A 57,671-nucleotide genomic window follows, 5' to 3' on the forward strand; every position below is an offset into this window, starting at 1 on the left:
TGCCATTTTAATGACCGGCACGGCAGCCAACCCATAAGGTGTACCGCGGCCCGTTGTGAATACTTGAACCGTAATTCCAGAGGCCATTTGCTGCGTACCACAGATAAAGTCGCTTGAGGGGGTTGCCGCAAAGATTAAACCTTTTTTAGTCGGTCTTTGGCCCGGTGCGAGAACTTCTACAATAGCTGAGCGGCCTGATTTTGCGATCGATCCCATCGCTTTTTCAACAATGTTATTCAACCCACCTTTTTTATTACCCGGTGTGGTGTTGGCACTTCGGTCGACTTGGCCTGCTGCTAAGTAGTCATCGTACCATTTCATTTCCCGAATTAGATCTTTGGCAACTTGTTCACTTGCTGCACGTGGAGTAAGTAGGTGAATACCATCGCGGACTTCCGTAACTTCAGAGAACATGACTGTACCGCCACATTGCACAATCAGGTCAGCTGCGAAACCAACGGCAGGGTTAGAGGTGACTCCAGAAAATGCATCACTCCCACCACATTGCATGCCTACAACCAAATGAGAAGCTGAAACTTCTTCTCGAGTACGTTGATTAAGCTTTTCAAGATGTTGTTCTGCCACGGATAAAATATGGTTGACCATACTTTCAAAACCGTTGTGGCGTTCATCTTGCAACTGAATAATATCTTCGTTTGCTAGGGGAATATATTTGTTTTCTTTAGGAATATTTAAAAGTCGTTCGGGTTGCATTTTTTCGCAGCCCAGACTCACAACCATAATTTCTCCACCAAAATTAGGGTTGAGTGCAAGATTATGAATTGTGCGAATAGGAACAATTGCAGCAGGTGCATCAATTGCCACACCACAACCATATAAATGGTTTAATCCGACTACACCATCTACATTTGGATATTTAGGAAGTAAATCACGTTCAATAATTTTAACGACATAATCGACAATACCTTCGACACAGTTCACACTAGTCGTAATACCTAAAATATTCTTTGTGCCGACGCTGCCATCCTTATTTTTATAACCTTTAAATGTATATCCGCTCAAGGCTGGAAGCTTTGGATCAGGACGAGTTGCTAACTCAAGATCATCTAATTCAGGTGCCTCAGGCATTTCGGTAACAGCTTCATTTACCCATGAACCTGCGGGTAAATCTTTATTGGCATAGCCAATAACTTCGCCATAACGAACAATTGCTTCCCCTTGTTTTAATGACTCTAATAAAACTTTATGTCCCTGTGGCGCATGATCAACCAAGGTGAGTTGGTATTCTTCAATAGTTGTAGAGGATGGTAAACCGCCGTCATTTACTACAATGGCTACATTATCAAGAGGACTAATTTTTATGAGGAGAGGCTTCAGCATGATCGTTCCTTGTATACATTTGAAGAGGGAGTCATAACGCTTAGTTTCTTTAAACGTTATGACCTAAAATTTTAAGAGGTAGGTTTTAACTCGAAGCGCTGGATTTTGCCGACCATAAACAGGTAGCAAATAATTGCGATGACCGCATGTATACCTACAAAAACAAGTGCACCATTGAAAGAGCCTGTCGAATTGATGATATAGCCAATCGCAATAGGGATCACAATGCCCGCTGTATTGCCGAAGGTATTAAATAATCCACCTGACAAACCAACCATTTCTTTTGGCGCAACATCCGACATGACTGCCCAACCTAAGGCACCAAAACCTTTGCCAAAAAAGGCCAGTGACATGAAGAACAAGATGGCTGTTTGCGAATCGACATAGTTACAAACCACGATACTGGTTGATAGCAACATGCCAAAAATAATGGGGAATTTGCGAGAGAAGGTCAGAGATTTATTCATCTTGATGAGTTTATCGGAAATCACACCGCCTAATACGCCACCAATAAATCCACAAAGCGCTGGTAATACAGCCGCAAAACCAGCTTCTAAAATTGACATTTGGCGTTCTTTTACAAGGTAAACAGGGAACCAAGTAATAAAGAAATAGGTTAAGCAGGTAATACAATATTGAGCAATAAAAATACCGAGAAGCATACGAGAGGAGAGTAGTTTCTTAATATTTTTAAAATTCATCTTGTTGTTTTCATCAGTAACCTTAAGCTGATTTTCACCCATGCTGGTAATGGCGCCGCCTGCTTGTAAATATTTGAACTCATCTGAGTTAATCGTAGGATGCTTTTCTGGGCTATAAATGACTTTTAACCAGATAAAAGCAATCACAATGCCTAGTCCACCCATAATCCAAAACACAGATTGCCAATGAATATGGGCAACCAACCATCCCATGAATGGTGCAAATATGACAGTGGCAAAATATTGAGCCGAGTTAAATATCGCTGCGGCAGTTCCGCGTTCTTTGGTTGGGAACCACGCTGCAACAATCTGGCTATTGCCCGGAAATGCAGGACTTTCAGATAATCCAACCAAGAAACGTAAGATAAATAATGAAGCAATAATAAGAGGGATAGAACCTAAAATATCAACAAAACCTAAGAGAATCGTGAAAAATGACCAGAGCAGAATGCTCCAGAAATAAACTCTCCGTGCACCGAATTTGTCGAGTAACCATCCACCTGGAATTTGACCGATGACATATGCCCAGCCAAATGCAGAGAAGATATATCCCATGGTCACAGTGCTTAAACCAAGCTCTTGCGACATCGGGGCGGCAGCCATCGAAAGCGTCGCCCGATCACCGTAATTTAATGAAGTAACTAAAAAAATCATCGCTAAAATGTAATAGCGCGTTTTATTATGTTTTGCTCTTGGCTGACTTACAGCAGCAAGATTTGTTTGCAAATTATCCATATACAAACTCTTTTAATAATCGACCTATTTGCATATCCGTGAAATAGGTGACGTCATGTCAAATTCATCGATAGGATAAAGGAGAAATGAAATTTCTGTCTCTATCCTAAAGTCCTATTCTAAACCGCGCCTTAGATGTATGACATCATATGATTAAAAATATTATTTTGGCAAGTAGAGTGATAAAAATAATTTTTCGACGCATTATATTGACAAGTCATATGATGTCTTATAAGTTCTACAAATGAAAATAATCTCAATATGCCAAGGAGTATTTTAATGGCGACCTCTACACCTATCGTTAAATCAATTCGAGCAATTCCCGTTGCTGGACATGACAGTATGCTGCTCAATTTGAGTGGCGCTCATGGACCGTATTTCACTCGTAACATACTTATTATTGAGGATAATTCTGGAAATATTGGGGTTGGAGAAATTCCGGGCGGAGAAAAAATTTTAGCGACATTAAATGATGCGAAAGCCTTGGTAGAAGGACAGCCGATTGGGGAATATAAAAATCTACTTAAAAAAATTCAGCAAACTTTTGCTGACCGCGACAGCGGTGGACGCGGCAATCAAACCTTTGATTTACGTACTACAATTCATGTTGTAACGGCTTATGAGTCGGCTCTACTTGATTTGCTTGGTAAGCATTTAAATGTAAATGTTGCAAGCTTATTAGGTGAAGGTCAGCAACGTAGTGAAGTTGAAGTTCTCGGATATTTGTTCTTTATCGGTGACCGAAAACAGACTTCATTAGACTATGCGACAACACCTCAGCATAACCATGATTGGTATAAAGTTCGTCATGAAAAAGCGTTAACACCTGAGGCTGTACAGCGTTTGGCAGAAGCATCTTATGACCGTTATGGTTTTAAAGACTTTAAATTAAAAGGTGGTGTATTACAGGGCGAACAAGAAGCTGAAGCTGTTACAGCTATCGCGCGCCGTTTTCCAGAAGCGCGTGTGACGCTTGATCCAAACGGGGCATGGTTTTTAGACGAAGCCATTGCTTTAGGTAAGCATCTTAAAGGTGTGTTGGCCTATGCAGAAGACCCGTGCGGTGCAGAACAAGGTTATTCAAGCCGTGAAATTATGGCCGAGTTTAAACGTGCCACAGGTTTACCCACAGCGACCAATATGATTGCGACCGACTGGCGAGAAATGTCGCATAGTATTCAATTGCAAGCCGTTGATATTCCTTTGGCTGATCCGCATTTCTGGACATTGGAAGGCTCGGTTCGAGTTTCACAGCTCTGTAATATGTACAATTTAACGTGGGGTTCACATTCGAATAACCACTTTGATATTTCACTTGCGATGTTTACCCATGTTGCAGCCGCGGCGGTAGGCAAGGTAACGGCAATTGATACGCACTGGATTTGGCAAGAAGGTACAGATCAGCTAACGAAAGCGCCGCTTGAAATTAAAGACGGTAAAATTCAGGTGCCAACAGCACCGGGACTTGGTGTCGAGTTGGACTGGGATCGTATTAATCAAGCACATGAACTGTATAAATTAAAAGGTTTAGGGGCTCGTAATGATGCCGATGCAATGCAATATTTAATTCCTAACTGGTCGTTTAATAATAAAAAGCCATGTCTGGTTCGTTAATTTTTAGCAATATGTCTAGATAATTGGCTTTTTTGATTGTTTTCAAACTTTGCTGCTCATACGAGCAGCTTTTTTATGTCTATTTATTCGCTTTTTCAGTAAAAGATTTTTTAAATATTTTATAAAACAAGTAGTTGTGTTGTCATATTTTGGAAAAAATTAATCTTTTTTAAAATTTTAAACTTTCATGGGAAAAAGATATTGATCAGAAGAAAACTTATGATGTAAGATGTCTGACAACATAAGCACAGATGGATATTTTGTAATGGATGCTCTTGAGTTAAAAAACATTGTTTCTGATGGTCTTCTTTCTTTTCCAGTGACCGACTTTGACCAAAATGGGGACTTTAATAAATCTTCTTATGCAAAACGTCTTGAATGGTTAGCGCCTTATGGCGCAAGTGCATTATTTGCTGCGGGTGGTACAGGTGAGTTTTTCTCGTTAACTGGAAATGAATACGCTGACGTAATTAAAACAGCGGTTGATACTTGTAAAGGCAGTGTACCGATTATTGCTGGGGCGGGTGGTCCGACACGTCAGGCGATTGAACAGGCAAAAGAAGCAGAGCGTTTAGGTGCACACGGTATTTTGTTAATGCCGCATTACTTAACTGAAGCAAGCCAAGAAGGTTTGATCGAACACGTTAAGCAAGTCTGTAATTCAGTCGACTTTGGCGTAATTTTTTATAACCGTAGCGTTTCAAGATTAAATCTCGATTCAATCCAAAAGTTAGCCGAGATGTGCCCAAACTTAATCGGCTTTAAAGACAGCTCTGGTCAAATCGATATGATGACGGCAGTGACTCAAACGATGGGTGACCGTTTGTCATATTTAGGTGGCTTGCCAACAGCAGAGGTTTTTGCAGCGCCATATAAAGCCTTAGGTTGCCCAGTTTATTCATCAGCTGTATTTAACTTTATTCCAAAGACTGCAATGGAGTTTTATAACGCACTTCGCAGTGATGACTTTGAAACAACCAATCGCTTAATTAAAGATTTCTTCTTGCCACTGATTAAAATTCGCGACCGTAAATCAGGTTATGCCGTCAGCATGATTAAGGCAGGCGCCAAAATTGTTGGACACGATGCTGGTCCAGTGCGTCCACCATTAAGTGATTTAACTCCAGCAGACTATGAAGATTTGGCTGCTCTCATTGCGACACTTGGTCCGCAATAATTCTATCTGTTTAGGCATTGGAGCTTTAAAATGAGTAAAAATAATGGTCGACAGTTTATTAATGGTCAACGCGTTGCTGCAAATACACCCGCTCTAGAAAGTGTGGGTGCAAAAGACTATCAACCAACTGGTTATGTTTTTAGTCAGGCAACACTTGAAGAGGTGGATCAAGCTGCTCAAGCTGCGCATAACGCTTTTGCAGTGTATAGCCAAACATCTCAAGCGCAACGTGCCTCTTTTCTTGAAGAAGTTGCTCGTCAAATCGAGGCGTTAGGTGCGAATTTGCAAGAAGTCGCTTCACTTGAAACAGGCTTGCCGCTTGCTCGTCTTCAAGGGGAAACCGGCCGTGTTACTGGTCAGCTACGACTGTTTGCTGAACTTTTACGCCGCGGCGATTTTTATGGTGCTCGTATTGATGTGGCATTGCCAGAACGTAAGCCTTTGCCGCGTGTTGATTTACGTCAATACAAAGTTGGAGTAGGGCCAGTTGCTGTGTTTGGTGCGAGTAATTTCCCTCTTGCATTTTCAACTGCCGGTGGAGATACCGTGGCTGCTTTAGCTGCAGGATGTTCAGTTGTGTTTAAGGCGCATTCTGGACATATGGCGACTGCCGAGCTTGTTGCAGAAGCCATTGAAAAAGCAATTGAAGTTTGCGATATGCCTAAAGGTACATTCAACATGATTTTTGGATCTCGTGTTGGTGCAAACTTGGTAGAACATCCACTGATTCAAGCTGCTGGTTTTACAGGTTCATTAGAAGGTGGCATGGCGCTTTATAACCTTGCGCAGAGCCGTCCTCAGCCGATTCCATTCTTTGCTGAAATGTCGAGTGTGAATCCAGTCGTAGTTTTATCTCAAGCACTGAGTTCTCGTGGAGAACAAATTGCTCAGGACACGGTTGCCTCGTTTAATATGGGATGTGGTCAGTTCTGTACAAAACCAGGGTTAATTTTAGGCGTACAAGGTCCTGAATTTGACAGTTTCGTGGCAACTTTAGCTGAAAGTACGCAAAAAGCTGTGCCACAGGTCATGCTGAATGAAGGGACTTTAAAAAGCTACCGTCAAGGTATCGATGCTTTAAACAGTGAAGCTGGTTTTGAAGTGATTGCGACAGGGCAAGAAGCTGAGCTCATTTCTCAAGCAAAAGCCCATCTATTTAAAGCGGATCAATCGGTTTTATTGTCAGGCAACCCAAAACTACAACATGAAGTTTTCGGGCCAATGTCCATTGTGATTGGCGTGGACGATGAGGCGACTTTGTTAAAAGGGATTGAGGCTTTAGGCGGGCAGCTTACGGCAACGATTATTGGCGATGAAAATGAATTATCTGAGGCAGGCGAGCTTCTTCATTTGTTAACTGGTAAAGCGGGTCGTGTATTGTTTAATGGCTTCCCGACAGGAGTTGAGGTATCTGATGCGATGGTGCATGGTGGTCCTTTCCCTGCAACCAGTGATGCGCGTGGAACGTCGGTCGGTACGGGCGCAATTGAACGTTTCTTACGTCCAGTCTGTTTCCAGAATACGCCACAAGTATTGTTACCCGATGCGTTAAAAGATAGTAATCCGCTACAGATTAATCGTCTGGTGAATGGGCAGTTAAGTCAGGCTCAAATTTAAAGGATTGTGCAGCTCAAGCTAAAGTATTGAGCTGCATATTTCTCATTAAATCAGCTAGTCACCACTATTTTACCAAGTGCAAGTGTTCGTATCTTTCTCGTTGAATGAAAGTGCATGAGTAACATAAATGAATTAAATTTTAGGTGTTTAGGGGAATAAAAAAGCAAATATGACTATCGGTTAAGATTATAGTAGAATGAATTTTCTAATTTTTTTAAATATTTCATGAGTTCTTCAGATTATGTCTAGCGCAATTAAACCTAGATCAACAAAAAAACTAAGTCAGATTATTGTAGAACAACTAATCGAAAAAATTCAGTCTGGAGAATTTAAAGTTGGAGAGAAGATTCCAACGGAACTGGAATTGATTGAAACATTTGAAGTCAGCCGTTCTGTCATTCGTGAAGCTATTACCGAGTTGCGCTCTTTAGGTTTTGTGGAGACCCGTCACGGGATTGGGACTTTTGTCAGAGAACAAACCATTGAACAGAATTTTTTGCTGTCGAATGCCAGCTTAGAAACTATTAACGATATTGTTTCTTTACTTGAGCTTCGGATTAGTCTTGAATCTGAAGCTGTGTTTTTAGCCTCAGAGCGCCGTAAGCAAATTCACATTGATAAAATGAAAGCTGCGCTTGAGGACTTTGAGCATCATATTTCTTCAGATGCAAATGATGGTACTGTAAAAGCTGATTATGATTTCCATATTGCGATTGCTGAAGCTTCTGAAAATCAATATTTCGTCGATTTTTTAAAGTATCTGGGTGAAAAAATTATTCCGCGCGCACGCCTGAAATCTATTGAGCAAAGCCCTGAAAACCGTGAAGAATATTTAAAAGCGGTTCACCATGATCATGTCAATATTTATAACGCAATTGTCGATCAAGATGGTTTGTTAGCTCGACAAATGATGCGAGCTCATCTTTCTAAAAGCATTAAAAAGTTTAAGCAATAAGCATCGATTTAATCTTGAATCTCGTGTGATAAAAAAGAGAGCGTCTATCCGCTCTCTTTTTTAATATTTCTCATTGGAGTTTTTGGTTCTAAAACTAAAACTTCTCTCTCACCCAGCCATAAGCTGCAGCAAATGGCAGCGCGGTTCTCGCCAAATAAGGAACATGCCATAAACCACCATGATTCGCATTTTCCATAATCAGCTCTAAAGGATGTTCGAGTGATCTTTCTGGATTGGTTGCACTCTCAGGATTATTTAAATCATGTACCCACAGCGCAGCCATAATGGCATTTGTGGTTTCAGGACTAAAGGTTTCGACCTTAAACAAATCAGCCCCTGAAAAAGCCGCCTTAAGAATTGGATTCTTAACAACCGAATGTGTGGTGGTTGACGGTGCAATATTGATAACCGTTTTTTGACCACGCGCGCGGGTATAAATGGCAAACCACTGTTGCAGGCGTTTCGCAAGGGCATAGTTAGGGCCTTGTTCAATCACCATACAATCCGAAATACCATATTTTTGGCCGTTATCTGATTCAATCAACTGTTCGATATTCGATTTAAAAAAATGACTTAACGAGATGTTATGAATCGATTTAGTCAGTAATTTTTCGACAAGTGGACGCTGTTTAATTTTCTGCTGGATCGACGCTACAACCGATTCTGGAATGGCATAAATGTCGGTTGGCGTTAGCATAAACATGATGCTGCTATCGGCTTTTTGACGGCTGACCTGCTCCATAATGCTGATCATGGCAATAGAAACACGAACATGTTTTTCACCATCCAGATATGCAATCCCAGCCAGATCTAAACGTTGCTCAAATGTATTTAACCAGTTTGCAATTTCTGGTGTTTGAGTCAGAAGATTTGCACCCAGCTGTTTTTCACCATTTTGCAAAGTGATTTGCGGTGCAATCAGTGTGGCATTGCCTTGTTGAATGGTGTTGGTAATTTTTTGCCAGATTTTTGGATTCGGTAAGTCAATCGCAACAATATTGGCACGCCATTTGGCTAACCAGCTTAAAGGCCCCGCTTCAGACGCTGCCCCGAAGAGCACCATAGTCCGAGAGGATAAATCAAACCATTCTGGATGAGCCTGCAACAGACGTAGCGCTTTGGCATGACTGGGTTCGATGATCTGTTGCTGTTCCCAGCGATCAATCTGCTTAAGTAAGGCATCACCTTGCAGTTTTTGTCCTTTAAACGGAATATACCAAGGCTCAATCGTCGGGCTGCCTGTACCTTTTAGCACAAAGTTTTCAAAAGGCTGTTCTTTAACATCAGCCATGGCCTGTTCTAAAGACGTTTGCTGTCCAGCACGATGAAAGTGAAATGACTTTTTAGCTGTATCCAAGCCTTGCTGAGCAATGAGAAGAGGATTCTGTACAGAACGAATGCCTACTTTCACCAGCTCTTGAAAATAAACTGGATATTTCTTTCTCCAGTTTTTTTCGGCGGTTAATTGAGTGGCGTAGGGAGAATCGACACTTTTTAGTGCTGCGTATAAGATTTTCTTTGCGGTATCTGTCGTACTGGGCTTGTTTCTGCCGGGCTGAATTGGAAACTGTATTCCATCCATATTTGACTGTGATCTATTACTCAATGCGCTGCTCCAATCTACTGAATGCTAAAATTCAAAAAAGTAGAGGGACTCTTTGTCTCATCCATATTTATGTTTCCAGCATAAGTCTAAATGATGAAATTAAAAATAGCGGAAATAGGGCAATTCATCACGATTTTGGGATAGGGTAAATCAGATTAAAAGGACCAGCTTGTTAGCTAAAAAATATTAATTACAGTGGTTTAGGAGAGAATTTGGTTTTTATTCTATTTGGTTTGGATAGGTAAAATATTACTTTGGAGGTGTTACCGTAACTTGTAAGCACTGATTAGCAATGCAGATCCGAGGGGGAAATCAGTTGATCTCATATCATCTGCTTGCAAAGACTGTTCATATGTTTAATAAATAAAAATACAGTTCATCATCTGAATATAGCGCTTTGTAATTTAGAGAAAACGTGAATAGAAAAAAACTCAACCACGATGGAAAATTTGTCAATTTTATAGTTTCGTACTTTTGTGTAGCTTTAATTTAACAAATAGATGCTAGGTCAGGAGAGACCATCATGCGTACAGAAAAGCACACGATTAATAGACGCTCATTTCTCGGATTATCTGCGGGTAACTTTCTGGAATGGCTTGATTTTACGTTATATGGATATTTCGCTCTCGCGATCGCACATAATTTTTTCCCTGCTGAAAATGAAATTTTATCGACTTTAGCGGCGATTACCACTTTTGCAGTGGGCTTTTTGGTCAGACCACTCGGTGCTTATTTCATTGGACGTTATGCAGATCGTAAAGGTCGTAAATCAGCAATGATTTTAACCGTCATGTTGATGGGGGTAGGTACTCTTTTAATTGCGGTGGCTCCGCCTTATTCGCAAAGTGGATATCTCGGTACAGCCATGGTGGTGTTGGGAAGATTGGTTGCTGGACTTGCTGCATCAGGAGAATTTGGCGCTGCTGTTTCTTTGGTAATGGAAAGTTGTCCTAAACAGCGTAGAGGATATTATGGCGCGTTATTTAATAGTTCAACTTATCTTGCGCTTGCAACAGGTTCTGGTATCGCATTATCGATTTATGGCATTTTGGGGCAAGCAGCCACTTTAGACTGGGGCTGGAGAATTGGTTTCTTCATTGGTCTTGCAGTTATACCTCTAGGTTTATATTTACGTCGCTATATGGAGGAAAGTGAGGTACTGGTTCAAGATCAGGCCAATAAAGTCGTGCCTAAATTAACATTCGGTCAGATTTTTCAAAGAGTGATGCTGGTCGCTTCGCTTTCTGGTTTTGGTTCCGCTGTGGTTTATCTGGTGATTATCTTTATGCCATCTTTTGCTAAGCAAGGGATGGGGATTGAACCTGTTATTGGTACCGCAAGTTCAACATTGGCGACACTGTTCATCATTATATTTTCAATTATCGGCGGCATTTGGTCAGATAAATCAAACCGAATGGTAGTGATGTATACCGGTGTCATTCTCTGTGCGTTTATCGGTATTCCGCTTTATGAATATTTATTGGCAGTACCTTCCGCAAGTCGCTTGTTCTTGTTCCAGCTTGTGTGTGCCAGTGGTTTGGGCTTGATGATCGGTGGCTATTTCCCATTTATTTCAGACTATTTCCCAGCCAGACAACGTGCTTTAGGAATAGGACTTGGTTATAACGTGGGTGTTACTTTATTTGGTGCTTTATCCCCGATTGTATCAACCTATGCATTGAGTAAAGGCAATTTACAGGCGCCTGTGATTTATCTCTCGGTTGCAGCGATAATTTCGATTACCTCACTGTTACTCTGTCATCGAGGTATCAAATTACGTGCATCACAACTGGTTGTTTGAGTTATTGATATGATTGTTTCGCTTATCAGGCGTAGTTAAAATAAAAAATTAAATTTTAATTGAGCGTGACTTAATAATTTGGCTTAAATTTTTTTGAATATTTTATTCAAACCTACTTTTTTAAAGTAGGTTTTTTTATTTTTATAAGTTTTCCTAAAAATATTTGAGTAGAAAAATATTCAACTGCGATGGAAAAGATATCAATTTAAAAAAATAAAGAGTTTGTGTAATTTAAAGGAATAGAAAAATGTTGGTTCATGGAGTGAAATATAATGTTTAGATCTATTTTATGTTTAAGTATATGCACATTACCAGTAGCAGCTTTTGCAGATATTAGCGTTGGTGATGAAAACTCTCCCTTTAAAGTATATGGGGTACTGGATTACGGGATAAATTATTCTCATTCAGATGTACAGGACTCACATGAGTTTCAAAGTGGAATGGATTATGCGAGCCGCTTAGGATTAAAACTGAATCTTAAATTAAATGACGACCTGTCTATTATTGGAAATGCAGAGTCAATGATCGATTTACGCAAAATGGAATTTGTGCGGAAAACGACTTTTGCTCGTGCAGAGTATTTAGGTTTGCAGTCCAAACAGTATGGAACGCTGGTGTATGGACGAGTCATGCCTGCTGTTGCTGGTGCATTAGAAGAGTTATTTGCCGGTCCTTTTACCCCGACAGCGATTGCGATTCAGGCTTACGATCTTGGCGCTGGTGCACCTAATTATGATTTTAGGACCAGTCGGGCAGTCAGTTATACCACCCCAACATTTAAAAATACTTCGTTGACCATGCTCTATTCTCCAAACCAGATGGTTGGAGAGGGTTCTTATGTAACGGATGCGAAAAACTATGGCATTTTGGCGATTTATGATGATGGGGTAAATCGAGTAAGTGGATCCTATAATGAACTGATTAGCAACTTTTCAGTAAATTATAAAGGAGAGATTTTAAGCGATGTTAAAACCAAGGATTATCGTGCGCTTGTTCTAAGAAGAATGAATAAAAATTTAACTCTGATTGGTACAGCAGCATATTTTAAACCTGATAGTCCACATGCTGCTTCTGCTCAGGTTTATGGTGCAGCGATTAATTTTGAACAGCCGAAGTATAGTTTAAAAGCCTCTGTTTATCGACGTGATGTTGATCAGCAAGATCGGAGTGCGATGGTTTACTCGGCAGGTGCCAATTATCATATTAATAAACACCTAGATGCTTATATTCGTGCAGCCTATGTCGATAATAATAAAAATTCATTTTATACAATCAATGATATTGCATTAAGTGGTGCTGGAGATGATCCTTCAACTTATGGGGTGGGTTTAAAGTTTTCCTTCTAGTCTTTAAATATATCGTGAAATCAATTTAATTTTTTAAATTAACTCTATTTCAAAAATCCATTTTTTAAAGGAGCAAAAAATGAATATTGAACCAATATTTTATCCACCATCTAAAAGTGAAATCCAGAATAGATTAATACGCGTTCAAGAACAGATGCAGAAGGAAGGTCTTGATCATTATGTATCCTTTTGTCCAGATAATATTTTTTATTTAACCAATTTTGCAAATGCAGTACATGAGCGGCCTTTTGTCTTGGTGATTCCTCAAAAGGGTGTACCAAAATTTATTGTCCCTCAACTGGAAATTCCGCATGTTCAATCTCGTGCTGTGAGTGAGATTGAACTTATTCCATATTTTGAATTTCCCGCGCCAGCAGGTCGGGCATGGAGTGATCGATTTAAAGAACTATTTGAGAGCAATCCGCGTATTGGTGTTGAATCAATTTGTCCCTTACAGATTTATTCTGAAATTCCTGGCGAGCGTATCCGTACCGATATCATTGATGATCTACGTATGATCAAATCGGATTATGAAAAAGGACGTCTGGCTTATGCATGTCAGTTAGCAACAGAAGGACATAATCTATTACTGTCATCTGCGTATCCGGGTATGAACTTGATGGAAATGATTGGTCAGGTGAGAGAGCTTATTTTTACTCGTTTGCTGACCGATAGTAGAGAACTTAATCCGTTCGCTACCAGAATTTCGGCAGTATTTCAGCCGCCAAGTGTGTCTCATGATCCGCATAACTTTACCAATATTGATATGAGAATGGAGCCGGGCGGCCCACATGTATCGATTGTAAATGCAGTGATGAATGGTTACGGCGCTGAAGTTGAAAGAACCTTTTTTCTTGGTAAAGTGCCAGAAAATGCGAAAAAACCGTTTGAGATTATGCTGGAAGGTCGCCGTATTGCTTTCGAAATGGCAAAACCCGGTCAATTAATGAGTGAGGTTGATCGAACTGTGAATGACTATTTCCGAAAAGCTGGAATGGGAGATTATCTGCTACATCGTACTGGACATGGTATGGGCGTTACTGGGCATGAGGCACCATTCTTTGCGGAAGGTTATGATCGTCCGATTCAGGAAGGAATGTGTTTTACCATTGAACCAGGACTTTATATTGAAGGTGTGGGCGGTTTTCGCCATTCCGATACGGTCTTGATTGGCCCTGAGGGTCCTGTGATGTTGACCGATGGGCCAATTGAAATGGCTGAGTTGACCTTTCCGATTTAAGTTTAAATAAGTCAATAAAGGTCTATCTTGATTTGAGGTGGACCTTTAGTTTTTAGTCTGTTTAAACGATCTTATCTGGATTCATAACAAATCAGATCACGTAATTTTCTAACATTGCTGTTGAGCGGAATTCGACTATTCCAGATGATGATTTGAGGCTTGATGGTGAAACTTAATTCACGATTTAAAACCTGAACAGAATTTTTTTTATGGAGCAGCCTTGCTAGATTGCTGGACGTGACGGTGATTGAAGGATATTTTTCCATGATATTTAGAATCAGATGCGGTGGGTTATCTACTTCAATTAGATTTTTAGGCTGTTTTAGTCCTCTGGCCACTAGATTCGCGTCGAAACATTGACGAACAGGACAGCTTTGTGAGGTCAGACACCACGGATAATCTAACAAATCTTTTAAATCTTTATGTTCGGCAGGAATTTCTAGGCCATTACTTGCAATCAATAATAATTGGTGTTCATGTAATAAAATTGCACGTAAATCATGTTCGAGGTCATCGACTTCGGCCCGACAAATCGCCAAATCAATTTCACCTGCCCGTAAATAAGAGAGTAAAGATGTTTTATCGCCAGCTTTAATACTGATTTCTGTTTCAGGAGAAAGCTGTTTAAAACGTACAATTGCATTGGCAAGTGCATTTTCCAATGAAGGTGCATGAATACCGATTGAGATTTTACTGGCACGTGCACCTCTGAGTGAGGCAATTCTGTCATGACCTTCGCGAAGTTGTGCTTCTATTTTTAAATAGGAGTCGATCAGAATTAAACATTCGGGCAGGGCAACCAATTGTCCAACTTCTCTTCTGAAGAGTTGTTCACCATAGTTGGCTTCAATTTCTGCAAGAGCTTTGGAAACTGCAGATGTGGTCATATGCATCATCTGCGCGACTTTGGTCAGAGATTTATGCTGCTCTAACAAAGAAAGAATTTTTAGGTTCTTAAACTTCACCCTAGAACTAAAAAACGAATCTAAATCATCCATGATATGCTGTTTTAAAAATATTTCTAACTCGATTCTATAATCTTTCCGTGAGTGAATACTAATCTTATTTTCATGTGATGATGCATTCACTTTTACGCTGTAAATCCGCTAGGGTTATTTTTAAGATTTCTTGGCAAGCGTGCACGATCTCTATTTGATTCATCAGGAGAATAACCCTTAATATTTAGCCACAAATCGAACTGTTAATGTTTTAAGCAGCTGCAGAAAAAGCTCCAGTAAGCTGAAGAAAAAATGAGTCATAAATACCTCTCATTTTTTCCCAACAAACTTAAATTTCACACAGCAAATGAATATCTTCTGGCTCGAGTTGCCATAACTGCTGATCGGGTTTGTCCAATACTTGAGCGCCATGTTTCATATAAAAATCAACAGTTCGCTTGCTGGGGGTGGCAGAAATATAAAGATATTTTGCGCCTAGCTTTATTGCAGATATTTTCGCTGCCTGCATGAGTTGTGCACCAATGCCTTGACCTTGCTGATCGGCATCGACATAAAAATAGTGCAAAAGTTTGGCATCTGGATAATCTTGAATGATCTGATTGGATACCACGGAAATGCCGACCATTTTTTCTTGCTGATTAAAGGCGCCGATGAATTCTGCCTGTTGGTGGTAGAGCTGTTTTAATTTAGGCGGATCATTTTGCAGATGATAAGCATCCCAATGCTGAACATCATAAAAACAGTCAACGAGTTGCAAACACTGTTGTTTGACATAATTTTGGGTAATCAATTCACGTCGATGAATGTGTTGCCAGATCAAATCAATTTCTGAATATTGAAGCGGTCTTAAAATAATATTGATGCTGTTTTCCTTCTCTTTGTATTTGTTTATATTTTAACGGCTAAGGCAGGTTTTAAACAGTTTATTTACATTAGAGACAATCTGTTAATCAAATCAGCTATACCTCATGTATAGATCGAATTATGCTGTTTGTAGTCATTAAAATAACAAGGAAAATTCCTGATGTCTTTACGGTTGTTATTCTCCCTGACTGGAAGCAGTCTTATTTTGATATTTACAGGTTGTACACCATCTTCTCAATATTCGATTAGCGATAGTTTTGGTCCACAGCCCGTTTTACCTGAACCGCAGTCGAGATTGATCCCGACTGTCAATATTGCACCCGCTAAAGGCTGGCCAAAGGGCAAGATGCCTACTACTGTTGAAGGTCTAAAAGTTCAAGCATTTGCCAGTGGACTAGATCATCCGAGGTGGTTGTATGTATTACCGAATGGTGATGTGTTGGTTGCTGAAACGGATGCACCGCCAAAACCAGAGGATAGCAAGGGCATTCGTGGAAAGATCATGAAAATGGTAATGAATCGTGCAGGCTCCTCATTGCCAAGTGCCAATCGCATTCGCTTATTACGAGATAGCAATGGCGATGGCATCGCAGATCAGAATACGGTTTTTCTACAAAATTTAAATTCGCCGTTTGGTATGGCCCTGGTGGGGAACATGCTTTATGTCGCCAATACGGATTCGCTAATGCGTTATCCCTATCAGGAGGATGCAACCCAAATAACGGCGAAAGGGACCAAGATGCTGGATTTACCCGCTGGGCCGCTCAATCATCATTGGACTAAAAACGTGATTGCCAATCCAGAAGGAACCAAACTTTATATCACGGTAGGTTCAAATAGTAATGTCGGTGAAAATGGGCTGGATCAGGAACAAGGTCGGGCCCAGATTCTGGAATATGATATTGCCACAGCAAAGGTCAGACTCTATGCAACGGGACTGCGTAATCCAAATGGCATGGGCTGGCAACCACAGGGTGGACAACTCTGGACGGTCGTTAATGAACGCGATGAACTCGGCAGTGATCTGGTTCCCGATTATATGACCTCTGTTAAAGACGGTGCCTTTTATGGTTGGCCGTATAGCTATTATGGTCAACATGTTGATAAACGGGTAAAACCACAAAATCCTGAGCTGGTTGCACGTGCACTAAAACCTGATTATGCCTTAGGTAACCATACTGCTTCTTTGGGCTTGGCCTTCTATGCAACAGAGCTTATGCCGCAGTATCGTGGTGGCGCATTCATTGGACAGCATGGTTCATGGAACCGTAAACCACATAGTGGTTATAAAGTGATTTTCGTGCCTTTTCGAAATGGACAGCCTTATGGTCAACCGCAAGATGTGCTCACAGGTTTCTTAAATGAGAAAGGTCAAGCTTTGGGGCGTCCAGTTGGCGTTGCAATTGATTTTTCAGGAGCGCTCTTAGTGGCTGACGATGTGGGCAATACGGTCTGGCGTGTCTCACCTGTTGCACAAACGACTTATGAAAGCCCAACGCAAAAGTATCAGCAGAAAAATTAGATATATCATCTAATTTTACGCTATCTAAAATGTTGTTATTAATATATTGTTTGTAGAAAATACATCTTTATCGTAAAACATTACAAATCTACTAAATTTTTAGTTCCATACTCAATGGGACATAACAACATGAGGATAGCGTCATGCCACAGTATTTGCGTATCGCTGATAATATTTACAGGCATTTTGAAGAGGAAAAAAAGTTTAACGTTCCACTTCAAGATTGTCTTAATTTCATTGTTAAACAGTTACGTGAAGAACTTAAGGATACCGACTTAAAATTATTGTATAACTACATCGATTTCGTGGAAGGCTTTCAGGATAGGCCGACCAAAGACCATATTAGTATTGATGTTAGTTTAGTCCCCAACTATAAGAATAAAGATGAATTTGTATTGTGGTTAGCTGGCTTTATTGAACGCATCACAGAAGGGGGCGTGAAGAGGCTTCCACCGATTCATGAGGAAATACCAGCAGAGTTTACATTTGAACGTGATCTGAGCATTATTCTGGCTAAGTTGAAAACCAGTTCTGCTGAGCAGATCAAATCGTATTTTGAAAGTGATGAATATAAGAATAATTAAATTAAAAAAATCATTGCGCTACAACGCTTTTCCATTCCATTGAATTATTGTTTAAAAAAGGCTTTTTTATAGAAGCCTTTTTTATTGTGTCTGTCATTTAAGAAAATCTTCGAAAAAAACCTTCAGTGTCGACTGTAAGAGTAAGAGGACTGTCATTCATTTTTTAGATTTTTTATTATTTAATTGTTCTGAAAGGTTAATTTAATGACCTTTAATGATATAAAATAGGAATAGATAGACGGTTATGTATAGTTTGTGTGACACATTATGTGTTTATAAAATAAAGCGTGATATAAATAGCGCACTAACGATGAACTTCTTGATGAATGTGTATATCGTAATCCCATTCTCTTCCCCAAGAGCTTGGGATTTTTTTTATTTGAACTTTAGCTGTTTAAAAAATGAGAATGAGAAATATAAGACAGCAGAGGAGATAAAATTAGAATTGAAATAATGAGAGACGGTTTTCAATGTGAATGAAAGCATCTGGAGAATTGGTCTAACAACGCATCCTCCAAACTCAAGAAAATGAACGATGTATTACTTTTTTTGCTTAAAACGATATTTGCATTTCAGACAGCGATAGTCCTGAAAAATATTCTTGTCGACCAGAACACCTGCTTTTTTGCCGAAAATATTTCCAATTACTCCACCTGTGATACCTGCACCAATTGCACCGACAAACGTTCCTACCGTACCGCCGACAATCACACCTAAAGGGCCAGCAACTGTACCAATTGCTGCGCCTATTGATGCACCACTTGCAGCACCACCAACTGTACCCGCCGTGGTTCCTGCGGCCGTGAGTAATACGCCGCCTGTAGTTCTCAATAACTTGTCATGATTACGTGTTTCAATTTCTGTAGAACCACATTTGGGGCATAGTATAGGTTTATCCATAAAACTATCCTGTATTCTCTATTGATGACTTTGACGTTGCCAAATCAGAAGGGGGGAAATAACTTGCTCACTTTGGAAAAAGTATATGTCTATCTTACGCGATCAGTTGTATACATAACGCATTATGGTTGATTTTAGCGGATACTTGAAATAAGTATTTATAGTTCATGTAAATACTTTTACTCTCACCCAGCGCTCTAAGAGCTGGAACTTTTAGCGTATTGTTGACCCAGAAAAATGAGTATCGCTTCTGCAAGAATAAGGCTGGGAATGGTCGCCTTACTCTTCATTAAAAATAATATGTTGTATGGCCTAAGCAAAACTAAGTCATCGCTACAGCTTTGGGTTCGGTCAGATGATTTAATTCATGACTGAGCGCGATCGCAAGCTGTTCTGCTTTAGCATAGGCATGTTCTACGGATTGTCGATGACGATCATCCGCAAATTCCTGATATTCAGAAGCAATTTCATAGATTTTATCTACTCCTAAATATTTGCTCACCGTATGCAAGTGTGGAACGAGATGACTCATCTGTTCTCTGACCCCGCCTTTTTCAAAACCAAATTCACCGCTTGAGCTAATAATCACCAACGTTTTGCTAGACAATGTCGGTTGTAAGGGAAAGTCACCGCGTGAAAGATCAAAATCAAAAGTTTTGTTCACGCGAGCGATTTGATCAAACCAAGCTTTGAGCTGAGCTGGCATGCCATAGTTGTACATGGGTGATGAAATGATGATGAGATCAGCCGCCACAATCTCCGCAATCAATTGATCTGAAAGACCAAGTATTTGTTGTTGTTCAGTGCTTCTTTTTTGTTCTGGTGTAAATGCTGCACCCATCCATTCCTGAGTTATAAACGGCGGTGGATTCATGCCTACATCACGATAAATATATTCATCTATAGCGAACTGTTTTTTCCAGCTTTGTATAAAGTGATGGGCAATGTTTTTGGAGATAGAGTTATGGTTTGGGTTAGGATTGTTGGCAGCGCGAATACTGGCATCGATATGTAAGATTGTACTCATTTGATCAGTCTCTGATTGATTTAATATATAGCCATTTTGGAATGAAGCAGAGCACTAGACAAACGAGTAAATCACAGCTATAGATGATTTTAAGTCATCTATTATTTTTATAGGAGCGTGGCATGCACGTTTCTTTACAGGCATTAAAAGCATTCGAGTCAGCCGCGCGCTTAGGCAGCTTTAAACTGGCAGCTGAGGAACTTTCGCTAACACCTACTGCGATTTCGCATCATATTGCCAAGCTTGAGCATCGGTTAAGTGTTGATTTATTCCATCGTGAAGTTAGAAAAATTGTCCTCACCGAGATCGGGGAAAAATTAGCGAAGCAGATTTCGCAAGGATTTAGAACAATTGAGAATGCTGTAGAAGAAGTTAGGCTAGCGAGCAATGTGCTGAAAGTAACGACGACTTCATCTTTAGCGGCTTTGATTTTAATCCCAGCATTGCATGAATTTTCTTTGATCCATCCCGATATTTCTGTAGAGGTTTCAACAGGAGAGACCCTAGACCAGCAACTCTATAATTTGCCTGTACGTTTGGGCAATATTGCGACGGTGCGTGCCTCAGAGGTTATTCGCTACGAAACATTTAATATGTTTGGCCGACAACAAATTGATCCGCTTGCTGCTGGCGATGAACCTATTGTGATTTTTACTACAATGTGGAAAAACAAGACATTGGCTGCACCCCCTTTGGAAAAATGGTGTGCGTTAAACGACATAGCGTCGTCAAATATTATCGTGAAAACTTTTGATCAGGAACTGTTTGGTATTCAGGAAGCACTGGCTGGCAATGGATTTGTATTTGCCTCTACCACTTTAATGAGTCGGTTGCTAAAAATGCAGCAGATCCAGCAATGTCAGACTCAGTCGATTCAGTCAGAACTGTGTTATTACATTCCATATAAAGACAAGCTCAGCAATCGTAAGACACACGATTTAATTGAATGGCTGGAGCGAAAATTAAATGAATGATTTTGGTTCAAACCCAATATTTCATGATTGCTCATGAATGACTGCATTTGAACCAGTCACATTGATGATTTAAGGCAAGAATGTTTCTTGCAAATAGCTCCACAACATTTTGCCATCAATTTCTTCAATCAATGCACAAGAGCGGCGGATTAGAATGCCAGACGCTTTGGTATGTTTTTCTGTATAAGTGAGCACAATGGCATCTGGTTTTTGCATTAAAATCTGCTCATCATAGATTTCAATCTGAATATCAGGCATTTTTCCCTGATTATTCGCAAACAAACCTTTAACTTCTTCTAATGAAATACGTTTGCCTGCTGCACCGACCATTTCAAAGTGATCGGCAAAATAGTCAATCAGTAGGGGAAGGTCTTGTTCTGAGTGTTTTCCGCTAAAAATTTTCTCGATCAGGACGTGCATGCTATGGATGCTTTCGATTGCTTGTTCTTTGATAAGAGCCATGTTCATTTCCATTGAAAATTGATTATCTAGCTTTATTTTAAAGCAAAAATAAATGTAAAATTCAATGTTATTTTAAAATAAATTTGAATTTCCTTTGTTGAGGTCGACTCCAATTTTAACCTTGTTTCTGAAATAAGATTTAATTTATCAATTGTTTAGTGTTATTAAAACCATTTTTTAATCTTTACTCCACCGTAAAATGATAAATATTGCGTGCTGAATTGGTAAAAAAGGTATAACTTTATACCCAAAATATTATGGAAAATTCCATGTAAAAATAATAATTATAGAGGGAGGAAATTTACCTTGTTGGAGGTCTGCCAGAAAAGGAGATGAGTTCTGGTCAACGGAGCCTTCAATAAGAAGACGCATTAGAAAAATACATTGACAAGGAAGCAAGATGGATACGCATTCAACAGAGCCAACACGTGCTCACTCAAATATATATGCATGGTATGTGGTATTACTCTGCATGCTGGCCTACATATTTTCATTTATCGACCGGCAAATACTGGCGCTGATGATTGAGCCAATCAAAGCCGATCTTGGTCTTTCCGATACACAGTTCAGCTTATTACATGGTTTGGCCTTTTCATTGTTTTATGCCTTTATGGGCTTGCCGCTGGCCTATCTGGCAGACCGTTTTTCACGTCCAAAAATTATTGCTATCGGGGTGGTGTTCTGGAGTATTGCAACGGCATTTTGTGGTCTAAGTAAAAACTTTATTCAACTGTTTTTGAGTCGTATGGGTGTGGGTGTGGGCGAAGCTGCTTTGTCACCTGCGGCTTATTCGATGTTTAGCGATATGTTTAGTAAAGACAAGCTGGGCCGTGCCGTGGCGGTGTATTCGATAGGTTCCTTTGTTGGTGGCGGTATTGCCTTTCTGGTGGGGGGGTATGTGATTGGTTTACTGAAAAATATGGATACCATCATGGTTCCAGTTTTTGGTGCACTCAAGGCATGGCAAGCTGCATTTATTATTGTCGGTCTACCGGGAGTATTTATCGGTTTACTGGTTTTATTGACGGTGAGAGAGCCGCAGCGTAAAGGCCAACGTTTAAATGCACAGGGGCAGGTTGAAAAGACCAGCATGAAAGATGCATTCAAGTTTATCAAAAAGCATGGCCGTACTTTTAAATGTCATTATTTAGGCTTTACCTTCTACGCGATGGCGCTGTATTGCCTGATCAGCTGGTCACCTGCATTTTATATGCGTAAGTTTGGTTTAACGCCGACTGAAGCGGGTTATATGCTCGGCAGTGTGCTATTGGTTGCCAATATTCTAGGCGTATTCTGTGCGGGGTGGTTGAATGACTGGTTTATTCAGAAGGGTCGTAAGGATGCCCCAATGATTACGGGTGTGATTGGGATTGTCGGTTTAATTATCCCGATGATGGTGTTTACGCAAGTGAATGAGTTGTGGTTGTCGGTGGTGTTTCTGGTGCCTGCGATGTTCTTTGCTTCCTTCCCGATGCCGATTTCAACCACCGCCATGCAAATGCTGGCGCCGAATCAGTTACGTGCACAAATTTCAGCAGTCTTCTTGTTGATTAGTAATTTGGTTGCGGTCGGGATTGGGACCACATTGGTGGCATTGATTACCGATAAAATCTTTGAAAATCCATTGATGGTCGGGATGTCACTGTCGATTGTCGGGACGATCTCTTGTGTACTAGCCTTCATTTTATTGAAAAAAGGCTGTCAGGCATTTAGCGACAGTATGCAACAGGAACATGCTTCTTGATCTGACCAAAGTACAAGTGTTAAGAGCCCATTCTTTTGCAATGGGCTTTGTGCTTTGCCGATAAAACCGATAATAAGGGAGTGAAGTGATGCAAGCGACGTTTAAACTGGATCATTTGCATTATCTGGATGAATTTTTATTATTTCAGTCCAATGATTACCAGACCATCAAAGATCAAATCAGTCATTATCTCTGCCCGCATCGTTTTGATGTTGAGACCCAAGAGCCGCTGAACACGCGCTTGAATGGTTTTAGTTTTGGTAATGGGGCGCTGTATGATCTGAAATATAGTGCACCCGTGGTGATCTGTATTGATGACAGTTCGAGTTTTTACCTGTTCAGGATTACGCTGGAAGGGCAATGTCAGGTCGGGGCAGCAAACCAGCAACTGCTACAATCCGTAGGTATTATGTCGGTCACGCATCCGCATACCCGACAGCAGATCGTCACCAATCAGCATTGCCGTAATATTATTTTAAAATTGTCCAAACAGGAGATCGAAATCCAGCTGTTTAAAATGCTGGGCCATACCAGTCAGGCACCAGTCTGGTTTGATAGCGGTTTATCTTGTACTGCGGAAGGGATCAGCTCAATTGTAGAAACGCTGAATTATCTCTGTCATGCCTATTACAATATTCAGAACTGGAGCTTTATTTCAGCCAGTTTTACTCAATATCTGATTGAGCTGATTTTGCTTAAAATCCCCAATAATTATAGTGAGCAGTTGAATGCACAGCGTCAGCAGCTTGTGCCAGGCTATATCAAAAAAGCGCAGCAGTATATTCAGGACAATCTGCATCAAGCGATTTCATTGGCAACGTTGAGTCAATATTGTGAGGTATCGATCCGCAGTCTACAAAAGGGCTTTAGCCAATATCTACAGCAGACACCCGTCGAATATATCCGTGAGCAACGTCTGGAACGGATACATTCCGCTTTACAGCAAGCCGTGGAACATCAAACTGTGACCGATATTTTACTGGATCATGGCATTCAAAGTTTTGGGCATTTCTCTACCTTGTATAAAAAGCGCTTCGGCTGTCTGCCTTCACACACCTTAAAAACGAATCCTGTGCAACTGGGTGAAACACTGTCGTAAATGGAATAATCACTGCGCATTTGGATAAGCCCGTTTACGTTGACCATTCTATGCTGAATAACAAATCAAGTAGCAGGAACGCACATGAAAATTACAGTACTCGGCGGTGGACACGGATGTTATGCAGCAGCGGCGGAAATGGCAGAAAAAGGCCATGAGGTGAAATTATGGCGCCGTGACCGCGACGCATTGCAACAGTTGGCGGCAACAGGCGAACTCAAGATTAAAGATTATCAGGGCGATCGTAGCGTCACGGTCGGTTTTGAGCAGAGTCAGATTAATCTGACCGATGATTTACAGCATGCCATTCAACATGCCGAACTGATTATTATTCCTTTACCTGCAACCACACATCTGGATTTGGCTCAGCAGGCCGCACCTTTCTTTCAAGCGGGCCAAGTGGTGTATTTACCGCCTGCAACTTTCGGTACTTTTATTTTTGCCAAAGCCATGCGTGAAGCAGGTAACACAGCCCAAGTGGCTTTTGCCGAAACAGGAACCTTACCGTATTTGGTGCGTAAGCACGGCGTGAATCAGATCGTGGTAAGTGGTTATGCGACCCGTCTACCAACGGGGGTATTGCCAAGTAGCTTGTCCAAACATGCATTCCAAATTTTAAAACAGGTGTATCCAAGTGTTGAGCCAATTGAAGACAGCTTGAGTGGTGCCTTAATGAATGCTGGCCCGATTATTCATCCACCGTTGATTTTGATGAACGCGGGACCACTGGAACATTTTGAGGCTTGGGATATTCATAATGAAGGGACACAACCGTCGATTCGCCGTGTCACCAATCAGCTTGACGCAGAGCGTATGCGTATACGGGAAGCATTGGGTTATGCTGCACCGCATTTTCCGCTGGCAGACCACTACAATAAAGCGGGTGAAGGCGATGAATGGATGTATGGCCGTGGGGCGCATGGTAAATTAACCGATAGTGGTGACTGGCGTGAGGACATCAACTTACAGACACATCGTTACATGCTGGAAGATACGCGTCTCGGGCTATCCTTTCTGGTTTCGGTGGGACGTTGGGCGGGTGTCGCTACCCCAGTGGCAGAAGGACTACTGAATATTGCTTCTGCGGTGACAGGCAAGGATTTATATCAGGACGGACGGACGTTTGAGAATCTGGGGCTGGCAGATAAAAGCAAAGATGAGTTGCAAGCGACTTTGCAGCAAGGAGTCTAGGATGAACCCAATTCAACAGGTTGCCGTACTCGGCGCTGGGCGAATGGGCAAAGCCATTGCAATTGCCTTTGCCTATGCGGGATTAAACGTGGCTTTAATCGATGCTCGACAACGCACGGAGGCTGAGTTTGAGCAATATCAGGCTCAAATCCAAACCGACTTAAAACAAGAATTGCAGTTGTTGGAAAGTATCCAGTTTATTCAATCTGAACAAACCGTATTTATTCTGGATCAGATTAAGATTTTAAGTCGCGAGGCTTCAATATCGGTCTTAGCGCGCTGTGATCTGGTGATGGAAGGTGTACCCGAGGTCAGACAAACCAAAGAAGATATTTTTACTTGGCTGGATCAATATATTACGCCGACTTGTATTGTTGCATCGACGACGTCCACCTTTCTGGTTACGGATATTGCACACATGATTTCTCATCCAGAACGGGTGGTGAATGCGCATTGGCTCAATCCTGCCTATCTGATTCCGCTGGTTGAGTTAAGTCGTTCTGAGCAAACTTCAGATGAGGCAGTAAATACCTTGAAAAGCTTCTTGCAGGCAATTGGCAAAGTGCCTGTGGTCTGTAATGCTCGAGCAGGTTATATCGTGCCACGGATTCAGGCGCTGGCAATGAATGAAGCGGCGCGAATGGTGGAAGAAGGTGTGGCTTCGGCAGAAGATATTGATATTGCCATTCGAACTGGTTTTGGCTTGCGCTTTTCTGTATTGGGCTTGCTGGAATTTATTGACTGGGGAGGTGGCGATATTCTGTATTATGCTTCGCAATATTTACAGCAGGAACTTGGGGAGCGTTATCGAACGCCTGAGATTATTGCCGAGAATATGCGACAGCAACGTAATGGCTTGAGAGAAAAGCAGGGGTTTTATAATTATCAGCAAGTTGATATTGCAGCTTATAAACAGCAAGTGCTGCATACTTTTTCAGACCGAATCGCCGCAAATCAGCTCAAACCGCCGTTTAATATTTTCAATCAGCAATAGATTTGATTGAAACCTAAGCCCATCTCTGAATAGACATGGGCTTTTTGCTGTTTTAACTCGATGGCATCAAATCAAACAGTTTTTTCAATTGACCATTCAACTGATGCAATTCAGCATCATCAAAAGCATTCAGAATCCCAGATAAAGTGACCTGACTGATCTGATTAATTTGTTCGACCAACTCTTTGCCTTTGTCGGTTAGTTTGACCATTGAGATGCGTTCATCTGCTTCTGATGAAAAAACTTGCACAATATCATCTTCAACCAGTCGATAAATGGCTTTGGTTGCCGTCGTTAGTTTGAGCGTAGAAAGGTTGGCAATCTCGGTAATGCTCGCTTGTTGCAGGGCATTGGTACTTAAAATAATTTTACGACGTGTATTATCGATTCCTAATTTTTTTATTGATTTTTCAATAAGCTGTGTGTATTTACCATTCACCTGCGAGATCCAGAAAAAAGGATAGCTTTGTAAGCTGCTCGGTTCATTGTTAGGTAGAAATTGTTCTAAATGAGTAAGCATAGCCAAGTCGTAACTTTATAAAAATGGACGATGATCATTATACAAAAATTAGAAACATTTTCTTTGTTCTTCATCATGAAAAATACTTGACAATTACATTACTTTTTCCGATATTTGTATTAATTATAAAAATACATGGAAAAGTGAATGAATATTGTTGTACAAGAGGTACACAAAGGTACAGGTGCACTGAAGGTCATGGTGAAAGATTCCATTGATATTCAAGGCATGAAAACCATGGCGGGCAGTAAAGCCTTGATGCAGAGTCAAGCCGCAACTGCCAATGCCGAAGTCGTCGAGCGTATTTTGGCAGCAGATTGTCAAATTACGGCGAAAACCAATTTGCATGAACTGGCTTTCGGGATCACAGGGATTAACCATACCTTTGGTACGGCGATTAACCCGAAATATCCTGAATTGATTCCGGGTGGATCATCTAGCGGTTCTGCGGCGGCAGTTGCAGCTGGTCTGGCAGATTTCACATTAGGCACGGATACAGGTGGTTCGATTCGTATGCCTGCGGCATGTTGTGGAGTGTATGGTTTAAAACCAACCTTTGGGCGAGTCAGTCGTCAAGGTGTCCATCCAGCAAGCAGTTCACTGGATTGTGTTGGCCCTTTTGCAAATTCAGTCGAAATGATTGAAAGCGCCATGCAAATCATTGATCCAACATTCCATGCACAGGCTGAATTAGCACAGGCACCGAAACTGGCGTGGCTCAATGTCGCTGCTGATTCAGTCGTCATTGAGACGATTCAGCATTATCTGACCCAAGCCAATCTGACAACATCAGCTGTGACTCTGGAAGGCTTTGAAGCTGCCTTCGATGCGGGCATGCAGATCATTAATTATGAAAATTGGCAGGCTTACGGTGAGTTGACTCAAACAGGCTTGCTGGGTGCTGACGTCAATGGACGTTTACTGAAAGCAGCCGACACCACATTGGCCCAAGTCAAACAGGCAGAACAGATTAAAGCAGATTTTACCGCTGAGATTGATGCTTTGCTGACCCAATACGATGCCTTGATTTTACCGACTTTGCCGCAGCTGCCGCCTAAGGTTGCTGATGCTGAAAATACCGTGGCTTTTTTAAATCTTACTGGTCTGGTTCGACCATTTAATCTTTCTGGGCATCCTGCGATTTCAGTACCACTGGAAACTGAACAAGGTCTACCAGTGGGTTTGCAAATTGTGGCGAAACGGAATGCGGATGAATATTTGTGTGCGATTGCGAAATATATCGTGAAAGCTGCGCAATAAATGACAAGGAATTAGGGAATGAATCATTTAGCGACAAAGGAATTTGTAATGGATAGCAATACAACGCAATTAGATGCCTTATGTCAGGAAATTCGTGAACGTGCCTGCACAGGGGAGTTCGATAATCAGGCCTATGTCAGTCAGGACATCATCGACAAACTAAAACAGATTGGCGTTTACCGTGCTTTGGTTCCAAAACGTTTTGGCGGCAATGAATGGTCTCCAAAACAGTTTTGTGAATTGATCGAACAATTGTCTAAGGCCGATGGCTCAGTTGGCTGGGTCGCAAGTTTTGGTATGAGTCCTGCCTATTTGGGCAGTTTGCCAGAAGCAACGCTTGAGCAGTTGTATAAAGATAGCCCTGATATTGTGTTTGCAGGTGGCATTTTCCCTCCACAACCCGCTGAAATTACCGATGCAGGTGTAGTGGTGAGTGGGCGCTGGAAGTTTTCCAGTGGCTGTATGGGCGCGGATATTGTCGGTGTTGGCATTTCTCCACAAAAGGACAACGAAGCCCAAGGTCTACCGCGTATGGCGGTAATGCCAGCCAATAAAGCTCAAATCGATATGACGTGGGACACGGTCGGTCTGAAAGGTACAGGCAGCCATGATTTGGTGGTGAAAGATGTGCTGGTGGCGAAGGAGTGGACTTTTGTCCGTGGTGAACCTTCAAAACTCCCTGAGCCATTTTTTAAATATCCATCTTTATCTTTAGCCACTCAGGTCTTAACCGTGGTGGGGATCGGCGTTGCTGCTGCAGCGATCGAAGAATTTCAAAAACTGGCACCCGGTAAATCCTCGATTACTGGCGGGGCTGAAATTGCCAATCGTCCAGTGACTCAATATGAATTTGCCCAAGCTGAAGCTGAGTTTAAGGCTGCACGTGTCTGGTTCTACGACACCATGCAAATCGTCTGGAATGAAGTGCTGGCAGGACGCACCCCAAGCGTAGAACAGATCAGTGATATGCGTTTGTCCTGTACCCATGTGGCCCGTGTTTGTGCCCGTGTAACGCGCAAAATCCAGATGCTGGCAGGGATGACAGCCATTTATACCCATAACCCATTTAGCCGCTTTGTCAACGACACCAATGTGGTGACGCAGCATGCCTTTATGGGCGATGCCACTTTGCAAAATGCAGGTTTGGTCAGCTTCGGTATGAAACCAGCACCCGGTTATTTATAAGCCTGATTGGATTAAAGATTGGAATGGCAAGGATGAATGACATGAATGCGCAAGTGGATTTAACGGCGGTATTACAGCGTCTACAACAGCTTGAAGCCCAAAATGCGATCCGTAACTGCATTAACCGTTATATGGAAATTTGTGATGCCTTGAATGCTGATACCAACCTGAATGAATTGATGGATTTATTTGATCAGGACAGCATTTGGGAAGGCATAGGCGAAAAATATGCTCAGTCTTTTGGTCGTTACGCTTCATGGCAAGCCATTTATGACATGTTCAAAAGCTATACCCAAAAGCAGTCGCATTTTGTCATGAATGCGCATTTTGTTAGCTCAGAGCAAATTTATATCGAAGCAGATCAGGCCAATGCCAGCTGGTTGATGTTGCAAACCTCAACCTTCCGTGATGGTCGTAGCCATTTAAATGCCGCCAAACTCACCGTGCAATTTAAACAGCAAAGCGATGGTCGCTGGAAGATCAAACATTTTCAGACTGAAAATATTTTTAGTCGCCCTGTATCTCACTGGGACAGTACAGCCACATTGCCAGTACCGTCTCAGCAATAAACTGATGGATAGATCGAAAAGGATAGTTGATATGAACAGTATTATTCCAATGCATAACATTGAAATGGATTACAACGAGTTAGTTCAAAGTGATCGTGCCCACACATCTTTATATAAAGATGAACGCATCTTTGAAGAAGAGATGGAAAAGATTTATTACAGCACTTGGGTGTGGGTGGCACATGCCAGCGAGATTCCTGATGCAGGCAGTTATAAGACCATCAATATTGGCAAGCAACCTGTTGTAGTGGTGCGTGATCGTAAGAAAAAAGTGCATGTTCTGCTGAACCGTTGTCGTCATCGTGCCGCAACCGTGTGCGAACATAAAAAAGGTAAAACCAACAGTTTTGTTTGTCCATATCATGGCTGGAGCTATGCACTGGATGGTTCATTACGCGGCGTGCCTTCACCTGAAAGCTATGGCGAATGTCTGGATAAATCTGAATTTCCATTAATCAGCCTGCGTGTTGAAGAATACAACGGCATGATTTTCGCGACCTTTAAACAGGATATTGAACCTTTAGAAGATTTCCTCGGCGCTGCGAAAAAGTGGATCGACTTATTCATGAAACAAGGTGCAGGTTATCCGGTCAAAGTGTTAGGTGAACATCGTTTCCGTTTTCCGGGGAACTGGAAAATCCAGCTGGAAAATACCACCGATGCTTACCACTTCCCATTGGTACACAAGTCATTCTTAAGTTCAGTCGATGAAAAAACCGAAGAACTGTTTAACTTTGAAAATCAGCCGGGCTATGTCGAAGACTTAGGCAATGGTCACAGTGTGATGGTGATGATTCCTGAACTGGTTGATCTGGATGAAGAATTGATGGAACGTCCGATTCAGGAACGTTTTGAAGACCTTGCTCAAGCCTTGCGTGATGAAGGACATGAAGAACTGGAAGTACGCCGTATTGTACGTGCGGTGGGTGGTTCTGGATTTAACCTGAACATTTTCCCGAATATTGCCTGCTCAATGGCGTTCTTCCGTGTCATGCAACCGATTTCGGTGAATGAAACTGAAATTCATCATTCCGTCATTACCATGGATGGTGGTCCACAAATTGCCAACCAGTATCGTTTACGTCTGCACGAACATTTCCAAGGGCCGTTTGGCTTCGGTACACCAGATGATTCAGAAGCATGGGAGCGTGTACAACATGGTGCTAATGCAGGTAATGATTTATGGATCATGTTGAATCGCGGTCTGCCAGGTGAAGTCAAAACTGAAGATGGCTTAAAAAGCGATGTGAGTGCTGAAACAGGGATGCGTGCTGCTTATCAGCAGTGGAAAAAGTTGATGACGGCTTAAGGAGAGTGCCATGAAAACCGATTTAAATTTACTCAATGAAGTGACTGCATTTGTCTGGGCGGAAGCGGATATGCTGGATCATTCTGAGCATGATAGCTGGCTCGATCTCTGGAATGAAAAAGGCGTGTACATCATCCCGATCGATCCGAAACTGACGGATTATGAAAATAATCTGAACTATGCGTATGACGATCATCACATGCGTAAATTACGCGTTGCCCGTCTGGAAAATGGTGAGGCGATTTCAGCTTCGCCAAAAGCCAATACGGTACGTAGTGTGTCACGCGTTCGTATTCTCAAAGATGAAGATGGTGAAATTGTCTTACGTTGCGCACAAAACTTGCGTGAGTTCCGCAAAGAAAATCTTAAACATTATACCGCTGACGTGACTTTCCATTTGGTTCGTGATGCAGAACAAGGGTTTAAGATCAACCGCAAAATTATCAATTTAGTTAACTCGACCGATACCTTGGCGGGTATCAGTTACATTCTCTAGGAGCAAAAAATGAAACAGGTTGTTTTAGTCACAGGTGCCGCTTCTGGTTTAGGGAATGTCATTGCCGAATATTTTGCAGCGCAAGGACATCAGGTGATCCTGTCTGCCAGTACTTTAGAGAAAGCAGAGCAAGCCAAAGCACGTAGCCCGCATGCAGAGAATCTATTTCCCCTGAAACTGGATATTTCCGTTGAGGCTGATTTTCATGCAGCCGTGCAGTGGATTCAGCAGACATTCTCAAAACTAGATGTGTTAATCAACAATGCCACCATGACCAAAGCAACGCCTGTTTTAGAAATTAGCGCGGCGGATTTTGACATGATCACGCAAGTGAATCAGCGTGGTACGTTCCAGTCTTGCCAGATCATTGGCAAATATATGGCAGCGCAAGGTTATGGTCGTATCGTCAATATGGCATCTCTAGCCGGACAAAATGGCGGTACTGCCACTGGTGCGCATTATGCAGCAACCAAAGGTGCCATTATTACCCTGACCAAAATCTTTGCCAAAGAGTTTGCAGCCCAAGGCGTTACGGTGAATGCGATTGCGCCTGGGCCAATGGAATCACCGATTGTGCACAGCGTCGTGTCTGACGAAAAAATGGCGCAATTTATTCAAAATATTCCCGTCAAGGCATTAGGCAGCATGGAATTTATTGCCGAGACCTGTGCGCTATTGGCAAGTCCAAGTGCAGCTTTTGTGACAGGGGCAACATGGGATATTAACGGTGGATTATTTATGCGTTAAGCCTCAGGCGAGATGCATATTAGGGAGAGAAATCATGACGATACTGTATAACGTGGTGGTAAAAAACCGTCATGTCGAAGGTGGGAATGTTGCAGTCATGGAGTTTGAATCTGCAAATTCGACCGTATTACCCAAAATTGAAGCGGGTGCGCATATTGATGTGCACCTCCCGAATGGCATGGTGCGTCAGTACTCATTATGTCAAAACCCGAATGATGTCGGTAAGTTTAGACTCGGGATTTTACGCGATCCTGAATCACGCGGCGGTTCAGTGTCGGCCTTTGATGATTTAAAGGATGGCATGCAGATTCAGGTCAGTGAACCGAAAAACCTGTTTCCTTTAGTGAAATCTAAACATGCTGTGCTGGTGGGTGGCGGTATCGGGATTACCCCACTGATTACGATGGCTTATCAGTTGGCACAGGAAGGCACTTCTTTTGAGCTGCATTACTGTGGCGCAAGCCCAGAGCGCTGTGCTTTTGTCGATGAAATTAAACATGGCATTTTGGCGCCTTTCACCACCTTTCATTTTAAATCTGAAGGGGCGAGTCACCGTGAGTTTTTCCAATCCGCCATTCAAGATATTGATAAAGACAGCCATATCTATACCTGTGGCCCGAATGGATTTATGGATTGGGTGATCAATTTAGCCCTGACACAGAACTTCCCTGAACAGCAAATCCATAAGGAATATTTTCAGGTTGAAGTAGAAACAGGTGGTGATGCATTTGAAGTCGTGGCACAGCAAAGTGGCAAGATCATTATGGTCAATGCAGAAGAAACCATTTTGCAGGCGTTGGCGCGTGAAGGCATTGAGATTGAAATGTCATGTGAACAAGGCGTTTGCGGTACCTGTATGTGCGATGTGATCGAAGGTGAACCTGATCATCGCGACGTGTATTTTACCGATGAAGAAAAAGCCAGTAACGAGCAGATATTGGTGTGCTGTTCACGTTCTAAGTCAGCACGGTTGGTACTGGATATTTAAGCGATTTAATCAAGATAAATTGGTATCAAATATCGGCCAGAAACAGGATAAAAGATTCAGGAGAGAATAATGAATTCACTAAAATCAATGGATGAAATAACAATAGATCCAATGCGATTCAGACGTGCTTTGGGAAATTTTGCGACAGGTGTCACTATCATGACTGCGCAAAATGAACAAGGTGAAAAGGTAGGCGTGACTGCCAATAGTTTTAACTCAGTGTCTTTAGATCCACCGCTAATTTTATGGAGTATTGATAAAAACTCATCTAGTTTCCCGGTATTTGAACAGGCTTCACATTTTGCCGTGAATATTCTATCGGGCTCGCAGATCGAGTTATCCAATAAATTTTCACGTCGTAATATCGATAAATACGAAGGCACCAGTTATCAGACTGGGGCGGGTCAGGCACCCATTCTGGATCACTGTTCTGCGGTGTTTGAATGTGAGCGTCATGACATTATTGAAGGTGGTGATCACTGGATTATTATTGGCAAAGTGGTACGTTTCCGTGATGAAGGACGTAGTCCGCTGGTTTATCATCAAGGTGCTTACTCTGGTGTGATTCCTCATCCCTTACTTCAGTTAAAAGAGACGGTTGAAGCTGAAGACATTGGTGAAATGCATCAAGGCCATTTATATAGCAATGTTTGCTATCTGATGAGCCGTGCGTTCAAGTTTTATCAGACCGATTATATTCCCAAGCAACTGGTAACTGGTTTCCGTACTAGTGAAGCGCGTTTATTATTGGTGCTGGGTAGTGGGACTGCGTCGAATAAGGCAGATTTGCCACGTGATATTGCCATGCCGATGCGAGAAGTGGAGCAGGCTGCATCGATTTTGCAAAAAGATGGTTTGTTGATTGAGAGCGACGGATTTTTTAAACTGACCGAAAAAGGCAAAAAAACTGCACACTATCTATTTGATATTGCAGATAGCCATCAAAATGAGGTGTTTGAAAAATATTCAGATGAGCAAAAAGATATTTTTATTACCATGTTAAGAGACTTTGCTGGTGTAGCATAAGCAGGATGAGGCTGATAAGTTGAAACGATTTATCAGCTTTCTTATATCAACTCTCTAAGCAATCAATAAAAAGAATGTGCAAGGACGTATATTTGACAGAAAAATTTAACGTGTGAATACCGTAGCAACAAGGACGTGAGCGGATGAACCAATATGTAAGTGATGCACTGTTAAGCTGGACGCATCATATTAAAAATGTATGCGGCAATTTTGAAACGGATTTTGATGGTACCCGTAATTTATTCATTGGTGAGGTGCAGTGTTTTTTATTGGGTGATACCGAGATTGCTTTTATCAAAAATAACGCCAATAAAATTGTCCGAAAAGCGGATGAGGTCGATCGGGTTAATAATCGGTTTTGTTTTTTGATTTTGCAATATTCAGGCAAAATGCTGCTGAATTATAAAAATGAAACCTTAACCTTGAATGAGGGTGATATCGTTTTACTTGATCCTGTTGAAACCATTTCGATGTTTCCACAAGGTTTGGTCAGTCAAATTTCGGTGCATCTGTCGCGGGAAAAGTTACTGAAAGAGCATATTAGTTCGGAGTATTTTGGCAAACTCATTACCCAAAATATGAGCGGTTTTTTACTCAAGAATATTCTGAAAAATATGTCGCCTGAAAATATTAAGCTTTGGTATGCGACTGAAGATGGCAATGCATTTGAAGATGCACTGATTGCCCTAATCAAGCCGACCATTAATTATAAAAATATGAATCATGCCGATAATCTTTTAGAAAAAGCCGAGCGCTATATTATTGAGAATTTAGCCAAACCAGATCTTTCTCCCAAGCTAATTGCCGCACATATTGGTGTATCGCTACGGCATCTTTATCGATTATTTGTCCAAGAAAACCTATCGATTAACAAATATATACAGCTCAAACGTTTGGAAAGAGTCAAAACAGATCTGCTGGATAAAAGAAATAAACAAAGTTCGATTACCCAGCTTGCCTTGAAATGGGGCTTTTGGGATGGCGCTCATTTCTCAAAAATCTTTAAAAAAACCTATGGCATCTCTCCGAAAGAGTTCAGGGAAACGATGTTGGCTTAAGCATTTTTGATGTCATTTTTAGACAAGTTCGAGGTCATTCCTGAACAAGCTAGACTGATGCAACTGTGTTGAAATTAAATCAATAAGGAAAGGTTAGAACGACCAAAGAAAACCAAAATCTTAGGTTGATCTTACCTGTTTCACACATTGGAAAGTGCATTTTAACGGTCCATAAAAGATCGTTCAGGGATAGACAGAAAAGGATGAAGATGATGCTTAAACAACAATTATTCAAAGATATACAAAAAATCTTAGCGCTTAACCTATCCATTGCTGCGAGCTGTTGGGGCTTGACTACGCAGGCTTATGCGCATGGTGGACACGCCGAAATGGTACCGCTTTATCAAAACATGAGTGAGCAGGGCGCCAAAGTCGTCAAAGATGATTTTACCAATAGTTACACCATCACCAAAGGTTCCATGCAGGTCAGAGCCAAACCTAATTCAGATCAGGTTTTGGTCAATGGAAAACCCTTAAAGCTGAGCGTACCGTTATTAATTAAAGATGGCAAACCCGTTATTGGTAAAGACTTTTTCAATGAAGTGTTCCAATCTGGTTTAGATCAGACTTTTAAAGTTGAAAATACCTTTCATCCTCTCAATAGCCTAAATACAGATGAAATCAAAAAGACTTTTGAGGTGATTAATCGCTCAAAATATGCCTATAAAAATATGCGTTTTGCCGAGTTAAAGCTTAAAGAACCTGAAAAAGCCAAAGTTTGGGATTTCTTTATCAATCATAAAGAATATAAAGATGATCGCATGGCCTCTTTTATTTTATTAAAAGGCAACCAAGCGATTGAAGGTGAAGTAAATCTGAATACACAGCAAGTCACGAAATGGAATGTCCTTAAAGATACACACGGTATGGTGTTACTGGATAACTTCGAGACCGTACAACGTGTGATTGAAGCAAGCAAAGAATATCAGGATGCTTTACGGAAACGTGGCATCACAGATGTCAAGAAAGTGATTACCAATCCATTAACAGTCGGCTATTTTGGCGGTAAAGATGGTTTGGATAAACAGCTTAACGTTTTAAAAGTTGTATCTTATCTCGATACGGGAGATGGTAATTATTGGGCGCATCCGATTGAAAATCTGGTCGCTGTGGTGGATCTGGATAAAGAAAAAATTATTAAAATCGAAGAAGGGGCGATGATTCCTGTTCCAATGGTAGACCGTCCTTATGCCACCAAAAATACCAAACCACCTAAAATTAAGCCGCTCAATATTAGTGAACCTGAAGGTAAAAACTTTACCATTACAGGACAAACCATACATTGGGGGAACTGGTGTTTCCATGTCGCACTAGACTCTCGTGTTGGCCTGCAACTTTCAACCGTGACATACAAAGATAAAGGCGTAAAACGCAAGGTCATGTATGAAGGTAATCTGGGCGGGATGGTGGTTCCATATGGTGATCCAGATATGGGCTGGTACTTTAAATCTTATCTGGACTCAGGTGAGTATGGGATGGGAACACTCACATCAGCCATTCAACTGGGGACTGACGCACCAGAAAATGCAGTTTTACTGGATGCGGTCATAGCAGACTATAAAGGCCAGCCACAAGTGATTCCAAATGCAATCGCCATTTTTGAGCGCTATGCAGGGCCTGAATACAAACACCAGGAAATTTTTGGTGATCAAGACGCAAGTGAAGCACGCCGTGAACTTGTCGTGCGCTGGATTAGCACAGTGGGTAATTACGATTACATGTTTGACTGGGTATTTGCCCAAAATGGTGTAATTGGCATTAATGCAGGTGCAACGGGTATTGAAGCGGTTAAAGGTGTTAAATCACGCACCATGCATGACAGTACCGCCAAAGAAGACACTAAATATGGCACTCTGATTGACCATAATATTGTGGGTACAACCCATCAACACATCTATAACTTCCGCTTGGATATGGATGTAGATGGGGAAAACAACAGCTTTATGCATATGGATCCTGTGGTGAAGGCCAATGACAGAGGTGGCGTGCGTACAAGCACGATGCAAATTGACAGTAAAGTGATTAGCAATGAGCAAAATGCGGCTGAAAAATTTGATCCTTCTACCATTCGTTTACTGACGAATTTCAACAAGGAAAATAAATTAGGTAATCCTGTTTCTTACCAATTGATTCCATTTGCAGGTGGAACACACCCTGTGGCGAAAGGAGCCAATTTTTCCAAAGATGAATGGTTATTTAAACGTTTGAACTTTATGGATAAGCAAATTTGGGTGACGCAGTACAAGCCAGATGAACGCTATCCTGAAGGGAAATATTCCAACCGTTCGACTCATGACACAGGCTTAGGTCAATTCATTAGCAACAATGACAATATTGAAAACAAAGACCTCGTGGTCTGGATGACCACAGGAACCACCCATGTGGCGCGTGCTGAAGAATGGCCGATCATGCCAACAGAGTGGGTTTATACCTTGATCAAACCGTGGAATTTCTTTGATAGTACCCCGACGTTGAATTTGGGTGAAGAAGAGCAAAATACGCAGCACGACCATCACTAAAAGTGCAGATGAGCCAGAAAGGGTAACGTGAGCTTACCCTAAGCTGAGCGTCCAGCAGTCCGCTGACAAAAAAGGAATTTTGTATGAAAACGCTACTTTCTCAAGTTATGAGAGGGACTCTCTTTGTCTCATTTTTTTCAACTGTGCATGCAAGTGAGCTAGAAATTAAACCGACTTTTGAAGCAACTTTCGGGGCTTTTAGTAGCGGTAAAAGCTATAACGGCGAAAACCTAGAGGATGAAAGAGTCAATTGGCAAGAAGGCCACCTTAAATATGGTGCGAAAGGACAATATACATTTAACAACAACCAGCTCTATGCAGGTTTGAGTGGTATTAGCTCGGCAACATTTGGTGATGGTGACGCAGGCCAAAATAGTAATGGCAAAGAACGTAAAGCAGATGTGAATGAATGGATCATTGGTTTTAAAGACGGCACTAATAAAGATGAGTTAACGACCTATGATTTAAGTATCGGTCGACAAAATATCATGATTGGTGACGGATTCTTTATCGCAGGTGATGCGTTAAACCTCGGTAAACCACCTGCGGATGGCGCACTCGATCGTGGCGGCGCCTATTATCTGGCGGCACGTCGAAGCTTTGATTTTACAAGTTTGCTTCAATATAAACTGCAAGAGAATACGACGCTAAAGCTGGCTTATTTAAAGTCGGACAATAAAGCACAATTTTCCCCAGAACTCTTTGTAACTGATCTGATGTATCAGCTTAAAGATAAAGGTGTTGGGTTTACTTATTTAGATGTATTAGATCTTGAAGATGCTGAACAGGTTTCGGGGCGCGAAGACCTTAAAAACTATGCTTTACGTTTGAATTATCAACCTTTACCAGAGCTGCAAGTTAAAACTGAGTTTGTTTTACAAGATAAAAAAGATGGCCAAGAAAATGCAGGCTACTTGGCGCTGAACTATAACTTTTTATCTTCAAAATATACACCCTCATTAGGCTACCGTTTTAGTCATTTTTCAGACCAATACGACCCGATGTTTTATGGAAATACGGTCGGCTTTGGTACATGGTTTCAAGGTGAAGTTGCTGGAAACTATGCTGGTCCATTCAATAAAAATGCAGATATTCATCAAGTCTCTTACAGCATGAATCTAAAAGAAAACTTTATGTTGGGTGCTTTGGCCTATAAGTTCAAAACAGTAAATAAGTCTTTTACCAATGTGGATGGACATGAGCTGGATGTGTTTTCGGTTTGGTCGGTTAATAAAAAATTCAACGTTATTCCTTTAGTCGGGCTCTATAAACCGAAGCACGATATCCATAGTGGTGGTACTCAAAACTACGATGACAAAACCAATGTCTATGCGCAGTTGATTCTGCAATACATCTATTAAATCAGAGCGAAGGAGACCGTGTTTATTGGCGGTGCATTCATAGAAATAAAGTGAGGGTGAAATCAGATGGATACACAATATGACTATATCGTGATTGGTGCTGGCTCGGCAGGCTGTGTGGTTGCAGCACGGCTATTAGAAGCCAAGGCTGGGCGTGTTCTTGTTCTAGAGGCAGGAAGCCGAGATAGCAGTATGTTTCATACTATACCTGCGACGGTGGTTAAAGTATTCCAGCAGAAATCATGGCAATACATGACCGTTCCGCAGAAATATTGTAATCATCGTGAAATGATCCTTGCACAAGGAAAAGTGTTGGGAGGCGGAAGCTCAGTCAACGGAATGATCTATTGCCGAGGCCAGCGTCAGGATTATGATTTATGGGCCTCTGAATGGGGATGCAATCAATGGTCCTATCAGGATGTACTGCCTTTTTTTAAGAAAGCAGAAAAAAATGAAAGTCTTGCTGATGAATATCATGGACAAGATGGCATTTTACCTGTCAGTGAAAACCGCTATCGCCATCCTTTAACGCTTGCTTGTATTAAAGCAGGTCAGCAAATGGGCATGAATTACGTCAATGATATGAATGGCTGGGATCAGGCAGGGGTAGGGTTTTATCAAACCACCACTCAAAATGGTTCACGGGCGAGTACTTCAAAAACCTATTTAAAGTCAGTCGAAAACCACCCAGACCTTACAGTGATTACGGATGCCTTAGTCCATAAAATTGAAACTCAAGGTGATCAGGTTACTGGGGTGACTTATAGTGTTGGCGGAAAATCACCGATTACGGTACAGGCTCAAAAAGAAGTCATTCTAAGTGCTGGTGCAATTGGCAGTCCGAAGGTTTTATTACTTTCGGGAATTGGTCCAAAACAGCATTTAGATGAACTCGGTATTGAATGTATACGTGACTTACCTGTAGGTGAAAATTTTCACGACCATTTGCATATGTCAGTCAATGCAACGGTAACAACCAATAATAGTCTGCTCGGTGAAGACCAAGGTTTAACTGCGGTACGACACTTTTTACAGTGGTGTTTTACACGTTCAGGATTGTTAACCACCAATATTCTAGAAGGTGGTGGTTTTATTGACACCAATAACAATGGTCGACCTGATGTCCAATTTCATTTTTTACCTGTGCTGGATAATTTCGATAATACCCCAGGTGAAAAATCAGTGGCTCAAGCACATGGCCTTACCATTAAGGTCGGACATGTACAGCCAAAAGCACGTGGGACTTTACGTTTAAGTAGTAAAGATCCCAAAGATTTACCTGTTATTGACCCTAATTATTTAGGTCATCAAGAAGATATTGACGCAAATATCCGTGCGGTACAGGCTGGACTTCGCCTATTACAACAGCCCGCATTAAAAGCAATTGTCAAAGAAGTGATTGAGCCTGCAAATGTCGATCCTGATGATATTGAAGCGATTGATCAATGGATGCGCCAGAACATTAAAACGGTCTATCACCCCGCAGGTAGCTGCAAAATGGGCAATGCTCCGCAAGATTCTGTCACAGATCAGACTCTTAAAGTTCATGGTTTTAAAAATTTACGTGTGGTGGATTGTTCTATTTGCCCCCAGGTTCCAAGCGGTAATACCAACGCAATTGCCATCATGATTGGAGAACGCGGTGCAGACTTTATTTTGAATCAGGTCGCGTAGTTGCTGTCATATCAATATTTAGAAATGAAAAGAGGAAAAGAAAATGAGTGAAGTTCAGATTTTAGCAAGCGTACAGCAATTTATGACACGTCAGCATGGACATTTTATTGATGGAAAATTAGTTGCTGCCGAGCTTTTAGATAAAGTGGATATTGTAAATCCATCGACTGAACAAGTGGTTGCTCAAATTAGCATAGGTAGTCAACAAGATGTCGAAAATGCGGTGAAAAGTGCGGAACATGCTTTTCAAAATGTTTGGGCTGAAACGACGCCGTATGAGCGTGGCGTTAAACTGAACAAGTTAGCCGATTTAATTGAGCAATATGGTGAAGAACTTGCACAGCTCGAGTCGTTATCTACTGGAAAACTTATCAATATTTCAAGACATCTTGAAGTCGCACAATCTGTTATTTTCTTAAGATATTTTGCAGGGTGGGCAACTAAAATTAATGGTCAAACCATGCAGCCCTCTATTCCTTCTATGCAAGGTGAAAAATATACGGCCTTTACTTTAAGACAACCGATTGGTGTGGTTGCAGGAATTGTGCCTTGGAATTTTTCACTGATGATTGGTGTTTGGAAAATCGGTTCAGCTTTAACAACGGGCTGTACCATTGTGCTTAAACCAAGTGAGTTTGCCAGCTTATCTTTATTACGTTTAGCTGAACTTGCCATTGAGGCAGGTATTCCAGCGGGTGTAATTAATGTAGTAACAGGTAAGGGCGATACAGGGCAATATTTAATTGAATCGCCGCTGGTTAAGAAAGTCTCATTTACAGGTTCAGTTCCAACTGGCATTGCCATTGGTAAACTCGCAATGAGCAGTGATTTAACCCGTGTAAGTCTAGAGTTAGGCGGTAAAAATGCCATTGCTGTTCTGGCAGATGCAAATATTGATGAGATATTACCGACTTTGCTGCAAGCAACTTTTGTACATCAAGGTCAAGTTTGCGCATCGCCAGAGCGGTTTTTTGTACACCACACAAAATACGATGAACTAGTCGAAAAACTCTCTAAAGCACTTTCGCAGTTTAAAGTTGGATCGGCTATGGATGAGGGAAGTATGTTTGGTCCACTCTCTAATCAGCCACATTTTCATAAAGTAAAACACTATTTAGATATGGCAAAAGCCAATAATCAGATTATTGCTGGTGGTGAGGCTTTAGATCAGACAGGGTATTTTGTACAGCCGACTTTAATTTCCTTTAAAAATACCGATGACCCTTTATTTTCAGAAGAAACTTTTGGTCCAGTGGTTGGGGTAATGCCATTTGAAACTGATGAAGAACTCGTTCAACTGATGAATCAGTCACGCTTTGGTTTAACCGCAAGTATCTGGACAAATGATTTATCTAAAGCTTTACGTTTAATTCCTAAAATTGAAGCAGGAACCTTATGGGTCAATATGCATACGTTCTTAGATCCATCTGTTCCATTTGGTGGTGTGAAAGCTTCAGGAATTGGCAGAGAGTTTTCTGATGCATTTATTGAAGATTACACCGAATTAAAATCGGTGATGATTCGCTATTAAGTCAATAAAGAGGTTTGTCATTTTAGAAATAACAAACCTCAGTCCTTAAAATTAAAATTGGACTAAAACGTTAGTAGTTTAAAGTGATGCTTTGTTGAGTTGCTTGGTCGATTTCCTTTTGACTCACTGCATCATCTTTACATTTATAACTTTCAAATAAAGGCAGCTGATCTGCAAAATGGGTATCAGTTTTTCCATTTTGATTGATAAAGCCACTTTGTCCTGGGGCTAAAATCGAACACATGGTGACCTGATTTGGATTTAACACCACTCTAAACGTAGCACTTCCCGTATTTCCATAAGTACTGAGCTGTTGTTCATGTGATGGATCAGCCCATGGAATACCGACTGAATTTTTGCTGGAAAAGCCCATGGTTGCCACTGGAATTTTCCAGTCATTCGGATCAGTAGAGTGATGCTGTTTTGAAAGTTCAGTCAGCGCATTTTCTAAAGCTTTTAAGACAACCTCATCTGCTGTTTGTCCTTTTAAGAAATCAACATTCTGAGCAACGCTTGCCTGTTTTCCTTGCAATGCATTCCAGATTAATTTTGAGGCGCTGGCTGGCTGGGCACTACGCGGATCATTATTGACTGGATAAAGCGTATCGGTATAACGCTGATAAATACTTTCTGATAAGTTAGGTTTTAACACCAAGACAATCATCTGATTCAGCCATGCACGCATAATCGCTGGCGCTGCACCCTGATAATATTTCCCTTCACGATCTGGGCGTAATTTTAGATCCCATTCTGCCAATAGCGGTGCGACTTTTTTAGCCTGTGTTGAGGCTTTGTCACTTTGTGCGGCTTTGATCATAGAGGGGATAAAATAGCGCGCATTTAGATCCGACCAAGCACCTATTTTATTGATATCCCAAATCTCTTGCTGGCTTAACTTTGGTTTGCTTTCCAAAGGTTCGATCAGTTCATTGACACGATCAACATAAGAGAAATTCGATGAGTCAGAACGTAAACCTGCATATGCTTTATTATTCCAACTACTGATATAACCTTTTTCAGGATTATATTGTTTAGGATTATGCGAGAAATCGTAAAAACCCTGCCATTCCATTGAACCATCGCCAAGTGCAGGAAGTTGAATATGCTGGTTTTCAGGGCGAATCGGTAAACGTCCCAACGCAGCGACCCCGATATTATTCTTGGTATCGGCATAGAACCAAGTAATAGAGGCTGCGACACGTTTGGCTTGGGCAAGAAACTCATTCCAGTTGGTGGCCTTGGCTGCATTGGCCCAGCCTAATAAGGTTTCAATTTCTACACCTTCCCAGCTACGTTTTTGAGCATAGGCGGTGTGATTTTTTTCATCCCATGTGCTGACAAAGCCTTGTTTGCTCTTATAAACATCTAAAATATGGTCGGCCTGATTCTTCACTTTTATTTTTACTTGCTTGTACTCAAATGGAATATAAGCGCCTTTGTATAAATATTCTTTTGAATTATTTGGATTTAGAGTGAGTTGGTAAACATCGTTAGTATCGAGTGAGCCTACCGTAGAACCCCATGCGATTTTGCCATTGGTGCCAAATAAAATTGCAGGTAAACCGACAGGGGTAATACCTGTTAGGTCATAGCCAGCGCCGTGTAGTCCAATTGCATAGGTAATCGCAGGGGTATACCAGCCTTGTTGAGGGCCATTATATAAAACAGTCTGACCCTCAATGGTCTTATCTCCCTTTACTACCCAAGCATTGCTGGCTGTTGGAACACCATCAATCACGCTTTTACCCAGCGCAATACGTGCTTGTGCCAAATATTTTTCTGCTGCCTGATTGGAGATAGGCAAAACCTTTTTCGGGATAGTTTGCTGTCGTGCTGAAAATTGTGGGGCTTGTTCAGACTGAATAATTGTTGGTGCTTTTGGATCATCTAGCCAGCGTAATTGTTGATAGACTTTAAGCCCCTCAGCTTGACCTTTTTCTTTTTGTAGTTGGGTGAGCAAGTCTAAGTTGGAAACTTCTGAACTTGCTGAAAAGAAGCGATTGAGAATGAGACCGACCCAAACCATTGCTATGTCTTCTGTTTCCCAGCTTGAGGGTTTAAAGCCATAATCAACAAATTCTTTTGGCATGAGTGCTGGATTGGCTAAAACTTCTTTGACGCGTTTATTGAAACCTGCCGCATAACCCTCAAAAATTGCACGATCTTCAGGAGAGAGTCGCGCAATTTGTTGTCTGATATTTTCAGGGTTAAAGCGACTATGGGTCGCAATATCATATTGCACATAATCGGGACCCAATACTTCAGCGACCGTGCCTAAACCTGTACGTTTTGATATTTCCATCTGAAATAAACGATCAGTTGCGATGGCATAGCCATAACCGTAAAAAAGCCCATAACTATCTTTTGCATAGACATGGGGCGTACCAAAACTATCTCTTTTAATGGTGATCTGTTTTGAGAGAGGGGGAGTTTCTACACTTGAAGATGAATTACATCCTACCAGCAAAGTACAAGCTAACGCTAAAACACCATTTTTAAGCAAAGTAGGGTTATAGTGGGGGCTATGATTGATCAATTTTAAGTATCCTTATTGTCGTTATCGTTTCAAAGACATGACTTGAAAATCTTCTGTTGAAGGGAGTGAAATACACTGCTGAACATACCTTGTTCATTGAATAAAATTATGATGATTTATCTATGTAATTTTCCATTACCTTATGGGTATATCTTTATACTTTAATAAGCGTTGTATGACATTTAATGAATAGGCTTGAATATTTATATGTAATTTAAAATAAAAAAGTCTTGTAGAGACAAGACTTTAAAATGCTAAGTCGTTTTAAAAATTAAAAGTACTCGATAGTAATAAAGTTCTTGGTGTACTGATCGTCATATAGCTGCTTGGATTGGCTTCCCAATAAGCCTGATTGAAGACATTATTCAAGTTGGCTTGAAGAGTAACAGGAATACGACCAAACTGGGTCGAATAGCGTGCACCCACATCAAAACGTGTCCAGTCTGGAACAGACTGGGTATTATCCGCACTCACATAAGCTTTGGCACTATGAATCATGCGCCCTGTTAAAGTCAGCTGAGGCAGAAAAGACGTATCCCATTCCAGTCCTAAATTGGCAAGGAATTGTGGCGCTGCGATGGCATGGTTATCGTCATGCTCCCCATTTTGTGTCCGACTTAATTTTCCATCCATAAAGGTAACGCCACCCAGAAAATGCAGCGAAGGGGTGATATTCCCAAAACTATTTAACTCGATCCCCCGATTTTGCTGTTCACCTGCCAGACTAAAAATATTGGTTTCTGGATCAATAATACCAGTTGGCATACGGATCTGAAAAAGCGCAAGCGTGCCACCAAAAGTGCCAAGATCAAATTTAGTTCCAATCTCATATTGTTTGGATTTATATGGAGCAAAGACCTGTTTAGCGTTTGCAGCATCGGCTGGTGGTTTTGCACCTGCTGTGAGTGCTTCAATATAGTTGGCGTACAAAGAAAATTGCTCTAAGGGCTTATATACCAAAGCAAATGAAGGAGTCGTTGCACTTTCATGATAAGGGTTGGTTTTCTCACCATTTTCTGAAAAATTACTGCTTTCAACTTGCTGGTGGCGCAGACCAACTGTGAACTGCAACTGCTCTTGCGCGGAGGACAAAGTGTCTGCCAAAACAACACTTTTTAAAATAGTTTCATTACTTTTTCTTTCTGGTGTTATAGAAATGGGTTCACCCAGACTTTCTGGATAAGACGGATGATATATATTGGTGAGGTAATCTCCGTATTGGGTTTGCCCAAACCAGCCTTTTTGGCGCAAGGTATTGGCTGCTAAAACCAGTTGATGCTGAACAGGTCCTGTTGCTAATTTAGCACGGGTGCCTACCTCGGCAGAGAGAGACGTATTGTGACCATGCTGTAAAATTGAAGTTGAACGTGCATCACCCGCATGGTTTAAAATGGTTAAGCCTGGGGCTTCTTGTTTGTCATATTCAAAATGATTATGACCAATCGTACCGTAAACCATGACATCATTGGGAAGCTGATATTCGGTACGAGTCAAAAACGTTAAGCTATCCGCATTAGAATAATCAGATAAAGCAGATAGATTGGTTTGTGGATCGGGTGCTTTGGGAATACGAATGCCCGCAATTGGCGTCAGGCCGCGTACCGCTCGGCTCATCATATCTTTTTGATAAATGATATCTGCAGAAAGATTGAAGCGATCAGCCTGATAATCAATGGCTAAAGAATGTGAACTGTTTCTAGCGTTTTGATGATCAATGCTTGTGTTGCCATCACGGTAAGCGCTGTTTAGTCTTAGTCCTAACTCTTGATTTTCACCAAAACGCTGTCCGAGATCAGTATGTACGCCAAAACGTTGATCTGACGTATATTCAGTTGTAATTTGGCTAAGCGGTTGTTTATCGGCCCGCTTTGTGACGACGTTGACATTTCCACCAATGCTACCAGAAGGCGACATGCCATATAAAAAAGCACTAGCACCACGAATCAGATCAATACGTTCAACTGGGTCGACGCCAACCCGATAAGCTGGGACGAGGCCAAATAATCCATTTAAGGCCATATCATCATTTTCAATCCGGAAGCCTCGAATGGTGAGCGCATCATAACGATTAGTACTGCCTGTCGTTGTACGCACCGATGCATCCGCTGTGGTTAATGTTTCAGCAACACTCAGTGCTTGCTGATGACGAATGGTATCTGAGCTATAACTTACCTGACTATAAGGGGTTTCCATGTAGTCTTTATTGCCCAAAATTCCAACTTGTCCATGACGAGCGATTTGCCCGCCTGCGTACAGTAGTGATGCAGAAGAATCCGCAAATACTTTAATGGTTGGCAGAATTGATGTGGCAGTCTCTGAAATTGCCTGATCGGTTTGAGCGCTATGTTCCTTAGCCTGTGCTGATGTGGTTGCATGACACAACATGATGGCCATGGTCAGCTTGGAGATATTCATTATTTTTCTGCTACTGGCTTTGGAGGAGGATAACAACATGATCGATTCCTGTTAAATCTAGATTTATGTCCTGTTAGCATCGATCAAATAAACACGTATGGTCTGGTGCTAGTTAAACTCAAGCAGAATAATATGTGACAGGAATTAAACGTTAATGATAATTATTTATCGTTTGCATGGAAGCTAGAGCTAGCATAGGTTTCTGCAAAAAAGTACAACTAAAAATGTCCTGTTTAGTATGTTTTTCTGGTTCGAATTGTTATTTTGGCCAGAACATTAACACATCAATTTTTTAGCTAACCGATCTGGATTCAGCAATACGATATTGAAAATCCCCACCACAACCAGATACAAGCCAATAGAGCTAAATCCCTGATTCATGCCTATCGTTAAATTTTCTAACATCTGTGGACTGAGTGGAACGCCTTTGCCTGGGTTGATATAACCTGCATGATCCATTAAATATCCAATCATGGTTGGGGAAATGATTCCGCCTATAGAAGCGGTTGCTACGAGTGTTGCCATGACTGCGGCACGTTGCTGTGGGCAAACACTATAACTGACGGTCATGGTCGCCAGTGGAAAACACATGGAAAATCCTGCTGCAACCGTGATCAGGATCAGATTGAGACTTCCCGTTGAAAAGGGGAGCAAATAAAAGGCAGCACCCGAACATAGAAGTAGTAAGCCAAAAACAACACCAAAAGCAATATGAACACTTTGTCCTTTTTGTAGAAGTACTTTTGAAATATAGCCAGCAAGTGCCAAGGTGAGGGCGCCTAAAATCCACGGAAAGCTGGAAATAAAGGCAATCATTTCAGGCGAGAATTGATGAGTGGATGCAATATATTTAACTGCCCAAGTGGTTAAAAATCCTAAAGACCAGAAGCAGCCCAAGCCAGCGAGGAAGGCCGCAATAAACATTTGAGAAAAAAAGACTTTGAAAATCGGGACGGGTTTTAATTGATCCACAAAATCTATGATGCTTTGGCGACTGGTCTCAGCTTCTTTGCTTTCTGTCATAGAGGAAGCCGCTGAATTTTGGGCTTGATGAAAATGACTATAAGGGCCTTCTTTACAGATACAACGCCATAAAAGACTCCAGATGATGCCGATAATACCCAGAAAGCCAAAGGCCCAACGCCAGCCCCAATCTGGATGCGCAATGATATAGGCCAAAATAGGTGCCGCAATAATTGGCCCAAGCATGGTTCCTGAAGCGACAAGGCTACTTGGAAAACCACGGGCACTAGGTTCAAACCAACCTTGTACATGGGTTAATGAAATGGATGAAGCAGGGCCTTCTGCTGCACCGAGTACAATTCGTGTGATCAATAAGGTTGTTAAACCACCACCGAATAGCATAGGGAACTGTAACAATGCCCAACTGAAGCCCATGATTAGAAGTAACCAGCGGGTTTGAACTTTTTCTGCAATAAAGCCAACGGCGATACCCGAGATTGCGAATAAAAAGAAAAAGGCACTGCCAATAAAACCAAACTGGGTCGCCGTGAGCCCTAATTCAGCCATGACGGGTTCGGCAACAAGCCCTAAAACAGCTTTATCTGCAAAATTAATCATCTGAAATAGCACTAAAAGTGCCGTAATTAGCCAAGCTCGTTTCAGATTTGAAGAGAAAAATGAAGATGCTGAAACTGTATGATGTTGTGAGTTGTTGTTATGCATTGCATGATCCTTATGCAGCGACCAAGGCACATCGGTCAAAAAATAATGGCTTACTATTGATTTAAATAAATATATTTCTATGGCAAAGCTTATTCAGATAGAGCGTGATTTTAGTGCTACGATCTTGCGCTGCTTATGAAGCAGCGCTTTGTTTTAATTAAGTTGTAGTAATAAAGTCGAACACTGCCTGATTGAATGCATCGACCTGTTCAATATTCGAAATATGCGAGGCATTGATTTCTACTAACTGGGCATCTGGAATCTGCTGTTGCATAAATTGCCCATCTGCAACCGTAGTGACAGGGTCTTGTGTTCCAGCAATAATTAAAACAGGAATAGGGATCGCTTTGAGTTGATCACGAACATCCGCCTTAGCCAAAGCCTCACAACAATTGGCATAACCCATTGCGCTGCCAGCACTTAAGTCGTTACACAAGTTATTGACAATCGCCGTTTGGCTTTGGATAAAGGGATCTGTAAACCATCGAGATGCGGCAGTCGCTGCGATGGGTTGTAAGCCTTGTTCTCTAACTAATTTTGCACGATCCAGCCATGCTTGTTCCTGACCAATTTTTGCCGCAGTATTGGCAATGATCACATGACTAAATCGATGTGGATAATGAATCGCAAGCCATTGGCCTGTTATTCCTCCCATGGAAATACCACAGAAATGAGCTTTTTCGATCTTTAAATGATCCAGTAAATGAATGACATCTTCACCCAGTTGTTGCAGGGTATAAGGACCTTGTGGTGTTGAAGATGCACCATGACCACGTGTGTCATAACAAATCACATAAAAGTGTTCTTTAAAATAATTGAACTGCTGTTGCCACATCCCGTAGTTGGTCCCCAAAGAATTGGAAAATACCAATGCAGGGGAGTTGGGATCTCCAAAAGTTTGATAATTGATTTGTGCATCGGCGGACTGAAAAACTGACATTACTCTTCCTTTATTTTAATCAACACGTTGAATAATCAATGCAATGCCTTGACCGACACCGATACATATCGAACATAAGGCATATTGTCCCTTGATCTGTTCAAGCTGGTTTAAAGCTGTGGTCACCAGACGCGCACCTGAAGCACCCAATGGATGACCTAGGGCAATTGCACCACCATTTGGATTGATGCGGGCATCGTCATCTGCCAAACCTAAATCACGGGTGACCGCCAAAGCTTGTGCGGCAAAAGCCTCGTTTAACTCAATCACATCCATCTGCGCTAAAGAGAGATTGGCTTGTTTAAGTAGTTTCTTGATCGCAGGTGCAGGTGCAAAACCCATAATGCGAGGTTCAACACCCACTGTGGTGGCTGCAATGATTTTGGCACGAGGTTTGAGTTGATACTTTTCCACCGCTTCATCCGAAGCAATCAACACCGCAGCAGCACCATCATTAATTCCAGAGGCATTACCTGCGGTTACAGTGCCTTCGGCTTTCACCACACCTTTGAGTTTGGTTAAAGCTTCTAAAGTTGTTGATGCACGTGGATGCTCATCAGTATCTACCACAATGACATCACCCTTACGCTGTGGAATGGTCACAGGGATGATTTCACGGGTAAAGAAGCCTTTAGCTTGTGCGGTTGCAGTACGTTGCTGGCTGTTTAAAGCAAACTGATCTTGATCAGCACGGTTAATATTGAACTGTTCCGCCACGTTTTCCGCAGTTTGCGGCATGGTGTCCACGCCATACATTTCTTTGAGCTTTGGATTGATAAAACGCCATCCCATGGTGGTGTCTTCAATCTTTTGGCTGCGACCAAAGGCACTGTCAGATTTGCCCATTACATAAGGCGCACGGCTCATGCTTTCCACACCACCCGCAATAATCAGGTCAGCTTCATTGGCTTTAATGGCACGGGCAGCCATGGCAATGGCATCCAGTGATGAACCACATAAACGGTTAACGGTGGTTGCAGGCACTTGATAAGGTAAGCCTGCCAATAATGCTGACATACGTCCAACATTACGGTTATCTTCACCTGCCTGATTGGCACAGCCATAGATCACATCATCCACTTGTTGCCAATCGACACTTGGGTTGCGTTGCATCAAGGCTTGAAGTGGAATAGCTCCCAAGTCATCTGCACGGACTGGTGCAAGACCACCGGCATAACGACCGAATGGAGTACGGATGGCATCGATGATATAAGCATTTTTCATATTCTTACATTTCCATTTCTAAATCTGTTGTGATCACTGCCACAAATTACGGGTTTAGTCTTTCTTCCTTTGCGTAGGCAATGCCTCACTTTTGCCCTGTCAAAAGTAACAAAGGGTTTTGTCACTTTTGACAGGGCAAAAGTGACAAAACCCTTTGTTACTCAGACACAACTTCCTTGTTGTGCTGAGTAACGGGCGACATCCCTGTCGCCAATCACGATAGTAAATTAGGTGAAAAGTCTAAATCTTCGTAAGCCGAAGCTACATTTAAACCTTACTATTCAATGTTTCGCGATGGCGGCATGGATGCCGCCCGTTGGACTGTCTTGCGCTGCTTTCAAAGCATTGCTTTGAAATTGCTCAGGATGTACCATCAGTCCAACAAAGGATTTTTGTTACTTTTTATCCTTAAAAAGTAAGGCATTGCCTATACAAAAAGTCTTTGCTTTAACCCGTAATGACTGGCTGTGTAAACATTATCCTTAAGTCGCATCAATCAACTGAGCACCCGTCAACGCCTGTAACTCCTCAAAGCTCAGACCATCCACTTTCTCAATCACTTTTAAACCTTCTTGGGTCACATCAATCACACACAGATCGGTATAAATTCGATCGACACATTTCAACCCTGTTGCTGGATATGAAAGCGCTTCAACAATCTTCGGTTCACCTTGTTTGGTGGTGTGATCAGTGGTGATAAACACTTTCTTGGCCCCTACCGCCAGATCCATCGCACCACCCACGGCAGGAATGGCATCCGCGGCTCCAGTATGCCAGTTAGCTAAATCACCATTGGCTGCCACTTGGAAAGCACCAAGCACTGCAATATCTAAATGTCCGCCACGCATCATGGCAAAGGAATCCCCATGATGGAAAAAGCTGCCGCCAGTCAGCATGGTGACGTATTCCTTACCTGCATTGATGAGTTCGGGGTCTTCTTCACCTGTGGCTGGTGGCGGCCCGAATGCCAGTAGGCCATTTTCCGAATGCAGGAATACATCTTTGTCTGCTGGAAGATAGTTTGAAATCTTGGTTGGAAGGCCGATGCCGAGATTGACATAAGCGCCATCTGGAATATCTTGTGCGACACGTTCAGCAATCTGGTCACGGCTTAATTTTTGATAGCTCATGTTTATGCTCCTACGCCAGTCGTCGCATCAACTGCAACCACATGCTGTACAAAAATCCCAGGGGTAATAATGTGTTCAGGATCAAGCTGACTGAGTTCAGCCAGTTCAGAAACCTGCGCAATGGTGACATCGGCTGCCATCGCCATGATCGGGCCAAAGTTACGGGCTGATTTGTTATAAACCAGATTGCCCCAGCGATCGCCTTTGTGTGCTTTGATCAAGGCAAAGTCTGCTTTGATTGGGTATTCAAGCACGTAGTCTTTACCATCAATATGGCGGGTTTCCTTGCCTTCAGCCAAAAGCGTACCGAAACCTGTTGGGGTAAATACCGCACCTAAGCCCATGCCAGCAGCCTGAATACGACACGCCAGATTGCCTTGTGGCACCAGTTCCAGCTCTATCTTGCCTGCACGATACAGTTCATCGAAGACCCATGAATCAGACTGACGCGGGAAGGAACAAATGATTTTACGTACCGCACCTGTTTTAAGCAGTTTGGCCAAACCATAATCACCGTTACCAGCATTGTTATTGACGATGACCAGATCCTTGATTCCGAGTTCGATCAGTCCATCAATCAGTTCAGCGGGTTGTCCTGCGGTGCCGAAGCCACCAATCATGATGGTTGCTCCATCCTTGATCTGTGACAGTGCCTCGGTCAATGAGAGCTTACTTTTATCAATCATAAGGCCAACCTTTGATACATGTTTTTAAATTTCTATACATGCCTGTTTTCATCACACGCGATGCATAGAAATTTAAAAACCGTGAGCTAATGAATAGCTCACAGTCATTTTTAGGGGATTAAGCACCAACGCGACGACGTTCAACTTCTGAACTTGGCGCACCTGCATGTTCTTTAACCAATTCGACATTGAAAGTAATGTGCTTGAATGGCTTGTTAAGGCCACGACGAGCGATTTCTGCTTCATCTGTTACATCCACAGCAGTTGCGATAAGACCTTCACGCGTTGCGAATGCGAAGTCATCCCAAAGGTATTGATCGCCTTCAATATTGAATTGCGTGGTTAATTTGCGATAGCCCGGCGCAGAGACAAAATAATGGACGTGAGAAGGGCGGTTACCATGACGACCTAATAGGTTCAGTACCGCTTGCGTAGTACCTTCTGGTGGGCAACCATAGCCTACAGGCATGGTGGTTTGTGCGACATAGTGACCATTGGCATCAGAAAGAATAGTACGGCGTAAATTGAAGTCTGACTGCGATTTATCAAAGAATGAATAGTTACCTAAGCTATTGGCATGCCACACTTCGACTTTAGCGCCTTCGATAATATTGCCTTCAGGATCTGTCACTGTGCCTTCAATAAATAAGGTATCCACTTTGTCTGATTCAGAGCCATCATCCATACGGGCAAAACCAACAGATTCAGGTGCACCTGCGACATAAAGAGGGCCTTCAATGGTACGTGGTGTGCCACCCGTAATGCCTGCTTTGGCATCTGCTTCATCGGCACGTAAATCAAGGTAATGTTCTAAACCTAAGCCCGCAGCCAGTAAACCAAGTTCATTGGCCTGACCGGCATCGGTAAAATACTCAAGACCTTTCCACAGTTCACTTTGCGAGATGTCCAGATCTTCGATCGCCTGAAAAAGATCACCGAGCAGACGAACTACAATTTGTTGTACACGTGGATTGACTTCACCTGTCGCGGTATCCACATTCATTTTTTTAACCAGTGCATCGATTTCTTGACGGTTCATACATATTCTCCTGAAGTATGATAATTTTTGGTGGCTAGCGAACTGGCTATTTTTGCTGGTTCCTTGGCTCGCCACATTCCTTGTTCAAATTCTGTTTTAACTCTGCCTGCTATACGCGTTTAGCTATCATCTTCACGAATGGCAGAGGGATGGCGATTTAAAGCCATCACTTCAATATTCATGTAGGGATATAAAGGCAGTCCCTGCAAAATAGTGTGTAATTCCTCATTACTTTCCACATCAAAAATACTGATGTTTGAGTATTGTCCCGTGATGCGCCAGATATGACGCCATTTACCTTGACGCTGTAAGTCTTGTGAATAAGCCTTTTCCACGGCTTTAATTTCATTGGCTTTTTCAGCTGGCATATCGAGGGGGATCTTTACATCCATTCGTACTTGGAAAAGCATGTCAACTCCTTGAATTATTGACGACGCAGGTTGTCGATTTTGTCTTGATCCAGTTCAATGCCGAGGCCAGGACCTGTTGGAATCTTGAGTTCAAAATTGCCATATTGAAGTGGTGTTTTTAAAATTTCTTCCGTGAGTAGCAGTGGGCCAAACAGTTCCGTGCCAGCGGCTAAATTGCTAAAGGTAGAGAAGGCATGTGCAGATGCAATGGTGCCAACAGGCCCTTCAAGCATGGTGCCGCCATAGAGGTCGATCCCCGCCAGATTGGCGACTTTTGCAACGTCGCAGGCTTCGATCAGACCGCCAGATTGGGCAATTTTTACCGCAAACACTGAGGCTGCATTCGTCTTTGCCAGACAATAAGCACTTTGCGGCCCTGTTAACGATTCATCGGCCATAATGGCAATATCAAACTTACGGGTCAGACGTTGCATGGCATCAATATTATGAATTGCACACGGTTGCTCAATCAGATCAACACCGCCATCCTGAAGCATTTGAATCCCTTTAATCGCATTCAGTTCAGACCAGGCACGATTGACATCAACACGGATTGAAACATCCTTACCTAATGCCTTTTTAATGGCCAGAACATGTTCTACATCTTGTTCCACTGGACGTGAACCAATTTTTAATTTGAAAATATTATGGCGTTTTAGCTCAACCATTTTTTGTGCTTCAGCAATATCTTTTTCGGTATTGCCAGATGCAAGTACCCAAAGTACAGGCACGCTATCGCGTAAGCGTCCACCGAGGACTTCACTCAGTGGCAGACCTAAACGTTGTGCCTGAATATCCAGCAAGGCTGTCTGGATGGCGCATTTGGCAAAACGGTTACCATTGATATTTTGCTGAATAATTTTTAGGGTTTGAGCCACATTAAAACCATCCAGCGTTTTTAACAATGGCGAAAAGTACTGCTCAATATTGGTTTTGACACTTTCAGGACTTTCTTCCCCATAACCCAAACCACCAATGGTCGTCGCTTCACCCCAACCAATAAAACCATCTGCTGTCGTGATTTTAATCAGTACTAAGGTTTGGGTTTGCATGGTTGCAACCGCCATCTTATGTGGACGGATGGTTGGAATCTCGACAAGTAAGGTTTCTATGGATTTATACATCTTTGGTATTTCTTCAATCTTTGCCTATTTACATACCCTAAATTAATGTAATATTTAGAACTAGGCTGAATTTGGTATTTTTAGATACTTAAAAGGTATATTAAATGGAATTAAGACATCTTCGTTATTTCGTGACGGTGGTAGAGGAACAGAGCATTACCAAAGCGGCGGAAAAGTTATGTATTGCGCAGCCGCCTTTAAGTCGGCAGATTCAGAAACTGGAAGAAGAACTGGGTATTTTGTTATTTGAACGTGGTTCGCGACCTGTGAAAACGACAGAAGCAGGTCAGTTCTTTTATCAGCATGCGGTACAGATTTTGACGCATACCGCCCAAGCAGCCTCTATGGCAAAACGCATTAGTACGGTCAATAAGATTGTCCGTATTGGCTATGTCAGTTCTTTACTGTATGCGCTGTTGCCACAGGTGATTTATTTATTCCGCCAAAATCATCCCGAGATTCAGGTCGAGTTGATTGAACATGGCACTAAAGACCAGATTGAAGCATTAAAACTGGGCAAAATCGATTTGGGATTTGGGCGATTACGAATTAGTGATCCTGCGATTAAACGGATTTTATTGCGCAAAGAAAAACTCAAATTGGCGATTCATAAAAATCACCATTTAACCCGTTTCATCGATCAGGGCATTTATCTATCCCAGATCATTGATGAGCCTATTTTTTCTTATCCAGCCACGCAAAAGCCAAACTTTTCAACTCTGATTCAGTCGATTTTTACGGATTTGGGACTGGTACCTAAAGATATGGTTGAGGTTCGTGAAATTCATATGGCTTTAGGTTTGGTTTCCTCAGGTGAGGGTATTTGTCTTATTCCTGAGAGTGCCAGTGACATTGGCATGAAAAATCTGGTCTATATTCCTATTCTGGATTTGGAGGCATACACTCCGATTTCACTGGCGGTACGTAATATGGATCAAAGTCCGTATCTTCCTCAGATTCTGGAATGTATTAAACAGGTATTTGAAGAAGAAGGGATTCCGATACAACTTGATGGTGATTGATGTAATCTCAAAAAATCAATTAATCAGGAGCGGTCATAAGGACCGCTTTTTTGATGCTTATAGGCTGGTTAGTATATAAAACTAGACTTAAAAGGTATAACTATATACTTCAATATCTATGGAAAATTACATTAATTATTCAAATAATAAATGCAGCTTAGACTTTTCTTTAAATATATTCTATTGGATTTCGGATATTTAAAGGAAATGGAAGTTTGGTCTAAATAACAAGGCAAGTAGCAAGACTTTACTTGCAGTAACAAGAATTTTAAATACTCAGGAAAGGATTTCCCATGTTAAAACTGAATACGCTGTATAAAGCGCAGCGCGTTGCTTTATATACTCTTTTTGGCTGTCTCAATGTCAATGCTGCTTATGCTGATTTCTTGGAAGATAGTGAAAAGAGTATTTATTTACGTAATTTCTATGTCGAGCGGGATTTTGAAGGTACCAATCAAGACTTAGGCAGCTGGTCACAAGGTGTATCAGGACGTTTCGTATCAGGTTATACCGACACACCGATACAAGTCGGTTTGGATTTAGGCTTTCAATATGCGCTGCGTTTAAATGACCGCTATGATGAACGGCTAGATACGGTGTTTAAATATGATCAGCATGAGCGACGCCAAGAACGTGATTACTTAAAGCTCGGCGCGACCTTAAAACTAAAATATCAAAATACAGAGCTGAAAGTGGGGGAGCTTTTTCCTAAAACACCTGTTTTATTTATTGATGACTCACGACAACTGGTTACGACCTATGC

At 41.7% G+C, this 57,671-nt stretch carries 48 protein-coding genes (2 of these 48 cut by a window edge); 29 read left to right on the top strand and 19 right to left on the bottom strand.

Annotated features, from left to right (window positions below; translation table 11 throughout):
* Positions 1-1,341, bottom strand: partial view of a galactarate dehydratase gene (gene garD / locus EC846_RS09205; protein WP_123774975.1) — the 5' portion only. It extends 207 nt beyond the left edge of the window; the window shows 1,341 of its 1,548 coding nt (coding positions 1-1,341); the start codon lies at positions 1,339-1,341; its stop codon lies off the left edge, out of view.
* 71 nt (positions 1,342-1,412) lie between these two features.
* Positions 1,413-2,777, bottom strand: a complete 1,365-nt coding sequence (locus EC846_RS09210; protein ID WP_123774976.1) for an MFS transporter — start codon at positions 2,775-2,777, stop codon at positions 1,413-1,415.
* 279 nt (positions 2,778-3,056) lie between these two features.
* Between EC846_RS09210 and gudD the strand changes: the two genes are divergently transcribed.
* The 4 genes from gudD to EC846_RS09230 all read left to right on the top strand — a co-directional run bounded on the left by gudD (position 3,057) and on the right by EC846_RS09230 (position 8,140).
* Positions 3,057-4,391 (top strand): glucarate dehydratase, encoded by a 1,335-nt coding sequence (gene gudD / locus EC846_RS09215; protein WP_123774977.1) that lies wholly within the window; start codon positions 3,057-3,059, stop codon positions 4,389-4,391.
* Between the two features lie 265 nt (positions 4,392-4,656).
* A complete protein-coding gene (gene kdgD / locus EC846_RS09220; RefSeq protein ID WP_005256467.1) occupies positions 4,657-5,568 on the top strand; it encodes a 5-dehydro-4-deoxyglucarate dehydratase in 912 nt (303 codons plus the stop codon).
* A gap of 30 nt (positions 5,569-5,598) precedes the next feature.
* Positions 5,599-7,185, top strand: coding sequence for an aldehyde dehydrogenase (NADP(+)) (locus EC846_RS09225; protein ID WP_123774978.1), 1,587 nt, complete (start codon positions 5,599-5,601; stop codon positions 7,183-7,185).
* A gap of 241 nt (positions 7,186-7,426) precedes the next feature.
* Positions 7,427-8,140, top strand: coding sequence for a FadR/GntR family transcriptional regulator (locus EC846_RS09230; protein WP_123774979.1), 714 nt, complete (start codon positions 7,427-7,429; stop codon positions 8,138-8,140).
* Positions 8,141-8,234: 94 nt separating this feature from the next.
* Here EC846_RS09230 and EC846_RS09235 read toward each other — a convergent pair whose 3' ends face one another.
* Positions 8,235-9,746: a hypothetical protein gene (locus tag EC846_RS09235; protein ID WP_123774980.1), complete on the bottom strand. Its 1,512-nt coding sequence runs from the start codon at positions 9,744-9,746 to the stop codon at positions 8,235-8,237.
* A 523-nt stretch (positions 9,747-10,269) separates the two neighbouring features.
* Here EC846_RS09235 and EC846_RS09240 point away from each other — a divergent pair.
* From EC846_RS09240 to EC846_RS09250, 3 genes are all read left to right on the top strand, one after another.
* Complete coding sequence (locus EC846_RS09240) at positions 10,270-11,547, top strand: MFS transporter (protein ID WP_123774981.1); 1,278 nt, start codon at positions 10,270-10,272, stop codon at positions 11,545-11,547.
* Between the two features lie 272 nt (positions 11,548-11,819).
* Positions 11,820-12,893 carry a porin gene (locus tag EC846_RS09245; RefSeq protein ID WP_123774982.1) on the top strand — a complete coding sequence of 358 codons (1,074 nt, stop codon included), beginning with the start codon at positions 11,820-11,822 and terminating at the stop codon, positions 12,891-12,893.
* A 79-nt stretch (positions 12,894-12,972) separates the two neighbouring features.
* Positions 12,973-14,133, top strand: a complete 1,161-nt coding sequence (locus EC846_RS09250; protein ID WP_062846704.1) for a M24 family metallopeptidase — start codon at positions 12,973-12,975, stop codon at positions 14,131-14,133.
* Positions 14,134-14,204: 71 nt separating this feature from the next.
* Here EC846_RS09250 and EC846_RS09255 read toward each other — a convergent pair whose 3' ends face one another.
* The gene (locus EC846_RS09255) at positions 14,205-15,131 is read right to left on the bottom strand and encodes a LysR family transcriptional regulator (protein ID WP_123774983.1); all 927 of its coding nucleotides are present in this window, start codon (positions 15,129-15,131) and stop codon (positions 14,205-14,207) included.
* A 289-nt stretch (positions 15,132-15,420) separates the two neighbouring features.
* Positions 15,421-15,948: a GNAT family N-acetyltransferase gene (locus tag EC846_RS09260; RefSeq protein WP_123774984.1), complete on the bottom strand. Its 528-nt coding sequence runs from the start codon at positions 15,946-15,948 to the stop codon at positions 15,421-15,423.
* Between the two features lie 168 nt (positions 15,949-16,116).
* Between EC846_RS09260 and EC846_RS09265 the strand changes: the two genes are divergently transcribed.
* Both EC846_RS09265 and EC846_RS09270 read left to right on the top strand, forming a co-directional pair.
* Positions 16,117-17,478, top strand: coding sequence for a PQQ-dependent sugar dehydrogenase (locus EC846_RS09265; protein ID WP_123774985.1), 1,362 nt, complete (start codon positions 16,117-16,119; stop codon positions 17,476-17,478).
* A 143-nt stretch (positions 17,479-17,621) separates the two neighbouring features.
* Positions 17,622-18,062 (top strand): hypothetical protein, encoded by a 441-nt coding sequence (locus tag EC846_RS09270; protein ID WP_123774986.1) that lies wholly within the window; start codon positions 17,622-17,624, stop codon positions 18,060-18,062.
* A 540-nt stretch (positions 18,063-18,602) separates the two neighbouring features.
* On the opposite strand, the gene EC846_RS09275 is transcribed toward EC846_RS09270, so the two are convergent.
* Complete coding sequence (locus EC846_RS09275) at positions 18,603-18,962, bottom strand: hypothetical protein (RefSeq protein ID WP_005256487.1); 360 nt, start codon at positions 18,960-18,962, stop codon at positions 18,603-18,605.
* Between the two features lie 322 nt (positions 18,963-19,284).
* Complete coding sequence (locus tag EC846_RS09280; protein ID WP_123774987.1) at positions 19,285-19,989, bottom strand: FMN-dependent NADH-azoreductase; 705 nt, start codon at positions 19,987-19,989, stop codon at positions 19,285-19,287.
* A gap of 122 nt (positions 19,990-20,111) precedes the next feature.
* Here EC846_RS09280 and EC846_RS09285 point away from each other — a divergent pair, with 122 nt between their 5' ends.
* Positions 20,112-20,963: a LysR family transcriptional regulator gene (locus EC846_RS09285; protein ID WP_123774988.1), complete on the top strand. Its 852-nt coding sequence runs from the start codon at positions 20,112-20,114 to the stop codon at positions 20,961-20,963.
* A 69-nt stretch (positions 20,964-21,032) separates the two neighbouring features.
* On the opposite strand, the gene EC846_RS09290 is transcribed toward EC846_RS09285, so the two are convergent.
* Complete coding sequence (locus tag EC846_RS09290) at positions 21,033-21,425, bottom strand: hypothetical protein (protein WP_005256493.1); 393 nt, start codon at positions 21,423-21,425, stop codon at positions 21,033-21,035.
* Positions 21,426-21,825: 400 nt separating this feature from the next.
* On the opposite strand from EC846_RS09290, the gene EC846_RS09295 reads away from it, so the two are divergent.
* The 4 genes from EC846_RS09295 to EC846_RS09310 all read left to right on the top strand — a co-directional run bounded on the left by EC846_RS09295 (position 21,826) and on the right by EC846_RS09310 (position 26,453).
* A complete protein-coding gene (locus EC846_RS09295; RefSeq protein WP_004771091.1) occupies positions 21,826-23,169 on the top strand; it encodes a spinster family MFS transporter in 1,344 nt (447 codons plus the stop codon).
* Between the two features lie 88 nt (positions 23,170-23,257).
* On the top strand, positions 23,258-24,268 hold the full coding sequence (locus EC846_RS09300; RefSeq protein ID WP_123774989.1) for a helix-turn-helix domain-containing protein: 1,011 nt from the start codon (positions 23,258-23,260) through the stop codon (positions 24,266-24,268).
* 84 nt (positions 24,269-24,352) lie between these two features.
* Positions 24,353-25,459, top strand: a complete 1,107-nt coding sequence (locus EC846_RS09305) for an NAD/NADP-dependent octopine/nopaline dehydrogenase family protein (protein WP_123774990.1) — start codon at positions 24,353-24,355, stop codon at positions 25,457-25,459.
* 1 nt (position 25,460) lies between these two features.
* The gene (locus EC846_RS09310) at positions 25,461-26,453 is read left to right on the top strand and encodes a 3-hydroxybutyryl-CoA dehydrogenase (RefSeq protein ID WP_123774991.1); all 993 of its coding nucleotides are present in this window, start codon (positions 25,461-25,463) and stop codon (positions 26,451-26,453) included.
* A gap of 52 nt (positions 26,454-26,505) precedes the next feature.
* On the opposite strand, the gene EC846_RS09315 is transcribed toward EC846_RS09310, so the two are convergent.
* Complete coding sequence (locus EC846_RS09315) at positions 26,506-26,973, bottom strand: MarR family winged helix-turn-helix transcriptional regulator (protein ID WP_004771095.1); 468 nt, start codon at positions 26,971-26,973, stop codon at positions 26,506-26,508.
* Between the two features lie 147 nt (positions 26,974-27,120).
* Here EC846_RS09315 and EC846_RS09320 point away from each other — a divergent pair, with 147 nt between their 5' ends.
* From EC846_RS09320 to EC846_RS09380, 13 genes are all read left to right on the top strand, one after another.
* Complete coding sequence (locus EC846_RS09320; protein WP_123774992.1) at positions 27,121-28,233, top strand: amidase; 1,113 nt, start codon at positions 27,121-27,123, stop codon at positions 28,231-28,233.
* Positions 28,234-28,251: 18 nt separating this feature from the next.
* Positions 28,252-29,418 carry an acyl-CoA dehydrogenase family protein gene (locus tag EC846_RS09325; protein ID WP_123774993.1) on the top strand — a complete coding sequence of 389 codons (1,167 nt, stop codon included), beginning with the start codon at positions 28,252-28,254 and terminating at the stop codon, positions 29,416-29,418.
* A 41-nt stretch (positions 29,419-29,459) separates the two neighbouring features.
* Positions 29,460-29,987, top strand: coding sequence for a nuclear transport factor 2 family protein (locus EC846_RS09330; protein ID WP_123774994.1), 528 nt, complete (start codon positions 29,460-29,462; stop codon positions 29,985-29,987).
* A 31-nt stretch (positions 29,988-30,018) separates the two neighbouring features.
* Positions 30,019-31,296 (top strand): aromatic ring-hydroxylating oxygenase subunit alpha, encoded by a 1,278-nt coding sequence (locus EC846_RS09335; RefSeq protein WP_123774995.1) that lies wholly within the window; start codon positions 30,019-30,021, stop codon positions 31,294-31,296.
* A gap of 10 nt (positions 31,297-31,306) precedes the next feature.
* Positions 31,307-31,792: an aromatic-ring-hydroxylating dioxygenase subunit beta gene (locus EC846_RS09340; protein WP_005256510.1), complete on the top strand. Its 486-nt coding sequence runs from the start codon at positions 31,307-31,309 to the stop codon at positions 31,790-31,792.
* A gap of 9 nt (positions 31,793-31,801) precedes the next feature.
* Entirely contained in the window at positions 31,802-32,539 is a 738-nt protein-coding gene (locus tag EC846_RS09345; protein ID WP_004771101.1) for an SDR family NAD(P)-dependent oxidoreductase, read from the top strand.
* 34 nt (positions 32,540-32,573) lie between these two features.
* Positions 32,574-33,527: a PDR/VanB family oxidoreductase gene (locus tag EC846_RS09350; protein ID WP_062846715.1), complete on the top strand. Its 954-nt coding sequence runs from the start codon at positions 32,574-32,576 to the stop codon at positions 33,525-33,527.
* A gap of 66 nt (positions 33,528-33,593) precedes the next feature.
* The gene (locus tag EC846_RS09355; RefSeq protein ID WP_171067002.1) at positions 33,594-34,553 is read left to right on the top strand and encodes a p-hydroxyphenylacetate 3-hydroxylase reductase component; all 960 of its coding nucleotides are present in this window, start codon (positions 33,594-33,596) and stop codon (positions 34,551-34,553) included.
* Positions 34,554-34,696: 143 nt separating this feature from the next.
* On the top strand, positions 34,697-35,611 hold the full coding sequence (feaR, locus tag EC846_RS09360) for a transcriptional regulator FeaR (RefSeq protein WP_123774996.1): 915 nt from the start codon (positions 34,697-34,699) through the stop codon (positions 35,609-35,611).
* Between the two features lie 203 nt (positions 35,612-35,814).
* Positions 35,815-38,130 carry a primary-amine oxidase gene (gene tynA / locus EC846_RS09365; protein WP_171410013.1) on the top strand — a complete coding sequence of 772 codons (2,316 nt, stop codon included), beginning with the start codon at positions 35,815-35,817 and terminating at the stop codon, positions 38,128-38,130.
* Between the two features lie 143 nt (positions 38,131-38,273).
* The gene (locus tag EC846_RS09370; protein WP_123775219.1) at positions 38,274-39,491 is read left to right on the top strand and encodes a hypothetical protein; all 1,218 of its coding nucleotides are present in this window, start codon (positions 38,274-38,276) and stop codon (positions 39,489-39,491) included.
* 66 nt (positions 39,492-39,557) lie between these two features.
* Positions 39,558-41,165 carry a GMC family oxidoreductase gene (locus EC846_RS09375; RefSeq protein ID WP_123774997.1) on the top strand — a complete coding sequence of 536 codons (1,608 nt, stop codon included), beginning with the start codon at positions 39,558-39,560 and terminating at the stop codon, positions 41,163-41,165.
* 43 nt (positions 41,166-41,208) lie between these two features.
* Positions 41,209-42,696 carry an NAD-dependent phenylacetaldehyde dehydrogenase gene (locus tag EC846_RS09380; RefSeq protein WP_123774998.1) on the top strand — a complete coding sequence of 496 codons (1,488 nt, stop codon included), beginning with the start codon at positions 41,209-41,211 and terminating at the stop codon, positions 42,694-42,696.
* Between the two features lie 70 nt (positions 42,697-42,766).
* Here EC846_RS09380 and EC846_RS09385 read toward each other — a convergent pair whose 3' ends face one another.
* From EC846_RS09385 to EC846_RS09430, 10 genes are all read right to left on the bottom strand, one after another.
* Positions 42,767-45,232: a penicillin acylase family protein gene (locus EC846_RS09385; protein WP_123774999.1), complete on the bottom strand. Its 2,466-nt coding sequence runs from the start codon at positions 45,230-45,232 to the stop codon at positions 42,767-42,769.
* A 264-nt stretch (positions 45,233-45,496) separates the two neighbouring features.
* Positions 45,497-47,647 (bottom strand): TonB-dependent receptor, encoded by a 2,151-nt coding sequence (locus tag EC846_RS09390; protein ID WP_228200675.1) that lies wholly within the window; start codon positions 47,645-47,647, stop codon positions 45,497-45,499.
* A 276-nt stretch (positions 47,648-47,923) separates the two neighbouring features.
* Entirely contained in the window at positions 47,924-49,333 is a 1,410-nt protein-coding gene (locus EC846_RS09395; protein ID WP_123775001.1) for an MFS transporter, read from the bottom strand.
* A 157-nt stretch (positions 49,334-49,490) separates the two neighbouring features.
* Positions 49,491-50,273 carry a 3-oxoadipate enol-lactonase gene (gene pcaD, locus EC846_RS09400; RefSeq protein ID WP_123775002.1) on the bottom strand — a complete coding sequence of 261 codons (783 nt, stop codon included), beginning with the start codon at positions 50,271-50,273 and terminating at the stop codon, positions 49,491-49,493.
* Between the two features lie 15 nt (positions 50,274-50,288).
* On the bottom strand, positions 50,289-51,497 hold the full coding sequence (gene pcaF / locus EC846_RS09405; RefSeq protein ID WP_123775003.1) for a 3-oxoadipyl-CoA thiolase: 1,209 nt from the start codon (positions 51,495-51,497) through the stop codon (positions 50,289-50,291).
* 482 nt (positions 51,498-51,979) lie between these two features.
* On the bottom strand, positions 51,980-52,627 hold the full coding sequence (locus EC846_RS09410) for a 3-oxoacid CoA-transferase subunit B (RefSeq protein WP_123775004.1): 648 nt from the start codon (positions 52,625-52,627) through the stop codon (positions 51,980-51,982).
* A gap of 2 nt (positions 52,628-52,629) precedes the next feature.
* The gene (locus EC846_RS09415; protein ID WP_123775005.1) at positions 52,630-53,313 is read right to left on the bottom strand and encodes a 3-oxoacid CoA-transferase subunit A; all 684 of its coding nucleotides are present in this window, start codon (positions 53,311-53,313) and stop codon (positions 52,630-52,632) included.
* 118 nt (positions 53,314-53,431) lie between these two features.
* A complete protein-coding gene (catA, locus tag EC846_RS09420; protein ID WP_004771120.1) occupies positions 53,432-54,352 on the bottom strand; it encodes a catechol 1,2-dioxygenase in 921 nt (306 codons plus the stop codon).
* A 119-nt stretch (positions 54,353-54,471) separates the two neighbouring features.
* Positions 54,472-54,762 carry a muconolactone Delta-isomerase gene (gene catC, locus EC846_RS09425; RefSeq protein WP_004771121.1) on the bottom strand — a complete coding sequence of 97 codons (291 nt, stop codon included), beginning with the start codon at positions 54,760-54,762 and terminating at the stop codon, positions 54,472-54,474.
* Between the two features lie 14 nt (positions 54,763-54,776).
* Positions 54,777-55,886, bottom strand: a complete 1,110-nt coding sequence (locus tag EC846_RS09430; protein WP_004771122.1) for a muconate/chloromuconate family cycloisomerase — start codon at positions 55,884-55,886, stop codon at positions 54,777-54,779.
* Positions 55,887-55,990: 104 nt separating this feature from the next.
* On the opposite strand from EC846_RS09430, the gene catM reads away from it, so the two are divergent.
* Positions 55,991-56,908 carry a cis,cis-muconate-binding transcription regulator CatM gene (catM, locus tag EC846_RS09435; RefSeq protein WP_005229202.1) on the top strand — a complete coding sequence of 306 codons (918 nt, stop codon included), beginning with the start codon at positions 55,991-55,993 and terminating at the stop codon, positions 56,906-56,908.
* Between the two features lie 293 nt (positions 56,909-57,201).
* A protein-coding gene (locus EC846_RS09440) for an OprD family outer membrane porin (protein WP_123775006.1) crosses the window boundary here: on the top strand, positions 57,202-57,671 show its 5' portion. The gene runs 796 nt beyond the window's last position; the window shows 470 of its 1,266 coding nt (coding positions 1-470); it begins with the start codon at positions 57,202-57,204; its stop codon lies beyond the right edge, outside the window.

This window comes from Acinetobacter sp. BIGb0102 (assembly GCF_003815055.1).
Taxonomy (GTDB): domain Bacteria; phylum Pseudomonadota; class Gammaproteobacteria; order Pseudomonadales; family Moraxellaceae; genus Acinetobacter; species Acinetobacter vivianii.

Bases quoted from the DNA above. Each gene is read 5' to 3' on its own strand.
- EC846_RS09210 (WP_123774976.1), bottom strand. From the start codon at position 2,777: ATGGATAATTTGCAAACAAATCTTGCTGCTGTAAGTCAGCCAAGAGCA.
- gudD (WP_123774977.1), top strand. From the start codon at position 3,057: ATGGCGACCTCTACACCTATCGTTAAATCAATTCGAGCAATTCCCGTT.
- kdgD (WP_005256467.1), top strand. From the start codon at position 4,657: ATGGATGCTCTTGAGTTAAAAAACATTGTTTCTGATGGTCTTCTTTCT.
- EC846_RS09225 (WP_123774978.1), top strand. From the start codon at position 5,599: ATGAGTAAAAATAATGGTCGACAGTTTATTAATGGTCAACGCGTTGCT.
- EC846_RS09230 (WP_123774979.1), top strand. From the start codon at position 7,427: ATGTCTAGCGCAATTAAACCTAGATCAACAAAAAAACTAAGTCAGATT.
- EC846_RS09240 (WP_123774981.1), top strand. From the start codon at position 10,270: ATGCGTACAGAAAAGCACACGATTAATAGACGCTCATTTCTCGGATTA.
- EC846_RS09245 (WP_123774982.1), top strand. From the start codon at position 11,820: ATGTTTAGATCTATTTTATGTTTAAGTATATGCACATTACCAGTAGCA.
- EC846_RS09250 (WP_062846704.1), top strand. From the start codon at position 12,973: ATGAATATTGAACCAATATTTTATCCACCATCTAAAAGTGAAATCCAG.
- EC846_RS09255 (WP_123774983.1), bottom strand. From the start codon at position 15,131: ATGGATGATTTAGATTCGTTTTTTAGTTCTAGGGTGAAGTTTAAGAAC.
- EC846_RS09265 (WP_123774985.1), top strand. From the start codon at position 16,117: ATGTCTTTACGGTTGTTATTCTCCCTGACTGGAAGCAGTCTTATTTTG.
- EC846_RS09270 (WP_123774986.1), top strand. From the start codon at position 17,622: ATGCCACAGTATTTGCGTATCGCTGATAATATTTACAGGCATTTTGAA.
- EC846_RS09275 (WP_005256487.1), bottom strand. From the start codon at position 18,962: ATGGATAAACCTATACTATGCCCCAAATGTGGTTCTACAGAAATTGAA.
- EC846_RS09280 (WP_123774987.1), bottom strand. From the start codon at position 19,989: ATGAGTACAATCTTACATATCGATGCCAGTATTCGCGCTGCCAACAAT.
- EC846_RS09285 (WP_123774988.1), top strand. From the start codon at position 20,112: ATGCACGTTTCTTTACAGGCATTAAAAGCATTCGAGTCAGCCGCGCGC.
- EC846_RS09290 (WP_005256493.1), bottom strand. From the start codon at position 21,425: ATGGCTCTTATCAAAGAACAAGCAATCGAAAGCATCCATAGCATGCAC.
- EC846_RS09295 (WP_004771091.1), top strand. From the start codon at position 21,826: ATGGATACGCATTCAACAGAGCCAACACGTGCTCACTCAAATATATAT.
- EC846_RS09300 (WP_123774989.1), top strand. From the start codon at position 23,258: ATGCAAGCGACGTTTAAACTGGATCATTTGCATTATCTGGATGAATTT.
- EC846_RS09305 (WP_123774990.1), top strand. From the start codon at position 24,353: ATGAAAATTACAGTACTCGGCGGTGGACACGGATGTTATGCAGCAGCG.
- EC846_RS09310 (WP_123774991.1), top strand. From the start codon at position 25,461: ATGAACCCAATTCAACAGGTTGCCGTACTCGGCGCTGGGCGAATGGGC.
- EC846_RS09315 (WP_004771095.1), bottom strand. From the start codon at position 26,973: ATGCTTACTCATTTAGAACAATTTCTACCTAACAATGAACCGAGCAGC.
- EC846_RS09320 (WP_123774992.1), top strand. From the start codon at position 27,121: ATGAATATTGTTGTACAAGAGGTACACAAAGGTACAGGTGCACTGAAG.
- EC846_RS09325 (WP_123774993.1), top strand. From the start codon at position 28,252: ATGAATCATTTAGCGACAAAGGAATTTGTAATGGATAGCAATACAACG.
- EC846_RS09330 (WP_123774994.1), top strand. From the start codon at position 29,460: ATGAATGCGCAAGTGGATTTAACGGCGGTATTACAGCGTCTACAACAG.
- EC846_RS09335 (WP_123774995.1), top strand. From the start codon at position 30,019: ATGAACAGTATTATTCCAATGCATAACATTGAAATGGATTACAACGAG.
- EC846_RS09340 (WP_005256510.1), top strand. From the start codon at position 31,307: ATGAAAACCGATTTAAATTTACTCAATGAAGTGACTGCATTTGTCTGG.
- EC846_RS09345 (WP_004771101.1), top strand. From the start codon at position 31,802: ATGAAACAGGTTGTTTTAGTCACAGGTGCCGCTTCTGGTTTAGGGAAT.
- EC846_RS09350 (WP_062846715.1), top strand. From the start codon at position 32,574: ATGACGATACTGTATAACGTGGTGGTAAAAAACCGTCATGTCGAAGGT.
- feaR (WP_123774996.1), top strand. From the start codon at position 34,697: ATGAACCAATATGTAAGTGATGCACTGTTAAGCTGGACGCATCATATT.
- tynA (WP_171410013.1), top strand. From the start codon at position 35,815: ATGAAGATGATGCTTAAACAACAATTATTCAAAGATATACAAAAAATC.
- EC846_RS09375 (WP_123774997.1), top strand. From the start codon at position 39,558: ATGGATACACAATATGACTATATCGTGATTGGTGCTGGCTCGGCAGGC.
- EC846_RS09380 (WP_123774998.1), top strand. From the start codon at position 41,209: ATGAGTGAAGTTCAGATTTTAGCAAGCGTACAGCAATTTATGACACGT.
- EC846_RS09390 (WP_228200675.1), bottom strand. From the start codon at position 47,647: ATGAATATCTCCAAGCTGACCATGGCCATCATGTTGTGTCATGCAACC.
- EC846_RS09395 (WP_123775001.1), bottom strand. From the start codon at position 49,333: ATGCATAACAACAACTCACAACATCATACAGTTTCAGCATCTTCATTT.
- pcaD (WP_123775002.1), bottom strand. From the start codon at position 50,273: ATGTCAGTTTTTCAGTCCGCCGATGCACAAATCAATTATCAAACTTTT.
- pcaF (WP_123775003.1), bottom strand. From the start codon at position 51,497: ATGAAAAATGCTTATATCATCGATGCCATCCGTACTCCATTCGGTCGT.
- EC846_RS09410 (WP_123775004.1), bottom strand. From the start codon at position 52,627: ATGAGCTATCAAAAATTAAGCCGTGACCAGATTGCTGAACGTGTCGCA.
- EC846_RS09415 (WP_123775005.1), bottom strand. From the start codon at position 53,313: ATGATTGATAAAAGTAAGCTCTCATTGACCGAGGCACTGTCACAGATC.
- catA (WP_004771120.1), bottom strand. From the start codon at position 54,352: ATGAACCGTCAAGAAATCGATGCACTGGTTAAAAAAATGAATGTGGAT.
- catC (WP_004771121.1), bottom strand. From the start codon at position 54,762: ATGCTTTTCCAAGTACGAATGGATGTAAAGATCCCCCTCGATATGCCA.
- EC846_RS09430 (WP_004771122.1), bottom strand. From the start codon at position 55,886: ATGTATAAATCCATAGAAACCTTACTTGTCGAGATTCCAACCATCCGT.
- catM (WP_005229202.1), top strand. From the start codon at position 55,991: ATGGAATTAAGACATCTTCGTTATTTCGTGACGGTGGTAGAGGAACAG.